The following is a 57,671-nucleotide window of genomic DNA, read 5'->3' on the forward strand; positions in this document are numbered from 1 at the left end:
GAGTCTCCGGATAAAAATTCGTGCCAGTTATGGATGCTGCGTTTCTTTACCCGGATGACCGCTCTAAGATCTTCGAAGAAACTGGCTTTGTCTTTCCTGGAAATGGAACAGGATGATATGAATCAAATAGTGACCGTTCCTCCATTGATTCGTCAGGAAGTGACCGCTATCCGTCCGGAAAAGGGTGATTATATTCATGGATATATGGTTAATTCCGGGTTTGCTGATAGCGTGGAGAGTTTTCATGCGAAACATCCGGAAGTTCCTTTAACTTTTTTCTGGGATAGATCGGATGCTGAAGAGGTGACACGGATTGACGAAACATTGAGTTTCCATCAAATAGATGATGTGAAGTTTCTTAATGCTATGGCGGGTTGTAAGGCTTATGCCAGTACGGCAGGCTTCGAGTCTATTTGCGAAGCAATGTATCTTGGAAAACCTGTATTAATGGTTCCAGCACATATTGAACAAGACTGCAATGCCTATGATGCAATGAAAGCGGGGGCAGGAATAATCAGTGATTCCTTTGATTTGCAGCCGTTGCTTTGTTTTGCAGGAGAATATACTCCGAACCGTCATTTCGTTTATTGGGTTCGTAGCTGTGAACGTCGGATGATCCGTGAACTGGAGAAACTGGCAGCTTCACATTCAGAAATAACTTCAATACCAACATTCACTAATTATTTACCAATATGAAACTAAACAGAACGGATTATGTGCTTGAACGCGCATCAGATGGTGGCTACTATGCCTGGTTGACTGTAAATATGCAATGTAATGCTTATGGGGAATCTCCTGAAGAAGCAGTTCAGAATTTACAGAATATAATGAATGAGATGATTGACGAGATGTATATGGTGGAAGAGTTTATATAAATTGAAAATAGAGAATTAAAAATTGAGAAATATAATGCCAGATGGCATAACTTTTATTTCTCAATTTTTAATTCTCAACTCTCAATTTACTCAATGCTAAGTTCGTCGATGATATGAGAGGCTCCTGCGTATTTATCGATGATAAACAAGGTATAGCGGATGTCAACACAAGCGGCTCGCTGCGATGAAGGACGGAAAGCAATGTCTCCTGTTAAGCCTTCAAAGTTGCGGTCGAAAGCAGTTCCAACCAGCTGACCTTTGCTGTTAAATACTGGGCTGCCGGAGTTTCCTCCTGTATTATCGGTGTTTACGATAAAGCAGACAGGCATTTCACCGTTTTTGCCATAACGTCCATAATCCTGGGATTTATATAACTCTTTTAGCTTTTGAGGCACTACGAATTCCCAGTTTCCCTGATCTTCTTTTTCCATCACACCTTTGAGGGTGGTATGAGCATCATATACCACACCGTCAGCCGGTTCATAAGAAAGCACCTGGCCGTATGTCAATCGTAAAGTAGAGTTCGCATCCGGATAAATCGGCGTTCCTTTTTCCTGTCTCATGTCCATCATGCCTTTCACCCATACTTTATGAGCTGCGTCATAGTTCTGATTGGCTTCTTTCATGGCAATGGCTGTTTTCAGAATTCCGTCGGTAACAGAATATTTGAATAATACCATCCAGTCATATCCTATTTTATACAAACTTGGTTTCTTGATAAACTTCTCAAAGTTTTTAGGATTGCCGAAAATGGACTGTTCGAAACAGGCATCAACGAAGGCGTCAATACTTCCCTTGAAACGAGAATTGATGATTTCGAAGATGTTGATTCGTTGTTCTGCAGGAATGTAGTTGGCATAAGTCTTCAGCATTTCTTTCGCTACCATCTGTTCCACGTCGGGGAAAGGGACAGAAGCAAAATACTTATCACCTTCTTTCTTCAGTTTTAGTTTTGCTTCTTTTATCTGTTCTTTATCTTTCGATTTCAGAGCGGTAACCAATTCTGTCGTGGAAGGGATACGCATAAAATCAAGGGCGGTGACCAATGCTTCATTGATAGCCTGCTGATGATATAGCGCATCGCGTCGGTGAGATACAATAGAGCGAATCTCATCAAAGGCTTTCTGATACGAATCATCTCCCTTTTCACGGCCGCGGGCTAATAGTTCTTCTTGCTGTGCACGTTTGGTATCCAGTACATTGAGGCGTATCAGTCCTTCATTCATGCCGATTGCATTTTTCCAATAATTGGCCGAAGAAGCATATTTGCTTGCATAATGAATACGCACTGCCGGATCTTTCAGCATTTGCTCCATAAGTACTTTCTGACGGGCTCCGCGTACATGCTGGCGCATGAAATTGGTCGTTTGCATCCGTTCTTCCACTTCGTCGGCAATCATATACCGCCAGTTACGTCCGGGGAATCCCATGACAAAGGTGAAATCTCCTTCCTGAACTCCGGCGAGGCTGATCTTCAGATGTTTTTTCACTTGCAGAGGAACGTTGTCTTTAGAATATTCTGCCGGTTTTCCATTCTTGTCCGCGTAAATACGGAAGAGAGAAAAGTCGCCTGTGTGACGAGGCCACATCCAGTTGTCGGTATCAGCTCCGAATTTACCGATGGAAGAAGGAGGAGCCCCTACCATACGAATATCACTGTATACTGTTTTGATGAACAGATAATATTTGTTTCCTCCATAAAAAGCCTTGAGCTCCAACTTTGTTGCAGGAGTTATTTCTATATTCTCGGCTTTGGCAAAACGTTCTGCTACGTTGCCAAGATAACTTGGAGATAGATAATTAACACCATCCGGGTCCGGATCTTTTTTCAGTTGTTCGTTGACGTAATCCGTCACATCGAGAATCCGGTCGATAAAAGTGACGGTTAATCCCGGAGTAGGGAGTTCCGCATCACGGTTCATAGCCCAGAAACCATCTGTCAGATAGTCATGTTCTACATTACTATGTTGCTGGATAGCTCCATAACCACAGTGATGGTTAGTCAGTACCAGTCCTTCGGAAGAGATAACTTCTCCCGTACATCCTCCTCCGAAGTGTACAACAGCGTCTTTTAGAGAAAGACCATTTGCGTTGTATACTTCCTCTATCGGAATTTCGAGGCCAAGTTCGCGCATGGAAACTGCGTTCTGGGTTTTCAGATCGGTTAGCATCCACATGCCTTCGTCGGCGTGGATGCTAAGAGTGGCCAGTGAAAATAGGACAAATAGGATTTGTTTTCTCATTTATTCTACGATTGTCATTTCATTGATTAGGTGTCCGCAGTTTCCTAACTTTTCCAGAATGAACAGGACATAACGGATATCCAGGTTAATACAACGTTGTAGGTTGTTGTCGAAATTGATGTCACCGCTTAATGATTCCCAGTTGCCATCAAAAGCACAACCGATCAGTTCTCCGTTTTCATTCAATACCGGGCTGCCGGAGTTACCACCGGTGATGTCGTTGGTCGACAGGAAGCAGACAGGCATATCACCATTTGGCAAAGCATAACGGCCATAATCTTTCTTTTCAATCAGTTCTTTCAGTTTGGCAGGTACAACGAATTCACGGTCTTCCGGATTTTCTTTTTCAAGAATACCTTTGGTGGTCGTATAGTAGTTGTAGTGTACACCGTCTTTCGGATCATAAGGTTTCACGTTACCATAGGTCAGACGAATGGTAAAGTTTGCATCCGGATAAGAAGGTACAGGCAACTTCATTTCCCCCAGACCACGGATATAAGTTTTGTGCAGCAAAGCTAGTTCCTGATCCATATCCTTGAGTTGGGAAGCCAGTGTATCCATTAAGTCGTATTTAGACTGGCAGTATTGCAGTGCCAGATCATTGTCAATCGCTTTCACTGAAGGCTTCTTTGTAAACTTCTCGAAGTTTGCCCGGTTGGCAAAAATAGAGTTGTCATACATATCATCAACGAATTTGTTATAATCGCCTTTATATTTCTGCTCAATAACCTTATAAATAGAAGGACGTTGGTTTGCCGGAATCATTTCAGCATATAAGGGGAACAAGGCTTTCGCTACCTTGCGGTCTACTTCATGATCGTAATCTTTGTTATGGATGCTTTCGTAAGTGCTTTCCAAGGCTTTCATGCGTGCTTCGATTACAGAATCGTTTTTCTCAAGCAATGCTTCGCGTGTTTTAGTCAACATCACATTGCCAAATTCGATAGCTCCGAAGAAAGTCTCTCTCAAACAGGTGTACTGATAGTTGAGAGGAGTTGTCTTAGCTACCAGGTCATCAATGTTCTTCACTACCGCTGCATATTCAGCATTGTTTTGTGCTTTTGCAAACTCTGCGAATTTGGCTTCTTGTGCAGCTTTTGTTCCCAATACATCATTATCGATGATGGCCTTATTCATGCCGATGGAGTTTTTCCAATAGTTGCTGGAACCCGCATACTTGTTAGCATATTGAATACGGATTTTGTCACTGGCATTCATTACCTCTTTCAGGACAGCCAAACGTGCACCACGAATACGGATACGTGGATCGTTTTCCGATTCCATACGTTCTTTTACTTCTGATACGGTCAGGTAGCGGCTCGTACTTCCGGGGAATCCCATAATCATTGCATAATCTCCTTCTTTCAATCCTTTGATAGAGATAGACAAATGTTTCTTGGTTTTCAGTGGGACGTTACTCTCGCTGTATTCTGCAGGTTCACCATTTGCATCTGCATAAATACGGAACATGGAAAAGTCACCGGTATGACGCGGCCACATCCAGTTGTCTGTTTCACCACCAAACTTACCGATAGAAGAGGGTGGAGCGGCTACCATACGTACATCCGGATATATTTTCTTATAGAAAAGATAGAATTTATTTCCGGCATAGAACGGAAGAGCTTGCGGAACAATTCCCTTTTTGTCTGCCAGGTCACTTTTAAAATAAAGATCATGAGCCAGCTTTTGAAGGAATATATTGCTGAATGATTCGGATTCGGTGATTTCTTTCGCCGCGATCTTGGCATTGACAATATCCGTAATATCTTCGATACGTTCGATAAATGTGAATTGCAATCCCGGAGTAGGGAGTTCTTTGTCTCTGGAAGTAGCCCAGAAACCATCAGTCAGATAATCGTGCTCAACACTACTATGTTGCTGGATGGAGGCGTAGCCACAATGGTGATTGGTCAGAATCAAACCTTCGGGTGAGATAATTTCTCCGGTACATCCGCCTCCGAATATACCTACGGCATCTTTAAGAGAAATTCCATTCGGATTATATAGGTCCTGTGCTTCCAGTTTTAATCCTTGTTTTTTCATCATGTCTATGGAGTGTTGCTGTTGCATCAGTTGCAATAGCCACATACCCTCATCCGCTTTAACGGAACATACAAAAAGCGCAGCCAGCGCTAATAGATAAAGTCTTAGTCTGTTCATTATTTAATGATAAAATTAAAATATATGATTGGTTAGTATTCAATTTTCAAATCTCCGTTCTTCAGTGCTTCCATGATATTAGCAGGCGGACGTTGATTCATCAGTTCGTTTTTCATAAAGTCCATATAAGGAGCTACATGCTTAAAGAACTGGTAATAGCCTTTGCATAAGTAATTCAATCCCGGTTCGCCTTCTGCCGTTTGGCTGAAACGATTTTTCGGGCATTCTCCGTTGCAGGCAAACAGGAACTCACATTCCTTGCATTGAGTAGGGAGAGACTGATATTTCATGTTCCCGAAATTGTGCTGACGCTCGCTATGCATCATTTCCACCAGAGTTTTACTATAAATGTTACCTAATTTATATTCGGGAAATACAAAATGGTCGCACGAATAAACATCTCCGTTGAATTCCATCACACCGGCATGACCGCAGGTCTTTGCCATTGTGCATATACCAGGCTGTTCGCCCATCCAGTTCGCCAGAGTCGAATCGAATATTTGTACATAGTACTTGCCTACATCTTCTTTCACCCATTCGTCGAAAAGAGCACAAAGGAAGTTGCCCCATTGCTCCGGAGTGATCGAAAAATCGGCAAGAGTTCCGGCTTTATTTTCTGCAAGAGAAGCGAGGTGACGACCGTCCTCATGTGAGAGAATACGTTCAACGATAGGAGCGAACTGGATATACTGACAACCGATTTCTTTGAAGAAACGATAAAAGTCTAGTGGATAGTCGGCATTGAAGTCATTAATAACTGCCATCGCATTCCATTCCACCCCATGTTTTTTCAAAAGATTGATGCCTTGCATCACTTTCACAAAAGAGGGTTTTCCCATTTTATTTTTGCGATACTCGTCATGAAACTCCTGGGGACCATCGATAGAGACTCCTACCAGCCAATTATTTTCACGGAAGAACTCGCACCATTCGTCGGTGAGCATGGTTCCGTTGGTTTGGATGCAGTTGTCGATCGTTCGTCCGCGGGCATACTTTTTTTGTAGTTCCATCGCCTTTTTATAGAAGGAGAGCGGTCGCATCAGCGTTTCTCCTCCGTGCCAGGTGAAAAGCACCTGCGGCATGGTTTGTGAGTTAATGTACTCGTCGATAAACTTTTCCAGAAGTTCATCGCTCATTACGTGTTTCAGATTGTCTTTGTATAGGTTGGCCTTTTCCAAATAGTAGCAATAATCGCATGCTAGATTACATACGGCACCTACAGGCTTTACCATTACATAAAGCGGTTTGGCAAAAGGGGCAAATGTTGATGTTTTCATGACCGCAAAATTAGATAAACTAAATGAAAAAAATAGCCTTATACCTATGTTTATAAGGATTATTAAAGAAAAGAGTCTTACAAGATTTAAATATTGATAAAATGTTTCTTTGAATTCTGAATCAGTTGTACCTTTGTACCCAGAATTTAATGAATAGATGAACGTGAATAAAATTTTGCCTTTTTTGCTTTTGCTTCCGTTTTTGGCTTCCTGCACCAGTAAGTACAAGATTGAAGGAACCTCTTCAGTGAATAGTCTGGATGGAAAGATGTTGTATCTTAAGTCCCTTCGTGATGGAGAGTGGGTGAAGCTGGATTCAGCTGAAGTAGTGCATGGTCTGTTCTCAATGAAAGGGAAAATAGATTCCGTACAGATGGTGACACTTTATATGGATGAAGAAAGCATTATGCCGATTGTGTTGGAAAGTGGGAAGATAACTGTTACCATTAGCAATACGGACCTCAAGGCAGTCGGAACATCTTTAAATAATGCACTGTACGAGTTTATCAGCAAAAGAAACCAATTGGAAGAAAGCATTGGTGAACTGGAGCAGAAGGAAACCCGTATGGTACTGGATGGAGGCGATCTGGATGAGATTCACGGTCAGTTGGTGGTGGAAGGAGACTCACTGATGAAAGCGATGAATCAGTATGTGAAAACGTTCATCTCCGATAATTACGAAAATGTGCTGGGACCCAGTGTGTTTATGATGCTCTGCAGCTCTTTGCCCTATCCCATTATGACTCCGCAGATTGATGATATAATCAAGGATGCTCCTTATTCTTTTAAAGACAATAAGCTGGTTAGAGAGTTCCTGTCTAAAGCAAGAGAAAACATGAAGTTGATAGAAGAACATCAACGATTGGAACAAAATGCTTCAACAAATAAGTAATACTTGAGTTTTTTGTGTATTTTTGCACAAAACTCAAGTAAAGTGAAAACGACTACTGTTTCGGTATACGCCGCTTTCTTTTTTATTTTAGTCTTATCAGTTTCTTGTCATAGAGATTCGGAGGCCCCTGATGCGGCATTCCAGAGGATTGAAATGTGCATGGAATCTCTTCCGGATACAGCTCTGTATCTATTAAAGTCAATACCTCATACTGAAAAATTGCGTGGAAAGTTGCAGGCGGATTATGCACTTTTATTGACGCAGGCGATGGATCAGAACTATGTGAAGTTTACTTCTGACTCATTGATTGCACTGGCGCTGAATTACTATACTGTAGAGCGTGGTGACTCTGTTACGCGTGCTAAAGCGCAGTATTATTATGGAAGAGTGCTGCGTGAATTGGGCAAAGATGAAGAGGCTTTGACGTTTTTATCTTCGGCAAAAGGAAATGTTCGGGAATATTCAATGTTGTAAGATGTTTGCAATGGCTACTGATGAGATAGGGATGATTAACCGGAAAAAGAAATTGTATCAGGAGTCGTTGAAGAATTTTCGGGAGTCATATACGATCTATGAAGAGTTGAAAGATTCTTTGAGTCTTGTCAGAGCCGGGCAAAATATAGGCCGGGCTTATTTGTTTCAGAATAAATGGGATAGCTGCTATTTCTATTATACTTACGCTTTAGAACTAGCCAGGGAAAAGCAATATCCGTCTGAAGTTTCCATTTTACATGAGTTGGGGATACTGTACCGTTCCATGGGAGAACTGAAAAAGTCAGAACGCTATTTTCTTGCTGCTTATGAAAAAGAAACGGATGAAGAAAGGAAATACGTGGAGTGTATGTCTCTCGGCTATTTGTATATACAGATGGGCGATGCAGAGAATGCCCGGAAATATTTTAAGATGAGTATCAATTCTTCTAAAGAATATACCCGTATTGACGCATATAACAATTTATACTTTCTTGAAAAAGATATTGATAATTTTGAAGAAGCGATTATCTACCATGAAAAAGCGGACTCTATCGTGAATGTATTGGATGAAGTCGATTCGCAGGAGTTGATAACAGAACTGCAAAAGCAGTACGAGAACGAGAAACTCCGGAATGATAATCTACAACTGAAAGTGGACCGTACAGTTTTTATATTTTGCGGTACGGTTATTTTCCTGATTGTGGCCTTCTATATGTGTTATTACTACTACAAAAGTAAAAATCACAGGAAGAAGATTGCCGAAATCGAATCCCAGATTAGAGATAATGAAGAGGAGATAAAGCGATACCAGCAGGAGATGGAAGAAATCCAGGAGTTGAAAGATCAAGTACTGGAAGAGAACCGCATACTGGAAGAAAATCGAATGAAGGTAGGCGAGTTGAATGGAAAGATTGTACTTCTAAGTATGCAGAACAAAACCTTATCGGGACTGTTGAAAGAACTGGGAGGAGAATTAACTGTCGGACCCTCTTCTGAACAGTACATATCCGCTTTTCGTCTGCTGCTTGCTATCAAAGAGGGAACATTAAGAGGTAAATTGTCTAATGGAGAACGCTATAAATTGTTTAGCCTGTTTGATTTACTCTATTCTAATTACGTTACCCGGTTGCTTGACAAAACTCCTTTATTAACTAAACATGATCTTGAGATCTGTTGCTTTCTTAAATTTGGACTGACCAATGAAGAACTGGCGCGTATTTTTCAGACCTCTTCCGATTCTGTTACCAAAGCAAAAGGAAGGCTGAAAGGTCGATTAGGCATTTCTCCACAAGAAGATTTGAATGTGTTTTTAAGGGATTTTTGATAAATAAAAAATGAATTGTCCGGGTCATTAATAGAACGCTAATCTGTATTTGATTGAAATGTAAGTGTTTACGAAAAATCAGGCGCACTGATTTTGTCCGGGTGACTTTTTTTGTGTTTTCGGATGCATGCTGTACTTTTGACACAACAAAAACCAAATAGCTATATGAAAAATCCTAATGAATTATCTGCCGCCTCTTCTTTGAGAGGTGACGAATTGCAGTTAATAGAACAAAAAGCCAGCATTGTTGTCGGAATAGCAAATTCTCGCACCAGGTTACGGATAGGAATTCTATTAAGTAAATATTCAGAGTATCAGGTGGATTATATATCCTCCGAGAGTGAGATCGGTAAACTGATTGAAGAAGCCGACTTGATTATTGGTGCGGGGATTACCGCTTACGAAGGGGTATTGCGCCGAAAGCCGGTGATTGTAGTGGGTGATTATGGCTTGGGAGGTCTGGTTACTCCGGATACATTCCGCAAGCATTATAACAATCGGTTTAGAGGGAAGATTAATGGTGTCAGAAATGAATCTTTCTCATTAGAGAATTTAGAAAAGGAAATTTATAAAAGTTTTAATTTGACTTTTCAAGAATTACAAATGATGTCAAACCAAACCATAACCTTGCAAAACATCTAAATATCTGAATTTCTTAATTTAATAGTTTGATGCATAAAACTGGTTAGGAATATGGGGGTGCGTGAGCATCCCCATATTTATATAAGATTATGTACTGACTATCGGTCTTGATCTTCGTTTTTCACCATTCCCTTGTATTGTTCCGGCAGGGCGCTTTCAACCGCAGCGTAGGCCTCTGCCATGGTTGCCTTGATATTTTCCATTCCTTTCCCTTTGGGAGGAATAGGCTCGTGAATAGTCAGAATCATGCGATGACGGTGTATCCATTTGCCTGTGCGTGGCAGAATCTCGAATGAGCCGTCAATGGTGACGGGTACAACCGCCAACTGTAAATCATCAGCCAACTGGAAAGCGCCTTTCTTAAAGTATCCCATGTGTCCTGTAAATGTACGCGCTCCTTCAGGAAAGACTACGAGAGAAACCCCGTCTTTCAATGAGTCTTTTGCCTGCCGGATTGTTTCCAATACTTTTTTAGGACCAGATCTGTCTACAAAGATATGTCCTGCACTTTCACAGGCTTTTCCTACAAACGGCAGTTTGCGCAGGCTTTTTTTCATCATCCACTTAAAGTTTCTTCCGATGAAGCCGTAAATAAGGAAAATATCAAATGAACCCTGATGGTTAGGTACGAAAATATAGGAAGTCTTGTCATGCAACTTTTCACGTCCCTCAATCTTCACGGGAATCAATAGAAACAGACAAATTAATTGTGACCAAATCTTCCCCGGATAATATCCCCAGATGTGGGCTCCTCCCAAGAGAGAACCTACAATAGTGACGATTGCCGTGAGGATGGTCAACACTAATAAAATAGGCAAAGCGATGCAAATCTGATAAATATAATACAGTATCTTCATAGGGTTGGATTTTTATCCTGCAAATATACATGATTATTGGTAAAAAAGAGAGGCAGATGTGATATAATCTTTTTGATTGTGTTATTTTTGCCTCTTGTTATTAGAGATAGTTACAAAATTATGATACGTATATTACATACTGCCGACTGGCATCTGGGACAAACCTTTTTTGGTTATGATCGCACGGAAGAACATGGAGTATTCCTGAATTGGCTGGCAGAAGAAATTCGTCAGAAAGAGATTGATGCATTGATTATAGCCGGAGATGTTTTTGATGTTTCCAACCCTTCCGCAGCATCCCAAAGCATGTATTATCAGTTTATTTATCGGGTGACAGCAGAGAATCCGTATTTGCAGATTGTCATTGTTGCCGGCAATCATGATTCGGCAGCACGCCTGGAGGCTCCTTTGCCTCTGTTGCAAGCTATGCGGACGGAAGTCAGAGGGGTAGTTCGCAAGCTCGAAGGCGGAGAAATCGATTATGACCATTTGACTGTGGAACTGAAGAACCGGAAAGGGGAAGTGGAATTGCTTTGCATGGCAGTTCCTTTTCTGCGTCAGGGAGATTATCCGGCCGTGCAAACGGAAGGCAATCCGTATGCGGAGGGAGTTCGCGAACTTTATGCACAACTTTTGCAAAGGCTATGGAAGCGAAGGACGGAGAATCAGGCGATTCTTGCCATCGGTCATTTGCAGGCTACAGGATCGGAAATTGCAGAGAAGGATTATAGCGAGCGTACCGTGATTGGTGGGCTGGAGTGCGTATCTCCGGAAACCTTTTCCGAACAGATAGCTTATACGGCATTGGGACATATACATAAAGCGCAGCGAGTGTCCGGAAGAGAGAATGTGCGGTATGCCGGAAGTCCCATTCCGATGTCTTTTGCCGAGAAACATTATCATCATGGAGTCGTGATGGTGACTTTCGACGGAGGCTGTGCGGTGGACATTGAACGGTTGGAATGCCCGAAATTAATACCTTTGTTGAGTGTCCCGAACGGAGAACCTGTTTCACCGGAAGCCATCTTGGAAGCCTTGAAGGAACTACCCGAGACAGAAGCCGTAGCCCCATATCTGGAAGTAAAGGTATTGTTGGAGGAACCGGAACCCATGCTTCGGCAGGAGATTGAAGATGCACTGGCAGATAAAAACTATCGGTTGGCGCGTATTGTTTCTACCTATCGCACTGAAACTGGAAATACGACGAAAGAAAATGAAAACTGGAAGAGGGGGTTGCAGGAAATGTCTCCCTTGCAGATTGCACAGTCTGCCTTTGAGAAGATTTATCAGGTGGAAATGCCTGTAGAACTGACAGGTTTGTTTGAAGAGGCCTATTTGGCTGCTACCCGTAAAGAAGAGGAGGAAGAAGAATGAAAATACTAGCTATACGATTGAAGAATCTGACCTCGATAGAAGGAACGGTAGAAGTGGATTTTATGGCAGAACCATTACATTCTGCAGGTATCTTTGCCATTTCAGGACCTACCGGTGCAGGTAAGTCTACTTTATTAGATGCCTTATGCCTGGCATTGTATGATAAGGCTCCCCGCTTTGCTACTTCAGTGGAAAATGTGAACCTGGCAGATGTGGGAGACAATCAGATTAATCAGTCTGATGTTAGAAATTTGCTGCGCCGGGGGACAAGTGACGGTTATGCGGAAGTCGATTTTTTAGGTATTGACGGACGGCGTTACCGTTCTCGTTGGTCGGTGAGGCGGACAAGAAACAAGATAAACGGTTCTTTGCAGCCACAAACGCTGGAAGTGAAAGAACTGGATACGGAGAAAGAATTTCAAGGTACCAAGAAAGAGTTGTTGATTCAGTTGGTGGAGTTGGTTGGCCTGACGTATGAACAGTTCACCCGTACAGTATTATTGGCACAAAATGATTTTGCTACATTTCTGAAATCAAAAGGGGCGGCAAAAGCAGAATTACTGGAGAAGTTGACAGGAACCGGTGTGTATTCCCGGATTTCTCAAGAGGTCTATGCCCGGAATAAGGCGGCACAAGAAGAGGTGACCTTGATTCAGAATCGGATGAATGTGATCGAATTGATGCCGGAAGAAGAGCTGCTTGCTCTGCAAAAAGAGAAAGAACTATCGACTGAAAAGCGTGCGGCAGGGATTAAACTGCTGGCAGAACAGAATGAACAACTGAATGTGGTTCGTTCATTAAAAATACAGGAAGAACTTTGTAAGAAAAAGCAGCAGGAAGAACAGGAGGAACAGGCTAGGGAGAAAGTTCTGCAGGGTGCATTGGCTTCCCAAGAGGAAGGATTGGTGCATTTTAAGGCACAATGGGAGGCCATACAGCCGGACTTGAAGAAAGCACGTCAATTGGATGTACAGATACAGTCTCAACAAAGCAGCTATATACAGTCGCAGCAGATTTTACAAGCGGCTAACAGGCAGGTGGCGGAGCAGGAACAAAAAATGCGAGTGGCTGCGGAACAATTACAGGTGTCTTATTCTTCTCTGAACCGCTTATTAAGCCATGTAGGGATAGAAGAAGCACTGCAACTTGAACAGGTGGAAGAGATTCTACGGCAAGAAGAAAGTAAACTGGTTGCCGCTACCAGTACGAATGAGGAACGTTTGTTGCGCTTAAATTCTTTCGGATATCCGTTATTGGCCGAAGAACAGGTGAAGTTGCAAAAAGAGTTGACTCGTCAGCAGAATATCCGGCAATTAACGGAAACGCAGACGAAAGCAAAGACGGAAATAGAAAGACTGGAGAAAGAAGTGGCCAATTGTCTGAAACAATTGACGGAGCAAGAAACCGCATTGAAAGTTACTCAACGTCTTTACGAAAATGCACGTATGGCAGTGGGAAAAGACGTGAAAGCATTGCGCCGGCAATTACAGGAAGGGGAGGCTTGTCCGGTTTGCGGTAGCACAGCGCATCCTTATCATCAGGAACAGGAGGTGGTAGATACTCTTTTCCGGAGTATAGAGCAGGAGTATAATGTAGCATCAACCAACTATCAGCAGATGAATAACCGGAGCATTGCTCTGCAACGTGATTTGGCGCATCAAAAAACGGTGGACGGACAGATCGCGGAACAGTTGGCAGCATTATATAAAGCAGGGATTGAAGCCGGAAACGAAGAGCAAATACAACACCGTTTGGCGGAACTGGCAATACGTATTTTGGAATATCGCAATCTTTATGCAGAATGGCAGCGCAGCGATGAAGAAATTAAAAAGATGCGTGCACATTGTGAAGCCCTCCGTGAGAATGTTTCTCTCTGTCGTTTGGCTATGCAGAAAGTATCGTCTGCCAAAGAACAGCTGGTAATCTTACAGAATGCTGCTTCGGCCGAACTAAAGAGATTTGAAGTGATAGAGAAAGCGCTGAATGTGCTTCGTCAGGAACGTTCGCAGCTATTGAAAGGAAAAAGTGCGGATGAAGCGGAAGCTGCCGTAGCAAAAAGAGAGAAAGAACTGAATCTCGCTTTGGAGAAAGCACGTAAAGAAGTAGAGGCGGTACACAACCGGCTTTCCGGTTTGCAAGGAGAGATGAAGCAAATTGCACTAGCTATAGGAGAGTTGCAGGAACAGTATAAAAAGATAGAGTCTCCCGAACTGCTTCCCGAAATAATAAAGAAGCAACAGGAAGAAAACCTGAATATAGAACGTGCCCTTTCTACTATGGAAGCCCGCCTGCTACAACAAGCAAAGAATAAACTGACTGTGGAACAGATTGCGAAGGAACTGGCAGAGAAACAAACTGTTGCCGAACGTTGGGCAAAATTGAATAAACTGATTGGCAGTGCGGATGGAGCGAAATTTAAAGTGATTGCTCAAAGTTATACTTTGAATTTGTTGCTGCTTCATGCCAATCAACATTTATCCTATCTCTCTAAACGCTATAAGCTGCAACAGGTACCCGATACGTTGGCACTTCAGGTAATAGATTGCGATATGTGTGATGAAATACGGACCGTGTACTCTCTTTCAGGAGGTGAATCGTTCCTGATTTCTTTGGCACTGGCTTTAGGTTTGTCTTCCTTGTCAAGTAATAATCTGAAAGTTGAATCTCTTTTTATTGATGAAGGTTTCGGCTCTTTGGATGCGGAAAGTTTGCGTACAGCGATGGAAGCATTGGAACAATTACAGATGCAGGGGCGGAAAATAGGAGTAATCTCTCATGTGCAGGAGATGAGTGAACGGATTTCTGTTCAGGTGCAGGTACATAAGAAAGTGAATGGAAAAAGTGTGCTTACCGTGGTGGGGTAAGCACACTCCTTACTACTTAGTATGAATTATTCAGGTTGGATTCTTTTACATTAATTCGTTCAGTTCGCTTAAATTCTTTTTGATTTCGTGGATACGATTTAAGAACTTCTTGCGGTAAATCCATAAGATCAATCCCAGTCCTCCGCCCCATAACAGGATGAAGAAAGCGATCATGCCCATTCCATATTGCCACACTTGCCAGTAGATAAATGAAAGTATAGCCAGGACTAGGAGAAAGGCAATAGCAATCAATCGTTCCCTGATGGTCCATCGATGGATACGGTTTACGCGGCTGATTACTTCTACCAAAGGCATCTCGTCTATTTGTGTCCGTTGGAGGAAACGGGTGGTGACGATATCCCAGCAAAGGGCAGGAATCCATGCGAAAATGATAATGATATAGATCGGGTTCAATCTGTTGTGCAACAGTACCTCCGCTAAAAATAAGATCAGTATCGGCAGAGAAATCAGAATAAGCTTGATGTTCAGTCTGGCAATGGCATGGATACCTTTGTCCGCATGCCTTATCAGCTTTTCAAGCTCTTCTTCTTTGATGAACTCTTTGTCTTTCAAGTGTTCATCCAGGGCATTCCAAGATTTTTTCAGTTCTTCCAGTTCCATATATCTTATTCCTCCTTTTTCATTCTTTTAAGTTTGTCTTTGATGCGACTTAGTTTGGTCGCTACATTGGTAACCGTCAGTCCGGTGATTTCTGCTATTTCCTCGTAACTTTTGTCTTCGAGATAAAGCAGGATAATTGATTTGTCGAGTTGTCCCAGTTGGTTAATCATCTGATAGAGCTGTTTCAGCATTTCGTTGATCGGGTCGTGTGCTTCTATGGCCCAGTCGGTATCTCTGGTGAGGCTGACTATTTCCGGCACATTCTTTTCTTTACGATAGAAGCTGATACAGGTGTTGAGGGCAATACGGTAAATCCAGGTGGAAACCTTACATTCTTTTCTGAATTTGGGATAGGCTTTCCAAAGGTTCAATACCACATCCTGATACAGATCATTGAGAGGAGCATTGGGATTGGCATACAGATAGCATACCTTGTAGATCACCCGTTCATATTCGCGGATCACCGACAAAAACTCTTGTTCAATAGGGGCGCTAACCTCTGCTGTTTGTTCTCTCATGGAATCTATGATTACTTTTCTGGTTAGTTAGTCGTGAGAAAAGGAGAAAAATCACAGGGGAATAAGGACTATTGGAGATTAGCTGCCAGAAACTTACACATTTCTTCGATACTTTTTCCCCGACGGCGGGCATAATCTTCCAATTGGTCTTCTCCAATCTTTCCGACGGAGAAGTATTCGGAAGCCGGGTGTGAGAACATAAGCCCGCAAACAGAAGCGTGCGGGTACATAGCTCCGTTTTCGGTCAGCGAAATGCCTATCTGCTTCATGTCCAACAGTTCATCCAGCAGGAAGTTGACAGATTGATCCGGTAAAGACGGGTAGCCGACAGCAGGACGAATGCCCTGATACTTTTCGACCAGTAAGTCCGCTATGCCTAAATTCTCGTCTTTGGCATATCCCCACGCTTCTTTGCGCACATATTCATGCATCTTTTCTGTTGCTGCTTCTGCCAGTCGGTCGGAGAGGGTTTGGACAAGCAGGTGTTTATAAGGGTCCTGTTCGTACAATCCTTCCATGTCCGCATCAATGGAAGAGGCAAAAGCACCGATGGTATCCGGGATGCCGGAAGAGATCGGGCGGATAAAGTCACTTAGACAAAGAAAAGGACTACCGTCTCTTTTCGGTGTTTGCTGGCGCAGTAAAGGAAAAGTGATGAACCGGTCTTTTTCTTTCTCAATAATCAGGTTATCCCCGTCAGAGTTTGCCTTGCAAAGCTTGAAGATGGTCTTTACTTCATAATCCCGGTCAAGCAGATCGAGCATCCGGTTGGCCTCTTTGAATAGCTGCATTGCTTCGGAAGCTTTATTACGTTCTTCTTCCGGGAAAGTTGTCAGCCACGAAGCACGGCAGGCATCACATCCGTGAATGTTGGCGATGGCTGCAAAACGTGGCTGGAACCCCCATGCGTGGAAAAAGTAAATCCAGTTGATGTAGGGAGTGACTGTATGTATTTTATAAGACAAAATGGTACTCATAGGCTTGTTGAAGGCGAGCTGCTGTTTATCTGAATCTTAATTCCTGTCCGCGATAAGTCTCGTCTATTTCTCCGTTGTTATATAACAGATGTCCGTTTACAAATGTTTTCTCTACTTTCCAGTCGAATGTGTGTCCCTCTAATGGGCTCCATTTACATTTGCTTAGAATACAATCGGTTGTTACAGTCCATTCGCTTCCGGGACGGACTAATACCAGGTCAGCCTGATAGCCTTTGCGAATGAATCCTCTGTTTTGTATCTCATACATCTGCGCAGGAGCATGAGCCATCTTTTCTACTACTTTTTCGATAGTAAACACTCCTTTTTCTGTCAACTCCAACATGCTGACGAGTGAGAACTGAATCATCGGCATTCCGGACATTGCTTTTAAGGCACCGCCTTCTTTTTCGCTAAGTAAATGTGGGGCATGATCTGTGGCAATAGCATCAATCAAACCGCTATTGACAGCCTCTCGCAAAGCTTTCCGGTCTTGCGCTGTCTTAATGGCAGGGTTGCATTTGATGCGGGTACCCAGTGTCTGATAGTCCTCTTCCGTAAAGAGCAGATGAGAAACACAGGCTTCTGCCGTGATCTTTTTTTGTACCAAAGGTACGTTAGAAAACAGGCTCAACTCTTTAGCTGTGGAAATATGCATGATGTGCAGGCGGGCGTTTGTCTCACGTGCCAACTGCACTGCCAGTTCGGATGAACGATAGCAAGCTTCTTCCGAACGAAGGAGCGGATGAAGAGCCAAAGGTACGTCGTCTCCGTATTCTTTCTTATATTTATCCGTGTTTTCTTTGATAATTCCCTGATCTTCGCAATGAGCAGCGATGAGCAGATCGGTTCCACCGAATATATTACGCAGACTGGCCATCCGGTCTACCAGCATATTGCCGGTGCTTGAACCCATAAATAACTTCACTCCACAAACCCGGTGTTTATCCAGTTGTGCAAACTGGGTATAGTTATTATTCGTTGCTCCGAAATAGCAGGAATAGTTGACTGCTGACTTTTCACCCAACAGAACAAATTTTTCCTCCAAAGCCTCCAATGTGGTAGTTTGCGGATTGGTATTGGGCATATCCATGATAGAGGTGACACCTCCTGCTGCCGCAGCACGACTTTCTGTGGTGATATCTGCCTTATGAGTCAGTCCGGGATCGCGGAAATGCACATGTTCGTCGATGGCACCCGGCAAAAGATAACACCCGGTTGCGTCTATTATCTCGTCGCAGGGGGCAGTTGCGTTTTCTTCACCAACCAATATTTCGGCTATCTTTTCATTCTCGATTACTACTGAACCCAGAACTTTTCTTCCTTCGTTGATAACAACGGCGTTTTGAATCAGTGTACGTTTCATTTCTTTTGTGGGAATTTATGGAACCAACTATTTACTTTTAATTTTATCACACCAAATATGGCTTCTCCAAAGATGCTGCTATTCATTTTAGAAGTCCCTAATTCACGATTAATAAAGATAACGGGAACCTCGATAATTTTGAAACCACACTTATAAGCAGTGAATTTCATTTCAATCTGAAAGGCATATCCTTTGAAGCGAATATGATCTAAATCGATTGTTTCCAACACCTGGCGGCGGTAGCAAACAAATCCGGCAGTGGTGTCATGTACAGGTATTCCGGTGATAAACCGCACATATTTAGAGGCAAAGTATGACATCAATACCCGTCCCATCGGCCAATTCACTACATTCACTCCGCTGACATAACGGGAACCGATGGATACATCTCCTCCTTGTTCCGAACAAGCCTGATACAAACGGGGTAAATCATTCGGATTATGACTGAAGTCTGCATCCATTTCAAAAATATACTCGTATGCGTGTTCCAGTGCCCATTTAAATCCGGTAATGTAGGCAGTACCCAGTCCCAGTTTTCCTTTACGTTCTATCATAAAAAGCTGTTCGGGAAATTCTTGTTGCAGTTTTCTTACGATGGCTGCCGTTCCGTCCGGAGAGCCGTCTTCTATGACCAGAATATGGAATACTTGGGGAAGGCCGAAAACGGCACGGATGATATTTTCTATGTTCTCCCGTTCATTATAGGTGGGGATAATTACAATGCTATCCGATGTCTGCATATAGATACTATAAAATTTAGAAACAAAAGTAGTTCTTTTTCCTTTAGTTATAGCTGAACTAAGGAAAATTTAACGTGTTTCATACCCCATTCGGAATAAGACGGCATGTTGTCGGAACTAAGCCCGCACCTCGCTTGGGGTAAGCCCACGTCTTAGCAGTGCTCATCCCACGGCTCACGGACGTTTAGCCCACGGCTTAACAGTACTCGCCCCACATCTAAGTAATGTCCGGCAGATACCTTATTATAATACTTCTGTTCTTTGGGTGTATACTCCCAATCTTTTTTGTAATTTTGCGGGGAAATTTTATAGGTATGACAATAACTGAGTTGCAACAACAATATGCTGCCCATCCCAATATGGCAGTAATGAAGCGCTTGTTGAAGGACACTTCCGTTCAGACTGTTTTTTGCGGAGGACTGTGTGCATCCGCCGCTTCTCTTTTTTCTTCTGTACTGGTGCAAGAGGGTGGTTGCCCGTTTGTATTTATTTTAGGTGATTTTGAAGAAGCCGGATATTTCTATCACGACTTGACGCAGATATTGGGTACGGAAAGAGTATTGTTCTTTCCATCTTCATTCCGTCGCTCCATCAAGTATGGACAAAAAGATGCGGCCAATGAGATTTTGCGTACAGAAGTACTTAGCCGCTTGCAAAAGGGGGAAGAGGGATTATGTATCGTTACGTACCCGGATGCATTGGCGGAGAAAGTGGTGTCGCGCAAGGAATTGAGTAATAAAACGCTGAAGCTGAATGTAGGAGAGAAAGTGGATACCACTTTCATCACCGATGTGTTGCATAGTTATGGTTTTGAATATGTAGACTACGTATATGAGCCGGGACAATATGCTGTTCGCGGTAGTATTATCGACGTTTTCTCTTTTGCTTCGGAATATCCTTATCGCATCGATTTCTTTGGTGATGAAGTGGAAAGTGTTCGTACCTTTGAAGTGGAGTCTCAATTATCCCGTGAGAAGAAAGATGGAGTGTCTATCGTTCCCGATTTGGCGGTGACAGGAGATGTAACGACTTCTTTTCTGGATTTTATCCCGAAAGAGACTACCTTGGCGATGCGCGATTTTCTTTGGTTGCGCGAGCGAATCCAGGTGGTACACGATGAGGCGCTGACTCCACAGGCAATAGCCGTTCAGGAGGCCGAAGAGAATGGTGGCATTACATTGGAAGGGAAATTGATAGACGGCAGCGAGTTTACTGTACGGGCACTCGATTTCCGCCGGTTGGAATTTGGTAATAAACCGACCGGAACGCCCAATGCCAGCGTTACTTTCAATACATCTGCCCAGCCTATCTTTCATAAGAATTTCGATCTGGTAGCTTCTTCTTTTAAGGATTATCTGGAAAAAGGCTATTCGCTTTATATCTGCAGTGACAGCATGAAGCAAACAGATCGTATCAAAGCTATTTTTGAAGATCGGGGTGATAAGATTAATTTTACTCCCGTAGAACGTACCATTCACGAAGGTTTTGTAGATAACACACTGCGGCTCTGTATCTTCACAGACCATCAGTTGTTTGATCGTTTTCATAAATATAATCTGAAAAGTGATAAAGCCCGTTCGGGAAAAGTGGCACTATCCTTGAAAGAACTGAATCAGTTCACTCCGGGAGACTATGTGGTGCATACGGATCATGGTATCGGACGTTTTTCCGGCTTGGTACGTATTCCGAATGGTGACACTACGCAAGAGGTTTTGAAACTGGTGTTTCAAAATGAAGATGTGGTGTTCGTCTCTATTCATTCCCTGCATAAGGTTTCCAAATATAAAGGTAAAGAAGGAGAGGCTCCCCGGCTTAACAAATTAGGTACAGGTGCATGGGAGAAACTGAAAGAACGTACGAAGAGTAAAATCAAGGACATTGCCCGCGATTTGATAAAATTGTATTCGCAGCGTCGTCAGGAAAAAGGTTTCTCTTACAGTCCCGATAGTTTCTTGCAGCGTGAGCTGGAAGCATCCTTTATTTATGAAGATACACCGGATCAGAGTAAGGCGACGATTGATGTCAAGGCAGATATGGAAAGTGACCGCCCGATGGACCGTCTAGTCTGTGGCGATGTAGGATTTGGAAAAACAGAAGTTGCGATTCGTGCGGCTTTCAAAGCTGTTGCCGATAATAAACAAGTAGCCGTTCTGGTTCCGACAACAGTACTTGCTTACCAGCATTTTCAGACTTTCCGTGAACGTCTGAAAGGCTTGCCGTGTCGGGTGGAATATTTAAGCCGCGCACGTACTGCCGCACAGACCAAAGCTGTATTGAAGGGATTGAAAGATGGAGATGTCGGTATTCTGATAGGTACCCACCGTATCTTGGGAAAAGATGTCCAGTTTAAAGACTTGGGATTGTTGATTGTGGACGAAGAACAGAAATTCGGTGTCTCTGTCAAAGAAAAGCTGCGCCAGTTGAAAGTGAATGTGGATACACTGACTATGACTGCTACTCCAATTCCCCGTACCCTTCAATTTTCATTGATGGGTGCACGCGACTTGAGTGTGATTTCTACTCCGCCACCCAACCGCTATCCGATTCAGACCGAAGTGCATACTTTTAATGAAGAAGTGATAACGGATGCCATCAATTTTGAGATGAGCCGCAACGGTCAAGTCTTCTTTGTCAATAACCGGATTGCGAACTTGCCGGAATTGAAAGCGATGATCGAACGTCATATCCCGGATTGCCGTGTAGCGATTGGACATGGACAGATGGAACCGACAGAGCTGGAGAAGATTATTCTGGATTTTGTCAACTACGACTATGATGTACTCTTGGCAACTACAATCATCGAAAGTGGTATTGATATTCCGAATGCCAACACTATCATTATCAATCAGGCGCAAAACTTTGGATTGAGTGATCTCCATCAGATGCGTGGACGGGTAGGACGTAGTAATAAAAAAGCTTTTTGTTATCTGCTGGCTCCTCCGTTAGGTAGTTTGACAGCCGAAGGAAGGCGACGTCTTCAAGCAATTGAAAACTTTAGTGATTTGGGAAGTGGCATTCATATCGCCATGCAGGATTTGGATATTCGTGGAGCCGGAAATCTGCTTGGAGCCGAACAAAGCGGATTTGTTGCCGATTTGGGATATGAGACATATCAGAAAATTCTTACTGAAGCTGTCCATGAGTTAAAGACAGACGAGTTTGCAGAACTGTATGCGGATGAAATCAAGGGCGAAGGACAAATTAGTGGAGAAGAGTTTGTAGACGAGTGTCAGGTAGAAAGCGACCTCGAACTATTGTTGCCTGCCAACTACGTAACAGGCAGCAGCGAACGTATGTTGCTCTATCGCGAACTGGATGGACTGACATTGGACAAAGATGTGGAAGCTTTCCGTGCTCGTCTGGAAGACCGCTTCGGACCGGTTCCCCGGGAAACGGAAGAACTACTCCGTATTGTGCCTCTACGCCGTCTTGCAGCCCGTTTGGGTGCAGAGAAAATCTTCCTGAAAGGTGGGCGGATGACCTTGTTTTTTGTTTCCAATCCGGATAGTCCGTTCTATCAAAGTAAGGCTTTTGGTAAAGTGATAGACTATATGATGAAATATACTCGTCGTTGTGATTTGCGTGAACAGAACGGCAGACGGAGTATGCTGATTAAGGATGTTACTAATGTGGAAACGGCGGTCAGTGTGTTGCAGGAGATTGTGGCTTTGCCGGTAAAGGAAGCATAAATGAGTTGAAGATGCTATCATTGGCAACAACTCATTACTATGTAGCTTTTATTTCTTTCTCTTACCTATATTATTTTTTCGATTGACTAATGAGTTTTCGTTTGACAGTTGTTGAACTATCGTTTGACTATTGTCAAACGAAAACTTACTAGGTAATCAAATACATATCAATTGGAGAGCGCTAACTTAAAAGTAGCCAATAAGATCACAAGTTATAATTGATTCATAATCATGCCTTATGCTTGATTTATAATTTATTTCATTCTATCTTTTTCCTTTCCCTCTTTCCATGTCCTTTCTTTTTCCGTATAACTTGTCTATCAAATCTGAACGTCCGATACGTCTCAACTCATTGATGATGTTTTTTCGTTCTTCCGGTTTGTACCAGAAAAAGAATTGGCGTTGTGCAAGTTTCTCCCGTTGGGTTTTGGCACTGAATATCGGTTCTAGCGTGTATGGATGGAATCCGCTATACCAGGCTTCGGTAGCCACTGTCATCGGAGTAGGAGTGAAGTCCTGCACTTGTTCCAGGTGGAAGTCCAGACGTTTGGTGATAACGGCAAGTTCCGCCATGTCTTCTTCATTGCATCCGGGATGCGAAGAGATAAAATACGGAATCAGTTGTTGACGCAGATTTTCTTCCCGGTTAATGCGGTCGAATATCTTTTTGAATGTTTCAAATTGCTCAAAAGAAGGTTTGCGCATTATAGATAATACCCGGTCACTGGTATGCTCCGGAGCCACTTTTAACCGGCCACTCACATGATTGACTATCAATTCACGGGTATATTCGGCAGTGCTACGGTTGGTAGTTTCATCTTTGCTTTGATGAAGTAACAGGTCATAGCGTACACCGCTACCGATAAACGATTTTTTGATTCCGGACAAGGCATCTACTGCACGGTAAATATCCAGTAGGGGACGATGATCTGTATTTAGATTCGGGCAAACTTTCGGGTGAATACATGACGGTCGTTTGCACTTCTTGCAAATAGCTTCATCTTTCCCTTTCATCTGATACATATTAGCGGAAGGACCGCCCAAATCACTTAAATATCCTTTGAAATCGGGTAATTGAATAACCTCTTTTACCTCTTTCAGTATAGACTCTTTGCTTCGACTGACAATAAACTTTCCCTGATGGGCGGAAATGGTACAGAATGCACAACCACCAAAACATCCCCGATGAATGTTGATGGAAAATTTAATCATATCGTATGCCGGAATCCGTTTTCCTTTATATTTGGGGTGAGGCAGACGGGTATATGGTAAATCAAACGAATGATCGAGGTCTTTCTGGCTCATCGGAGGATAGGGAGGATTGACTACGACTATCTTATTCCCTACTGCTTGTGTGATTCGTGAAGCCGAATATTTGTTGGATTCTTCTTCGATATGTCGGAAGTTACTAGCCTGTTTCTTTTTATCTGCCAAACATTCTTCGTGTGAATAAAGTTGAAGGTCATCTTCGGCAGATGTCCATTCTGTTGCACGACAAAGATAGGCTGTCTGGGGCACAGATCCGATAATTGTTCTAAATTTGCTACTTGTCAGTACAGGTTCTTCAGTGGTGAGCAGGCTTTTCATATTTTTCACCAGGTCTGCAAGAGGCTTTTCTCCCATTCCGTAGATGAGCAGATCTGCTCCGCTGTCGCACAAAATACTCTTTTGTACTTTGTCCTGCCAATAATCGTAATGACTCAATCGCCTTAAACTAGCTTCGATTCCTCCAATGACTACCGGAACATCCGGAAAAAGTTTCTTTAGTATCTGGCTGTAAACTGTAGAAGGATAGTCCGGGCGCATATCCGGTCGGCCGTCCGGAGTATAAGCATCTTCACTGCGTAGGCGTTTGTTGGCGGTATATTTATTAACCATTGAGTCCATGCATCCGCCGGAGATACCGAAGAATAGCCGTGGACGTCCCAACTTCTTGAAGTCGCGCAGGTCGTCACGCCAGTTAGGTTGGGGAACGATGGCTATTTTCAAACCTTCCGCTTCGAGAATGCGTCCGATAACGGCAGCACCAAAAGAAGGATGATCCACATAAGCATCAGCACTGAATAGAACGACATCCAATTCATTCCATCCGCGAAGTTCAACTTCTTTTTTGGTAGTGGGTAACCAGTCGGTCAATCGATATTCTTTCATGCTGCAAAGATACGGATAATAAAAAACATCCCAATGATTTTTTTATTCATTGAGATGTTTAACTTCAATCATCAGGATGTTTTCTTCCAATCATTGGAGTGTTTTCTTAAAACTTCCCGTTGATTGTGAACTGTAATGTCATTTGTTCTCCGTCATAGATTTCACGGAAGCCGATACCTTGCTCGGACAGATATTCCTTTAGATCCTGAAACGCATCAGCATGGTTCATGATAATCTCTATCGTTTCACCCGGAGAGGCAGTGCACATCGCTTTTATTGCAGGAATCAGCGGACTGTATGCTGTTATTCCGCAGGTATCTACCGTAATCATTATTCCTCCTCTTCTTCCACTTCCGGACTGGAGAGCCAGGTAAGATAAAGCTTGATGAGCTGTTGCAAGCCGAATGCCTTCATATTATTGTGATAAATCACGTCAATACAAAGGTCCAGCAAGTCTTTACTGTCTTCCTCCTGACTGGCGATAAGGGAGCGGATATTAAGTTTCAACTTATCCAGAACTGCTTCATCTACAATACCGGTACTGTCGATAAGATGACGGAACAGAGCATATTTTTCAATCGTTCTCAAGTTTTCATTAGATACTTCTATGCTGCGTGTACCGCTGGGATTTGCTTGTATAGTATACATTGTTTTTTAGTTTTAAAGGTTATTATAGTAGCAAAGATAGAATTTAAAATGAGAAACGGATTAAAAAAAAGGATATTTTTTATTTTTGAGTAAAGAATCCCAGAATGCCTGCCATAATGGTTGCCCGGTCTGCTTCGGACTGGATACTTTCAAAAGGAAAGCCCAATACAAAAGTACGGTAGTTTCCTTTGTAGGCAATACCTGCACTCTGATTGCCGGGTGCATACGTAAATACGGGGAAAGCAGTATCTACGGGAACAATACAATCGGCAGCAGGTACAGCATAACTGCTTTCATTAGGCAGACGTGGGATTGTAATAGTACGGCCCAATCCTTTAATCTGATTCGAACTCTTATCCGTCAGGCTACCTTGATAACCATATTTCAGTATTTTCTCCGTAAACTCCCGGTTTCCTTGTGTTCCACTCATATCACTTCCTACATAAGCACCACTGACAAACAGGTTACCTCCCGCTTGGCAATAACTGGTCATAATCCGTTGCATAGCCGAAGAGAATGTCTTGTAATATGCTTTACTTGCAGGATCTTCTTTTTCCAGTCCCAAAATATAATTTACCACCGGATAATCTTCTAATGTAACCAATCCGTTCTCTACTGCTTCGTCGCTGCATGATACGAAACTATATTTTCCGGCTGCCTGAATTGCTTTTCCGTGAATAAAAGGATAGTCGAACGTGTTTCCTGCAATTTTCATTCCTTCTAATTCGTTTCCGCTATGTCCCAGGCTGCCTTTTCCTTCTTTACCGGCTTGTGTACGGTCGAAGCCGGTTTGTGCTCCGCAAAATGAAATATTCGATATATACGGAACGCCGGGATCTTGCATTAGATCGAATCCAGCTTTATCAGAAGTGTTAACGACCGCCGGACCGCTGATTCTGTCAAAGCCATTAATGATTAATACTTTTTCCTGTTCACGTTTGGCTTTATAAGCGGAGAGGATTTCAGAAGGAAAACTTTCTCCACCCCGGTTTACAGCAGTTACTTTGAATGAATAAACAAGTCCCGGTTCTATCTTAACGGTGTGGGACGTTTTGCTGACTAAAGTGCCATTGTCAAAACCTCCATAACCGATGCGGGTATATATAATGTATTCCCGTGGTCGTGCAGTCGGTTCTTGCGGATCGTCTTCGCCTTTCCATGAAAGTTCTAATGTATTCTTTTTCTTTCCGAATTGAATGGCGAAATTGCTCACAGGTAGAGGCTGAACTATGTATTCTTTATCATGCTGGCTGGTTATGAACTGCAAAATACCTTTGTAAATGGCACGTCCCACTGTAAATTTAAAGTTCGGATCATGTCCTAACTGCATATCTGCGAAGTTCTGGTGAGAGAGTAATTCAATAATCGTAGAAGGCGTAGCCGGAAGACGTGTTTCACTATAATTCCGGTTCCACATGCTGCGGCGTATCCAAGGCAAGCTGTAGCTTGAATAAATATCTTTCTGAATTTGTGTCAGCAGAATGTCTGCCAGATCACGTGAGGCATACCGGTCTGTTCCTGCATTCAGTTTGCCATTATTGAAATCGGTGGTGTAAATGCCGAGTGATCCAATCAGTTCGTCTGTTTTGCTACATCCGGCGTCACTGTGCAATGCCATCGTCATTTCCAAAGGTACGCCCAGACCCGACTGTTGTGGGTTATAGACGGAACTACCCGATAAATAATTGATAACGTTAGAGCGTGTGTTGATATCGTCTGTATAGTCGTTTTCACCTTTTCGTCCGGCATATACTTCGTATGGCATTCCCGCCCATTGAGCAGAGTAGCGTGCTCCTTCCAAGTAACGCGGTAGCCCACTGATTCTTCCTCCACGGGCAATGTTTCCCATTCCCCCTCCAAAACGTACTGCATCGGCGCATACAACCCCATGTTCGCTGCTCTCGTTGCTAAGTACCACCATGCCGTAGTCGTTGTTCCCTTTATCGAATTCAAAAGTTCCGAGGTAAACCCATGTGCCTCCACCTATTTTCTGATTAACTTTAAATTCGGTTACTCCTCCGTTGTGGAATACCAGATATTTGGCGTCGCTTACACTGTTGGGCAATGTCTGGTAGGAAACATAAACTGCATACTTGCCTGTTGCCGGTAGAGTAGGCACCCATTCGGCAAATACCTGGTCTTTATTCTTCTTTTTCTTTCTCTCTGTTGGAATAAAACGACAGGTCCCGTCAGTGAAAGGATTTTCTCCATCTTTATAGATTGTTTTCTTTTGAGCAAACCCTCTTACCGGAGCATTTGTCCAATTAGTCTTTTTACCACCCACTTCCAAATAAAGAGAAGCGTTGGGAGTATCATTATCTACGATGATTTCATTCTTTTGTGTATCCCGTTCGCGGGGAGTATAGACAATCGCTCCTGCATTTTCCAGCATTGGAATTACATAAGGAAGGACAAAAGATTGAGTGAACATATCTTCTGTGGTGCAGAATAATCGGGGACGTTGCCATCCCCATTCGTTTTTATCATTTTTGAAATAGTTGCCGTGGCTTTGCCAGATTGCAATGTGGCGGTCTTGCAGTCCACGTGAAATTTCATTGGGGCGTGAAATGTTTTTCACCCAGGGAGCCCCTTTATAATCTACATTCAAAGATAGCCGTTCCTTATCCTTTTTCTTGTTCCGGTAGAAATTAGGTACCAAATCTTCAATAGGTTTCCCATCCGCATAAATGGTGAGCTGGTAATAATGAACAGGTCCCGGAAGCAATTCTTTAACTTGATTATAAATGTTTTCTACAGTTTCCGGACGGAAAGGCTGGTAGGCGAAACTCTCCGATGCATAGATTGCAATCGTCTTACGGTCGTAATTAATATCGAAGCTATTCAGTTTAGGAGTGCTGATTTTGGCTGTTGCGGTATATTGGTTGAAGTAATCCGTCAGCCGCTCTTTTACATTTCTTTCAATATCCTGCGCAAAAAGAAAAGTTGCACAGAATGTAAGGCCTAGAAAAAATACTATTATTTTCTTCATACTTGTTGCTTTTTTTGCTAAACGCAGATTATCACGGATTATCGCAGATTGTTTTATTCTATTTTTCTTTGCGAAAATCTGCGTTAATCCGCGTTTAATTCTCCCCGCAAAAATAAACAAAAAAGAGCGAGAAGTATCGAAACTTCCCACTCTTCTTTCATTGTTTTATATTCTCTTAATTAAGAATGATTACTCTTATAATGGAACATATTCTACAAATGCTTCCATTGCTTCGTAAGAAGCCAGTCCCAACTGATCGTACAAAGTAGCTGTACCACGGTTACGATCCTCACTACGTTGCCAGAACAAACGTTCGTCGTTACCCAGGAACGGAGCACTTTCCATTTGCGACTGATGTTTCAGGATAGAGTTACGTTTTGCACGAAGTTCTTCCGGACTGATAGGCACTGCCATTTCAATATTCTCGATTTCCCATTCAGCCCACGCACCACGGTACATCCAGATACGACAGTCTTTTAGCCATTTGGCACCTTCTTCTTTTTCAAGATCGACAGCAGCAAATACAGCGTCTGTACATACACGGTGAGTTCCATGTGGGTCGGCTAAGTCACCAGCAACAAAAATCTGGTGAGGTTTTATTTCACGGAGCAAGTTGCGTACAATTTCTACGTCTGCTTCACTGATTGGGTTTTTCTGAATCTTACCTGTTTCATAGAATGGCAGATCGAGGAAGTGGCAACGTTCCAGCGGTATATTATTATAAGTACAAGCTGTACGGGCTTCACCACGACGAATCAGACCTTTGATAGTCAGAATATCACGACTGTCCATATCACCGTCTTTCTTCTCCTTCAGGAAATTGCGTATTTCTATATATTTTTCATTGATAACCAAATCTTCGCTATTATTGAAGAGTTGATTGAATCCATTGATAAAATGCATGAAACGAACTACTTCTTCGTCACCTACGGCGATATTACCGGAAGTTTCGTAAGCTACGTGTACTTCGTGCTTTTGTTCTACCAAACGGCGAAGCGTACCACCCATTGAAATAACATCATCATCCGGATGCGGAGAGAAGATGACCACACGTTTCGGATACGGTTTTGCGCGTTCCGGACGATAGGTATCATCAGCATTAGGCTTACCGCCCGGCCATCCGGTAATGGTGTGCTGCAAATCATTGAAGATTTTGATATTTACATTGTACGCAGAACCGTAAAGTGCCAGAAGTTCACTCAAACCGTTTTCGTTATAGTCTTTATTTGTCAACTTCAAAATCGGTTTGCCGGTCAACTGACACAACCAAACGATTGCACTGCGGATTAATTTATCATTCCATTCGCAAGAAGTGACTAACCACGGACGTTGGATACGTGTCAGGTTCATAGCGGCTGAAAGATCAAGAGCTACATGTGCATTATTGTGAGTTTGCAGATAAGAAGCAGGAATTGTGTCAGTGATCGGACCTTCCACACACTCTTTAATCATAGCTGCTTTGTTTTCACCCCATGCAAGCAGATAAACTTTCTTTGCGCCAAGAATAGTAGCTACTCCCATTGTAATGGAGCTGATCGGCGTATTATCCAGCGTTCCGAAAATCTTGGATGCCTCGTTTCGTGATGCATTATCTAACAAAATCAGACGAGTGGTAGAATTCAGTCGGGAACCCGGTTCGTTGAACGCAATGTTACCTACACGACCAATCCCTAACAAAGCAATATCAATACCTCCGAAGCTTTCAATGCGTTGTTCATACAGACGGCAATATTCGAAGATGGTATCTTTGGCAATGCTTCCATCGGGAGTGAATATATTCTGCTTGTCAATGTCGATGTGATCCAGCAGCATACTCTTCAAAGCATTGAAGTTACTGTTGATTGCATCGGGAGACAACGGATAATACTCATACATATTAAATACGATCACATTGCGGAAGCTAAGTCCCTCTTCCTTATGCATACGGATAAGCTCGGTATATACGTGGCTGGGTGAATCTCCTCCAGGAAGAGCCAATACACAGAAACGTCCTGCCTTTTGTTTTTCGCGGATGGTTTGTGCTATTTCGCGCGCAATATAGTTAGCACCTTCTTCTACGGATTCGTAGATGTCCGTAGGGATTTTTTCGAGTCTTGTCAAGACTGATTTTTCAAATGCATTCTCCGGTCTGTAGTATCTGGGGGAGACCCGGTGGAGACTGATTTGAGAACTAAGATTTGTTTTCATAAAGTTGTTAATTAAGTTATGTAAGATTAGCGTCCTTACGACTGTATTTTCACGACAAAGATACAAAAGAAGTCTATATAATTAACTACCGAGTTCTAGGTATTGTTGCTGCAAGAATCTGTTTTTAACATTTGTTATTTTGCCAATGTTACAGATGGAATTCGTCTGCATCTTTCCATACCGGGAACTTCTCTCTGAATTGGTTGAGAGTGTTCAGATTAAGACTCACAGTAGCTATTCCTTCCTTTTCATCTGGAAATGAGCCGATTTCTTCTCCGAAAGCAGAATAAACTCTACTTCCTCCATTATATGTAAGCTGATATCCGTCTATACCCACCCTGTTGACACCGCATACATAGCATTGATTTTCCAAAGCACGCGCCCGGAGCAGAGTGTCCCAAACCAGACGGCGGGGGATAGGCCAGTTGGCTACATATATTAAAAGGTCGTACTCGTTGTTTACGTTCCGGCTCCATACGGGAAAACGGAGATCATAGCAAACCAACAGGCAGATATTCCATCCACGATAGGGGATGATAAGTCGTTTATCACCGGCCGAAAAATGTTCTGCTTCCCTTCCCATACGAAACAGGTGACGTTTGTCATAATAGAATTCTTCTCCTTCCGGTGTCAGGAAGAAGGCCCGATTATAGAACTGGTCGTTCTCAGTTGCTATATAGCTTCCACAAATGGCTAGCTGAAATTGGGCAGCCCATTGTTTGAGTGTTGTAATGGTTGCTCCGGAGTTCGGCTCTGCCAGCATTTTACTCTGCATGCTGAATCCGGTGGAAAACATCTCCGGTAAAACAACAATCTCCGTTATTCCACGAAGACTTTGCAGCTTTTCGTGGAGTAAACGGAGATTTTCTTGTTTATTTTCCCAAACAATATCGGTTTGTATGATGGAAATACGGATAGACTCCATACTAACTAAGTATTAGGTTTTAAGTATTAAGTATTATACCATGCGCTCAAATATGTATGTTGTAAGCTACGATTAATACTTAATACTGGATACTTAATAATTGAATTTAAAGCTCTCCAAGAGCAAAATTCTCCGGATGTTTTCCTTTGAAATCCTTGAAATAAAGTTTGATTTCTTTCATGTCCTTATTAATATCTCCTGACGGCATGATGGCTTTCGTTGCAGAGATTGTTTTCTTGCTGTAATCAATACCAATCAGCACGATAGGAACCTGGGCTTTCAAGGCTATAAAATAAAAGCCTTTTTTCCAGTTTGGATTCGCTTTGCGGGTTCCCTCGGGAGTGATAGCCAAATTAAACTTTTTATATTCAGCAAAATTATGAACCATCTGATCTACTAGCGACGTTTTTCGACCGCGATCAACGGGAATTCCGCCAACTGCTCTGAAAAAAACGCCAAGCGGAAAGAAAAACCATTCTTTTTTCATCATGAAACTTGTCTTACGGCCTATAGCACCATAAAATAGTTTTCCAATAAATAAATCAAGGTTTGTTGTGTGTGGAGCGGCACATATCACGCATTTATCATAATTAGGTACCGTAACGTTTGTCTTCCACCCTAACAGGCGGTAATAGATAAAGCTATAAATTGCTTTTTTCATTTCTGCTTTTAGTTCAATTTTCCGATAGCTTCAATAATCTCGTTAATCTTTGCATTAAAGTCTGCACGGAATTTCTTATAAAAACCTTTCACGTTGCCCGGTTCTGTGTGGCTGATACGAGTAACAAACTCATCCTGCATTTTCAGTACCTCTGCCATCAGTTCATCAGCTTTCGCTTTGTTCGTACCGGGGATGAACATGCTGTTGATTAAACACTCGGTGAATAATTCTCCTGCGATATAGTTTACGTTCTTTTTGAGTTCTCTTCTACTTGCCATAATCTTTATATTTAATGGTGAATAATAAAAAAATACTTGCGGTAAAGATAGGCACTTTCTTTGATTTGGGCGAATAATGGCGGGAAAAAATGAAAAGTAAGAGGCTTTTAATATCTTTTATATGTATATAAACAAAAGCCGGTTAACTGCTTAAAACAGTTGACCGGCTTTGACTACTAAATTACTTTCCTAACAAAGTTATCTAACTTACTGTGGAGTCCCAAAAGCTGCAAACTCGTAAATACCATCTGCCCACATGGCAGAATTGCCTTTATGTACATTCACAACACCGTATACTCTCAAACGCAAATATCTGTAAGATGCAGGATCTTCAATGTTTAAGATCAGAAATCCTACTTGCCAGTTTTGTCTACCATCCACAAGCATTTTATAACTCTTTCCATCTGTACTTCCTTCAATCGTATATTTGTAGGCAGCTTCAGAACCATTGACCAGTCTTGTAGAAAGGTTAATCTCTGAAATACGAGCATTCTTCTGCATGTCTACAGCTAATATATAAGGAGTACCTGTTGCTGCATTAGAACTTTTCTGAAAAAAGGCTGACGATTCCAAGGAGGCTCCGTCGGTTATGCAATCTGCCTTAGCTCCTTTTGCTCCGGAAACAGTAGACGTAGCAGGAGAATTTAATGTTAGATTTTTGCCATTCTGCACCGGAATGATACCGTATTTATCATTAAATTCCAGATATCTGTAATAATCCATCGACGCGTATCCCTGATTGAAGGCAGCGATGGATATTCTTGGGAAATTACCATCCGGGGTCTTATGTTCCCGTTGTGCTCCCCAATGATAACTCCATACTCCGCAACTTGTTCCCACCATACTAATTCTGTTGAATTGTGCATCAAAAGTGGAGTTATTGCCAATCTCTCTCATGGGTGTCCATTCACCGCCTAAATCGGTAGTAGCTGTATATACAGTTTGACTCGGATACCATCCTGAAGCCTTTGAACTGAAGAAATAATACTCTCCATCTTTTTTGATGATGGCGGGTGTCTCTCTGTGTAACCCTTTACATATTGTATTTACTAATGAAACAGGTTTGGTCCAGGAATTATCCAATTTATAGATATTTATATCACTATTCATATTGGTAGCGGAAAGAAGATACGCCGTATTGTCATCGTCAATGAAAAGTGACTGATCTCTGGACTCATGTCCTAATGGCCGCTCCATTGTACCTACTTCAAGCTTGCCTTTAGGAGTAATCTGTGCCAAATAGATTTTGGCTGCACTGTATCCTTCTTCATCTTCGTAATGTGCGGATAGTATGACTTTACCCGTCTTGGGATTATGCCGGAAAGCAATACCTTCAAAATTTACATTTGGATAAAAAGCCAGTTCACGAGGAGTACTCCAACTTCCGTCAAGTCCTGTTGGGGAATAACTTTCAGAGGCCATCCAACCTTTAAGTGATTGTCCATCCACATTCTTTTCTGTATTTTCTATCTTGTAGGAATAGTAGAGATTGCCAATTTTCATTCCTTGAGGTTTATTTGTAGAACCTTTACTAATGTACTTTCCATTCAGATTATCGTAAACCTCGACTTCACCGACTGGTGTAAATGTAGTAGCTTGTTGGGAAATTGCTGTTCCCACTTTCTTTCCGTCTTTAAACGCTTCTACGTGATACGTAAAAGTTTTGCCAACTGCCAGATCATAATCATCGTACGTATTCCCTTTAGCTTCTCCAATAAATTCTCCGTCCCGATATACTTTGTAAAGATCGGCATCTTCCCGTTGCATCCAGTTCAACTTTACATTTCTGGCCTCTTTTTCGCCTGCGAGTTTAAAAGTTGTGGCCGTTATTGCCCAAGTTTCAGTAGTCTCTCCTGTTTTTGTATCTTCCGGTTGTGCTGCAAAAGAGGAAAATACCGGCAACCCACATAAACATATGAATATAAATGCAAGATAAAGCTTCTTTTGTTGACTTCTAATGTTCATAATACAACTATTTAGTTACTATTTGAAATATGGATAAAAAGCTATTTAGCTCCCATCAGTTTTAGATTGTTGGCTCTGTAGGTAGCTGAAAACAAATCGGCTTCCTTGTATTTGTACTTACTTGAATCGAAATATACAGCAAAATCCTGCATTAGTTTTTTTGAATATTCAGTGAGATACAGGTTGGTTCCGTTGAATGTATTCGAGCCGGAAACGGTAATATACTTTTTATCTTTGACATTCTGTATCTGATAATAACCATCTTCCTGCAGATTGAACATCCAACATTGGGTATCGTCTTTCTTTTCAGAATTCAGACGTAAAGTGCCAAATAGTGACTCCAGGAACTTCCCGGTTTTTATATCCTTTAATTTGTATACATTGGGAGTTCCCGTTTTGATAAACTCGAAATTCAAATTAATATCATCATCGTCATCTGCTATGGTGAATCCATTGGTGGGCTTTGATACCAGGCGGTCAGATATTTTTTCCAATAAAGAATAGATATTCCCGGAAATAATACTTTCTGCCCGTTTGTAACGATACATAGTGTTGAATACACTCAAATCCCATGCATCATACCATTTTACAACCGGGTATCCTGAACGCATGCTGATAGGTAACCATACAAAATGAGATTTTCCCGGATCATTCCGGTTCCAACGATCCCCCATGTAGATAAATGCTTTATCTTTATCAGGCAGTTGGAAGACGTAGTTGCTTTGTGAGTTGTAGGTTACTTGTTTCAGTTTATCAACTGCAAAATTCACTCCCGTGGTCCATTCTCCTAAGATATTATAGGTATAGGCAGATCTTCCCGGATTCGGGTCCCATCCTGTACAACCGGAAAACAATCCATAATATACATCACCTACCTTAAAGATAGAGGCTGCTTCGTATTTAAGTTCATTCAGAATCTTGATTTCGGTGGGAGTAGGTTCCAAAAAATCATCTCTCAGCAAAGCTATATTAGTATTTGTGTTCATGTCGGTAGAACAGAAATGATACGCTTTGCCATCTGTATCTACAAATAAAGTCTGGTCGCGTGATTCGTTTTTATTAGGACGAAATGTTTTATATAGCGTGTATGGACCTTCTATTTTATCACTGGTCGCTACACAGACCCGTGCTGCACTGTAATCACTATTACTACTTTCCCAATGACTCCACATTACCCATTTATTAGTTTTGGGGTTGAAGATAACTTTGGGGCGTTCGAACAGGCGGCCGTGAGAGATATCGTTTAAATCTTCTTTGGCTTCTCCAGTCGTTTTCAAAGAAAGGCCGAGACGTTTCCAGTTGTACAAGTCTTTAGATTGATAACAACTCACTCCGTTTGACACAAATCCGGTACGGTCTTCTCCGAACCAATAGTAAGTGCCTTTATTAAATACCACACATCCACCATGGGCATTGATTTGTTCTCCATTCACATCATTCCACAAAACACCCGGACTTATCTGGGTGTTCTGTGAAAAAACGGACACACATGAGAATATAAAGCAGATAAATAAGATATTTCTCATAATTTATTCTTCGATGTTGATAGTTATTTCAGGTTGTGCGGGTGCATAACTACCAGATTCATCTATAGTGAAATATTCCACATTAGCTGTATTATCCATAAAACCGAATTTAGGGGAATATATGCATGATACACCAGTCAATTTGGTATTATCTACACGGATAGATCCGATGTCATTTCCCCATCCGCCACGTCCTACGCTGAAGATTACTCGTATTTGTTTGCAATCGGGTGATGTGGTATAGTCCATAGAGTAAGTTTCCCAGTCTTTGCTTGCTATTTCTGTGACAATTCTCTTCTCCGTGTCCTGTACCTCTTCAATAGTCATCTTTCCGGTAAGTGTACCTTCTTTTTCAGCAATACCTCCTTTCAGTAAAGCTGATAAAGTGTATGTTTCATTAGGAGCGACATTTACTACTTGTGCCAGAGTACCGTCACTCCATCCGCTTGCCCATTTGTAAGGTCTGATTTCAAAAACATGGTTATCAATATCCTGCTCATTATCCAGTTCTTCGGGGAGAATGTACTGCTCCGAATTCCAACGGTCATTGACAACAACGTCCCATCCTTCGATATGAGTCGTTAGCTTACTGTCAGGATCCACTTCAAATTCTCCCTCAAATCCCGGATTCTTCAAAAGATTCTCTACCGGTTCACCGATTCCGGCAGTAAAGTAAGGTTGTGGAGCATAATCCTTGATGCGTACAGAATCTACGGGAACTCCATCTCTGAAGATGAAAGCACGATTATCGGGAGTTATGGCAAAACGGTAAGTATGAGCCTGTCCGTCGTTATTGTAAAACTTGCCTTTTCCACCTTCTTTTCCGCTAGTGGCTGGATTACTAATAGCTTTCTGGTAGTTATTGTATATGCCTATCTCGGAAGAATTAAAATACGCTTTGAATCCGTATCCTTTTTCATTAACGAAATAAGGATAAAAGTTCTGTTCCGTATCATCGGTTTTTATTCTGAATTCGATAGTGTATCCTTTAGAACCTGGGGTAAATGGTTTCGTAAATTCTGAATCTTTTCCGCCTTTATAAGTTGGCGACTTAGAAATGTCCTTTACGGGAAGTGCGGTACCATATCCTTTTACTTTCACATACGAACGTGTGTCTCCACTTCTTAATACAAGTTTACCTTCAGTCAGAATCTTCGTACTATTCAAAGTTACAGTTACTTTTTGTTTTCCCGTATTAGCCGGTATCACGGCAGGAGATACAGTGAAGCCATTAGGTGCAGTTATTTTAATTTCTTTTCCAGGTAAAGCCGCAGAATTAACAAAAAGTGAGACAGATTCATTGGTTCCATTAATGGTTAATTGCGGCAAGTTGGTGTCTACGGACACTTCTTCCGTATCCTTTTTGTCGTCCTTGGGTAGAGCTGCGTAAGTTGCCGTTACACTGGTCGTCAATAACACCATCGATAAGAACATGATTTTTACATACTTCTTTTTCATGATATTGAAATGTTTGATAAATTAGTTATTCAGTAATTAATTGTTTCTGATTGCAAATTTGATGAAAGATATTCAGATAAGAGTTCTATTATAATTCAAATACGTTTGATTTTAAATAATGTGTTTCGCAAGGGATAAGAATCGTTCAGTAAGGTTCAAAAATCATTCATATATGCTTTCTCTAGTGGGTAGTTAACATATTTTAAGATCTTAGTCTGCTATTACAGCTAAATTTTGTTTTAATATTGCATTAGAAAACGAATCTAAATATTCAATACTACTATGAACTATACAATTCGATATTATATACTATTCTTTCTTCTTCCTGTTTTTTCATGTGTTTTTGCTCAACAGATGTCCGTGACCACCTTGCCATTGAATAATTATTTGCCTTCCAGTTCTGTTCTGCGTGTTCACTGTGATAAGGAAGGTTTTTTGTGGTTGGGAACAAAAGATGGATTGTGCCGCTATGATGCTTATCGCATACAGACTTTCCGTTCCGGTCTAAAGACGCCGAATTTATTGACAAACAATGAAATTACCTGCATTGCAGAAGATGATAAGGGGTTTTTGTACATAGGCACTAAAAAAGGTCTGAATATACTGAATAAACAAACTTATCAGATAATCCCAGTTGAACATAACGATCTTAAAGATCAGGAAATCCGGACAATGATAGTCGACAGTAAAGGATGGCTTTGGATAGGTACACTAACTTCTGTTTTTCGTTGTTCCAGTGATTTTTCTTTTTGCAAAAAGTATGATGCATCTTTGCCCGTTACCAGCGTAAATTCTATTTATGAAGATTTGGATAAGAATATTTGGGTTACCTTGTGGCAAAGAGGACTTCATAAATATGATTCAGAGAAAGATTCATTCGTAAGCCTGCCTAAAATAGGACTCTGGGATAATCCGTTTAAAGTATTTCAGGATGACAAGAGACAACATTGGGTGCTGACTTGGGAAAGTGGTATATATCTGTTTTATCCCGAAGAGAAGCAGGAAATGATGTATAATCATGTTATTGTAGAGAATGAGAACAAATGGGATGAGAGTGGCTGTTTTAGCATTGTTCAGGACGATAAGTATGGATATATCTGGATTGTGTCTACGCAAGGACTTTATGCGCTTCAGAAACGTCCGGGAGATATGGTTAGTAATGTTGATATTTCCCATATATCCTCTAAGTTGAATAATATTTTTAGTGAGATAGTAAAAGATGCATTTGGCAACCTGTGGATTGCTGCTTTTAATGAAGGAGTGTCTATGATTGATCTGAATAAGCCCTTTGTTCAGAACAACTCACTTCCAACTATTCGAAAAAAGACAGGATTTAATGCTAATGTGAAAAATATATACGAAGATGAAGATGGTGATTTGTGGATTAATCAAAACCGTTGGGGAGTAGGGATTCTTAAACCCAATTCAACAGATATCCAGTTTCATACGGATATCCCTTCACTCAAAGGAATATCAAATTTGAAAAATATAAGTTGTATAGCACCTGTTTCTTCTCTTCATGAAGTTTGGTTAGGAACTGAATATGATTCTGAAATTTATAGGGTGAAGAAAGAAAAGGGTAAAATGCAATTACTCGGAATTTTGGATTTAAAGAAATGTATGACAGAGAATCCGGGAGATCCATATTTGTTCTATGAAGATAGTAAACGTAACTTTTGGATTATAACTACCGCTGGCATATTGGTAAAACCTGTAGGAAAGAAAGATATTCAAGATACGCATATCGTATTGAAAGATATAACTGGAATTGGAGAGGGTAAAGACACTACCCTATGGATCAGCACCAAAAAGCAGGGCGTATATACCGCTGTGATTCCTCCTCAATTAAAGTTCGAGAAATCAAGCTTAAAGAATCTGACTTCCGAGACGAATGGTTTGATGAGTAATAATATCACTGCCATTTGTGTAGATGATAAAGGATTAATATGGTTAGGCAGTGAAGAAGGCAGTATCTTTACTTATGATTCTCAAAAGAAGAAAGTAACAGATTTGTCGAATGTGTTTGATATGCTCGAAGAAAGCATCTTCAATATTGTAACTGATCGGTTAGGACATATATGGATTTCTACTAACAAACGTATTATAGAATATGAACCGAAAAATGGAGGTATCATGGACTATTCTACTATGGATGATATATTAGTGAATTCCTTTATGCCGAATTCCTACTTTATAAGCCGTTCAGGTAGAATGCTTTATGGTGGTAATCGGGGGATCACAGCATTTACTCCTTATGAACGTTTATCTGAACATCCCCAGAATATCAAGACAATGATAGCAGATGTGAAAATTGACGGAATGTCTGCCCTTTTGGAGAAGAACAATAATCGTTTTGATTTGAGTAATCAGAGTATAATACTGAATTCTGGAGATAAAAATATCGAAATAGATTTTTCCTCTTTGAATTATGCTTTCCCGGATAAGATAAAATACGCCTATAAAATGGAAGGAGTAGATGATAACTGGGTTTATGTCAAAGGTGACCGGCAATTTGCTTTTTACAATCAGCTACCCAAGGGAAAACGGACTTTTTATCTGAAAGCGACAGATGTGAATGGTTTATGGAGTGAGTATATATCTAAAATTTCGGTATATAAACAACCTGCTTTTTATGAAACATGGTGGGCATATACACTGTATGCCGTCTTTATAATTATATGCATTTATCTTTTTTATCGAAGAATGCAAAAGCGCATGCAATTGCGGCATGAACTAAAAATCGCACAGATAGACAGGGAGAAATCAGAAGAATTGGTACAAACGAAATTGCGCTATTTTACGAATATCTCTCATGACCTGCTGACTCCTCTTACTATTATCACCTGTTTGGTTGATGATGCCGAACTGATTAGTGGAGAGCGGATTCCGCAATTGAATATGATTCGGTCGAATGTAAATAAACTGAAGCGTCTACTACAACAGATTCTTGATTTCCGTAAGGTAGAAAGTGGAAATATGAAATTATCACTATCTCAAGGTGATATTATTCCGTTTGTATCAGATGTTTGCAGTGTGAATTTTGCACCTTTAATGAAGAAGAAAAAGCAGACTTTTGTGTTTTCGGTTGAAGAGGAAACACTGATAGCCTGTTTTGATGCGGATAAAGTAGATAAGATTGTGTCTAATCTTTTATCTAATGCCTGCAAACATACGGATGCCGGTGGTGAGATAAAACTGATGATGAAATCCTATCAGGTTTCCGGGCATCGTCGTCTATGTATTCAAGTGTCGGATACAGGTGAGGGTATTGCTTCAGAAGAGTTGGAAAATATTTTTGCCAGGTTCTATACAGCCCATAAGAAAGATGGAAGCGAGTCCAACGGCATAGGACTGTCATTGACAAAAGACTTGGTAGAACTACATCACGGCAGTATTAAAGTAGAAAGTGAATTGGGCAAAGGAAGCATTTTTACTGTAGATTTTCCTATTGATAAGGATAGTTACAAAGAAAATGAGTTTGCCGTAGAGAAAGTGAAAGAAAAGAAAGACGAAGTCATATTAGGTGGTGTGGATTTGGATGAATCTGAAGAAACAGAGATGGGTACACATCAAACCAATGAACATCATTTGTTATTGGTGGAGGATAATGAAGAATTATTATATCTCATGAAACGGATTCTATCCCGGAATTATCATGTACTGATCGCGAAGAACGGAATCGAAGCTTTAGAAATAGTGAAGGAGAATGAAATAGATATAGTCATCAGTGACGTGATGATGCCCGAAATGGATGGCTTGGAATTATGCCGGAATTTAAAGTCCGATTTAGAAACCAGCCATATTCCGGTGATCTTATTGACTGCAAAAAATACGGTGGAAGATAGGGTTGAATGTTATAATGCCGGAGCTGATGGATATATTGCAAAACCTTTCGAATTAAAAATACTCGAAGCGCGTATTAATAATTTTATAAACCATAAACGCAGCAAACAGGAAGAATTCCGTTCCAATGCAGATGCGCAGATTGATGCGTTGGAAACCTCGGTTGTCGATAAAGAATTCTTTGATAAAGTAGTTTCCGTGATTGAAACGAATATTTCCGAAGGTGATTTTGATGTTGTTCAACTGGCAGATGCGTTAGCGGTCTCCAAATCTTCCCTTTATAGAAAGATGAAAGTTGCTACAGGATTATCCCCGATTGAGTTTATTCGGAATATTAGATTAAAGCACGGCAGCCAGTTGCTGAAAAACAGGTCCATATCAGTAGCAGAGGTTGCCTATGAATGTGGATTTTCTAACCCTAAATATTTTGCTACTTGTTTTAAGGATGAATTTGGGGTGACTCCGAAAGAATATCAGAAAACATTAAAATGAAAAGAATAATCTCTTCAAACATTTTCTCTAAGTGATTATGCGCTGAATTTGAACCCATTTGGTTGATTTCAGTACCTCTGTTTTAAAAAAAAGGCTCACTTTTGTCTTTCAATAAGCGAGTCTTAATTTAAATTTCTATATAAATGAAAAACAGAATTTTTATGCTAATCATTTGTCTGGCTTTAGTTTCTTCAGGGAATGCAGCACGACTTATGAATGAAAATCCATTGATTATTTCTACAACAGAAGACTTGGTTGCTTTTGCTAAATCAGTGAATGGGGGAGACTCTTTTCGAGGTAAAACGGTGAAATTGTCTGCGGACATTTGGCTAAATGACACGACAGGTTGGAAAAAATGGGATCGACAAACTAAATTAAAGTTCTGGACTCCGATTGGTACATCGCAAACTCCTTTTGAAGGTACTTTTGATGGAGACGGACACTATATTGCCGGACTGTTTATGAAAGCCGGTTCCGAAACTTTCTGCCAAGGTCTTTTTGGCTTTTTGAGGAGAGCAGTAGTAAAGAATACCCGTATTTGTTTTTCCCACATTATTGCCTATAATTATGTAGGTGCTTTGGCCGGTCATATTTCTTTTAATACTCAAATCTTGAATTGTTCAAACGAGAGCATTGTAGAAAACGACCGTAATTTTTCCGGAGGGCTGATAGGTTTTTCTTCCGGGCAAAACCGTATCATCGGATGTCGTAATTACGGTAGAGTGTACGGTCATCGTTGTGTAGGAGGAATTGTGGGCTATTTTGAAGGCGGGTCTATCTACAATTCCTTTAATAGAGGAGATATTGTCGGACGTTACGAGCATGTAGGCGGTATTATAGGTGAATTTTCCGAACCTTATCAAAAGTCAGTTAAAGACACGGGATTGAAAGAACTTCCCAATGACACTGTAGCCAATTGTTACAATACAGGAACAATAATGGCAAGAGATGTAGCCGGGGGTATTGCCGGACATATTAATCTACATTCTATTCAAGTCTCCACATGGAAGGTGGTTTTTGCCAATAATTATAGTGCCGGGAAAATCCATACCATATATCCTGTTGTGACTGACGGACTCGTAGGTGTATATGCTTATTTTGCTGATCCTGATAATTTGATTATACCATCCGTTGACCGTATCAACCGGGATGGTGCTGCATGTTATTGGAGTGAAGAATCCTGCAAAATGAACACACTTAGGAAGCCACGTTTCGAAGGAAACAAACTTCGCACGGATTCTTGGAATAAAATAATGTACGGGACAATGAAAATACCTGATTCTTTCAGATATTTCAGTGCGGATGAGATGAAGCAGCAGTCATTTGTCGATTTGCTTAATAAGTGGGTAGACAAGAAAGAAGTCTTTTCTCGATGGAGTCTGGATAAAAAAAATGTAAATAGTGGATTTCCTGTTTTTATAAACTAAAACAACACATACACACAAGTCATGACGAAAAATAATATTCTATTGATATTAATTCTGCTTGTAATCGGAGCAGTGAAGGGATATGGACAAACCGGAAAGTTTGATAAGGATTCATTGACGAGTCGTTTCCTATCTCAATTAAGTATATTTCCACAAGAAAAAGTCTATTTACATACAGATAAAGGAACCTATTTGGCAGGCGATACTTTGTGGTTCCGGTCTTATATCGTAGATGCTGCATTGCACAAGCCTTTATGTGATAAATATATATATGTAGAGTTGGTAAATCCGCTGGATTCTATAATATCACAGGCACTGGTACGTTCGGATAATGGAATCTATCAAGGTTATTTGTTTTTGGCTCGTGAACTGGCCGATGGAGAATATACACTGCGTGCTTATTCCCGTTATATGCTGAAAAATGCAAATGAATGTATTTTCAGACGTCCCATTCGGATAGTGACTGTTTCCTGGAATAGAGTAGGTATGAAGTCTCTTTCCCATAACAATTCCAAAACGCCAGATCTGGCACTCACATTCACAACAGGAGATAAGCTGATGATGCTTAGTCAGGCAGAGATGTCGACAAAGAATAGGTCGGATCTTTCATTGAAACTGTCTGATATAAAAAATGGGTTTACGATAGAATGGGACAAAAATGATTGGAAAGGAAATACATCCTGGCTTTTGTCCATGAAAGATACTGATGATAATGTGTATCGTCGTTATCTGCCGGTGAGTACCCGGAATGAAGATTATGATGTAACATTCTATCCTGAAGGAGGCTACCTGTTAAACGGACAAGATTGCCGCATTGCTTTTAAAGCGATGGGGCATACGGGAAATGCGGCGGATATCAGTTTGGATATCGTGGATGAAACCGGAGAGGTCGTTTCTTCGGCTCGTACACTTCATGAAGGAATGGGACTGTTTGTTTTGACTCCCGAAGCGGGTAAATCTTATATAGCTAAATGTGAGGATGAGTTCGGACGGAATAAAACATTCAAACTGCCAGCTGTTGATACAAAGGCTTTATATGGCTTGAGAGTTGATACACAACGTGAAAATTTTCACATCTCTTTATTATCTGTTGCAGACGTGTCTGTGGAACCTCTTTATTTAGTAGCTCACGTTCGTGGAATCATTATAGCATCGGAAGAATGGAAAGAACCTCAAAAGAAATTCCTGTTCCCCAAGCAATATTTCCCCGCGGGTGTCGTGCAGTTTGTACTGCTGAACAAAGATGGAAAAGTTTTGAGTGAGCGTTTGGCATTTTCTGATTCCTATTTTTCTACAGTCTGTAATCTGTCAGTCAATGGATCTCTCACACAGAAAAGGGAGGCCGTATCGGTGAACGTTGGCCTTCTGAATGCTGATAGTCAACCTTTGAAAGGGAATTATTCCGTATCAGTGATCGACAGTAAATTTGCGGCAGCCGATTCCAGTATCAGCATCCTTTCTCATTTATTGCTGACATCCGAACTAAAGGGGATTATACAGTCACCCGGATTTTATTTCAAGAAAGAAAGTTCGGCGACTCGAAACAGTCTGGATTTGCTTATGATGACACAAGGTTGGCGGCGGTATGAATTACCCGAAGTCATTCTGGGGAAATATAAAACGCCCGCATTGGAAAAACATTCTGAAATGGCAATACAAGGACGTGCCGTAACAGCCGGAGGACTTTTAACAAAGTCGAATGGTGAACATATGGTTTCTATTTCGGGAACAGGTAGCCTGAAAGGTTTTCAGCAGTACACCTCTACCGATAAGAACGGTTACTTCTGCTTTGACAGTATTGCTTATGTCGATGGAAGTGGCTTCCACATCAGTGCAGTACAGTTGAAAGCCAAAAGAACAGGGAAGATTGAACTGTTTGACTGGGAATCTCCCAAAGATTTACCGCTTTATCCGCAACTCCCGTTGGAGGATGATTCTGTACGTAATGTACAGAAAGCAGATGTGGAGATGATGACCCGCTTGGACAATTTGCATTTCATGTTGCAGGATATTATTGTCAGAGCGCCGATGTGGGGAAGTCGTGATTATCGTGTGTTTACAGACAGAGAAATGGTACGCTATAAAGATATGCGCACTCTGTTAAAATCGCAGGGATTGACTATTTCTACCCTGGCAGAGGAGCCGGAAGATATACGGACACGGCTAAAAGCAGATGAAACACTAGCGGTCAGAGATACATCGTCACTAAGTGGATATGAGTCGGATGCGGTGGAAAGTAAGTCTTCACGCTCGTCGGATATGGTAGAAGAAATGATATATTACGGTAATCAACGGATATTATTATTTGTAGACGATAATTTTTGTAAACCGGATATTCTGGTGAGTTGGATTAACCCCGGTGATGTGGAGAGTATGACATTGGTTAAAGACGTTGACCGGGACCGGGCAAATGCTCTGTTGCGTGGAACATTGAAATGGAGTGAAAAATATTATTTGAATACGGGTCGTGATTTATGCCATGCCTACTGTCGTATTCCTTTCAGCCAGGAAAAGATTGCCATATTGAACGTGACGACAAAAGACGGTTTTGACTCCCGTTGTTTAGGATGGTGGTCGAAGTATTATGATGATATCCAGCAAAGAAATATGCAGAATACCACATTCTATCCTTTAGGCTATCAAAAACCAGTCGAATTCTATTCACCTAAATATGATACGGCGGCAGGAAAGAATAATGAGATACCCGATTTGCGTACCACTCTTTATTGGAGTCCGAGATTGATAACAGATGAACAGGGTAATGCTGCCTTTTCGTTCTATACATCCGATCAGCCGGGGAATTATTTTCTGAATATAGAAGGAATAGCAGATAATGGTGAACTGGTTCATGTCATAAAACCGTTGATGCGTTGATGAAGAATGAATAAAAAGAATAAATATGATTGGAGCAAATAAAGTGGCTTGAATCATATTTATACCTTTTTGAATGATTTTTGGTCATATAGCGTTCAGAAACCGTCTGGTGCGTAAAATGCTTTAATTTTGAACCTTTCTGAATCAAAATAGAACATGTATTGAGAAAAATATGCTTTCATTTGCAGTGAGAGTTTTATGTTATGTATTAATATAATTATAATAATATCTTTAAAATCTAATCAACAGATGAAAAATGCAATAATTCGTTTTTGCGCTATTGTAGCTTTGTTGGGATTTGGAAGTGAAATTAGAGCTGCTCGGAGTGGCGGACATCTCTTTCTTCCAAATGATAGTATTTCCCCGGACGAGAATACGGGGCAAATGATGGAAAATACCGATCTTATTCGTGCAGCTCATGACACGAAGAAAAAAGCGGTGATTTATGCTTCTAAAGATACGCTCAATTTATGGGAGCTATCGCGTTCACCTTATATATCTCTGCAGCAATACCTGAAAGGTACGCTGCCTGGTGTATATGTTCAGGAAACGACAGGCGAACCGGGAACTATGCAGAATATGCTGATTCGTGGCTTGTCCACTCCGGTATTTTCAAAGGGGGATATGTCTTCTGCACAGCCGGTTGTTTTTCTCAATGGCATTCCATTGTTGACAAACGACGCTTATGTATATGGTATTAAAAATGCAGAAGTGAATCCTATCGGTACAGCTACCAATATTTTAGCTAGTCTGAACATGGATAATGTAGCTTCTATTGAGGTAGTGAAAGATGCGGCTCGATTGGCAAAGTTGGGACCATTGGCAGCTAACGGTGCTATTCTGGTGAATTTGAAAGATGGTTATTATGGTGGCAGCAATATGTTCATCCGTGCCAATGGCGGTATTGCCATTCCGCCATCAGAAATAAAAATGACCAATGCGGCCAACGATTACGCTTTTCGTATGCGCTTTACCGATCTATGTGCCACGAACGATCAACGTACTACTTATCTGAACAAGATGCCGGCATGGATGAAAGATTTCCGTGATATGAATTTCTTTGGAGAACCCGATTGGGCAAACGATTATTATAGTATGTCTCCTCTTTATAATTTCAGTGCTTCGATGGGAAGTGGCGGAAGCATGGCCAACTACATATTTATGTTAGGCTATACAGGTAATGATGGAGTAGCAGACAATACTAATTTTAATAAACTGACAGCGAGCTTTGCTCTAAACATGAATTTGACAGATCAATTGGGTGTTTCCTGTTTGTTGAATGTAGCACGTGTTTCTCGTAACGGCAATCGCAATATGCGCGATCGTTATGCCGAAATTGAATATCTGCCGGATTTGACAACTCCTTTGTCTTCCGTATCTTCAGTTTATCGTTCCTATCTTGACAATTATGAAGAATATAAGAAAGACGATAATTTGAATAACCTCTTAAATGGTTATTTAGGCGTGAACTATACATGGGGAGGATTACATGTAGATACCCGTTTGATGATGGATTATAATACGAATGTGCGTCATGTCTTTTGGCCAATGGGACTGATGGAATCCGTAAATTATGTATCTAATTATTCCGGGTACAACCGTCGTCTGATTTGGCAGTCAAGTGCAGATTATAAATTTGATATTCAGAAAACTCATTTCTTGAACATGGGAGCACAGGCGATCATCATGAAAAGCGTTCAACATTATAATTATGCACAAGCGTATGATGGAACAGATGACACCAAACCGTCTACCAATGGTGGTGGTTTCGTCTACATGAGACGTTTTGTCGATAAGATGAAAAACAACATGGTGAGCGCTCTTTTTTCAGTAGACTATAGATATAAAAATCTTTTTGACGCACAAGTCGTTTTTCGTGGAGATGGATCGTCCAATATACAGAAAGACAGTCGCTGGTTGTTTACTCCGGCGGCTAGTGCAAGTCTGAATTTAAAGAACCTACTATTGCAGGACCTGCCAAAAGTTTCAGAATTGGCTTTGCGCGGTTCATGGGCACGGATAGGTCGTTATCAGGATAACAATAGATTTGCAGCCGGTCCGCAGTACACTGGAGAAGAAATGACAAGTCTTGGTCAGCCGGTAACCTCTTCCTACTATGGATGGGCCACAGTAGCTCGTCCTTACAATACAGGTTGGATAGGATATGAATTAGGATGGCCTTATTCAGACAAATGGAATATAGGAGTGAATACTTCATTTTTCAACCAACGTCTTTCTTTAGAAGTGGAATATTATAATAATACGGATTGTGATTTGCTTACAACCATTCCTGTCAGTCGGGAATATGGATATGAGTATAAATATGCCAGTGGCATGAAGGTTCGCAACTCCGGTGTTGAAGTAACACTTTCGGGCAAGCCTTTCAATAATGCCAAAGGATTCTCATGGGATGCTTCCTTTTCACTGGCATACAATAAGAATGAATTGTTGCAATTGCCGGAGAATCAGAACGAACTGGTGATTGGAAATCGCAAATTGCAGGTGGGACATGCTATTGATCAGTTCTGGCTCTATCAGAACGAGGGTGTTTATGCTTCCGATGCCGAGGTTCCTGTGAAAGACGGTAAGAAACTGTCTATGAGCTCTATCGAGTTTGCGAAAAACGATCCGAAATGGAAAGACCAGAATGGCGACAATGTGATTAATGATGATGATAAAGTATTGAAAGGTCATAGTCTGCCACCAGTAACAGGAAGTTTTGTAAATAACTTTAAGTTGGGACGTTTCGATTTGGGTATCAATTTGTTCTTTGCATTAGGACATGATGCCATTAACTATCGTTCCTCACAACGCTATAACTTCCTGACATTGGAAAACACACCATCACTCGAAAGTCTGCGCGAAATCTTCTTCTGGCAGAATACCAATGATAAAGACAATTATCCTTTGTACAACCAAATGAGTGGTCTCACACCTTATCGCGCCGAACAGGATTTGTTTTTGGAAAAGCTCTCTTATCTGAAACTTCGTTCGTTGACATTGGGATATACCATGCCCATTGGAAAGAAAGCATACAAAGGAGAAGGAAAGAAGAAAGATGCATCCAAGAAAAAGCTCAAAGACATCTATTTCTACGTTACAGGAAACAATTTGCTCACTTTCACCGGTTTCAGCGGAGATGATCCTGAACTGGTAGAGATGGACGGATATTACAGAGGTTATGGTCAGCCGCTTTCCCGTTCGGTCATTGTAGGGTTGAAGTTAAATTTTTAATCTAATACATAATTAAATATGAATCGATTATTGTACATACAAAGGATGATGAAGCTGTTGGTGCTGGCCGCTCCCTTACTTTTTTCGTCATGCAGTGATTTGTTGGAGAATGACAATGAATTCTTTCATGTCGCTACGCAGGAACAGCAATGGAATTCACTGACAGATACACGCTCCGCAATGTTCGGTGTCTACGGATTGATGCGAACAGCGTTGGGTGAGAATAATACTTTTTGGGCTACCGGCGATCTTCGGATGGGTGATTTCACCGTACGGACTCGTAGTGACCTGCAAGCTATCAGAGACAACAAACTGGACAGTCCTTTTGAAAATATAAAGAAAATATCCGATTGGACACGTTTTTATAAGGTAATCAATGCAGCTTGTCTTTTCATCGAAAAAGCCAAAGAAGTAGTGGAAAAAGATCCCGCTTATTCGGAAGTCAACTATACATACGATGCGGCACAAGTACGTGTAATTCGTGCTTTAGCCTACTTCTATATGGTCCGGATGTGGGGAGATGTACCTTTGATTACCTATTCTTATGATAATGGCAGTTTCCCGAAAGTGGCTCGTACAGATGCCGGGATCGTTTTAAATTATGTGATAAGCGAACTGCGTGAGGCAGCCAAACTGCTGCCGGAGCAATTGGGAGCTACATCAGACAAGTATTATGGGTTTGATGCTAATACGTGGAGAGGTGTGCTTTTGAATCGTTATTCCGCATATACGATTTTGGCGCATGTGGAAGCTTGGAGAGGCAATTATATCGATGCTGATATTTATTCTGCACAGGTGCTGGATAAAGTGCCGGATTTTATCAAGACCATAGAAGTTCTTACAACAACATCGAATCTGGTTAGCTCTAAAGGGATTTTTTATGATGATTATAATGCCGACTATCGTGCGGCCCGCCTGGTGTCTTTCAACTATAAATATACCAGCAATCAGATAAACGAGGTGGGAACTGACGGACATTTGGAATCATGGACATTGGCAGAACCCATTGTGCGGAAACAGTTACCCGATATTTATCTTTCCAAAGATACATTGGTAAATATGTTTATGTCAGGATATACTTCGGACAATCGGTTTGGGCTGAATGACCTTACTACTCCCGTCGCATATTATGAAAATTACATTACCGGTTTAAGTTTGGAATATCCGATCTTCTCAAAGATACAGGTCGTTACCGGTAGTGAAAATGGCTCGCATAACTTAGGAGTTTACAGTTCTTCTATCATCTTCTCCCGACTGGCGGATATGCAGCTGTTGCGTGCCGAAGCATTAGTTATTCTCAATCGTGTGTCGGACGCCCTGTCGCTTTTGAACGAACTGCGTGATATGCGCAATCTACCGAGTCTCTCTTATGCGAAGAATTTGGATAGCGATCCTAAAAAATTATTGAAAGAGATATTTCAGGAGCGCCGTAGAGAACTGATAGGTGAAGGACACCGATGGTATGACCGTATCCGTGAAGCCCGTATTGTCGGAGACGACTGGGAAATGATGACGCTGATAAATAATGGAGGAATTTATTGGCCGGTGAGTGAAAACGTTATGCGGGAGAATCCGGCTATCGAACAAAATGATTATTGGAAACGATAAAAACTCAAGATACTATGAATAAGTTATTGACTATTACATGTAGCCTGGCAGTCTTAGCACTTTCTTCATGCACGGATTTTTCCGTAGCAGATGTCGATCTTTCAGGTTCGAAAGGGGTGGGAATGACCCGATATGACGGTACCATCTATGAATATTTGAAAGCAGGCGATCCTGAATTGGGACTTACTTTTGATTCGTTGATGTATTTTCTGGATTTGCCGGATGAAGAAGAGGACGCGTTAGGAATTCCGTTAGAACTGAATGAATTGCGTCGGGCTTTGAAAGATGAGACAGGACAATGTACATTGATGGCACTCCCGGATTCTTGTTTCAGAACAGCTTTAGAGTCATTGAACAGATATCGTAAATTGAACAAACTGCAACTCACTGCAGAAGATTTGGATGAAGATGCCGGTGAGAAAGAGTCATACGCTGTTGGTGAACTCACTTTAAAGAAATTGTGGAATTACCAAAAGAGACTTGAGGCGCCAGTGTTGGATAAGGAAGGAAATCCCATATATATCGATTATGAATATAAGTCACAAATGGATTCATTGCTATGTCGCTATATGGTACCGGGCTTGTATGATACTGAACAGTTGTCCACATCATCTTCTGTTGAAGGTCAGTTTGTTCAGGGACTCCATTCCTATCGCATGAGTCTGTTTTACAGAAGGCTGCCTGCCAGTGGATTTATCAATGGTGGTCCCAAAGACATTACTTTTTATGATATGGGCAATACGTTGGATAAAGACAAATGGGAACCCGCCAAAGTCTTGTGGACTGATATATATGCAAAGAACGGTGTGATTCATGTGATGGTTCCACAACATGAATTCGGATTTGGCAAGTTTATTCATTACTTCAGAAATTTAGGCCATGAAAAATATTAAAGAAATAAAAAGACTGGGATGGATGGGTGCGTCGTCTGTCTTACTGCTGGTAGCGGGAACGAGTTGCATGGATAACTTTCTTCCTGAAGAGAAAGACGCTTTTGACCGCGATGTGAATTTTACGACAACGCTGTTTACTCCGACAATGGGGCATACGACATTCTATACGGGTATATTTAATAGTGCACAGTCAACATTGCCTTTGACTTGTGAAATAACGGATATGATGCACTATGATGGAACTCCGGCACCCGAACTGGAAGAGTATTATCCGGTGCGTGTATGGAAAAAACCATATTTGGGTACAGAGCAATCAATTGATGAGATTAATGCCAAACGGGGTACGGAATATCGTCGTCTGTTCGATGTCCGTAAGAACAGTGGAGAAATAGTAATGTGGAGTGAGGCCAATTCAAGTATACTACGTTGTCAACCCGATTCCGGATATGTATTCAATATGAAGATCAGTAATTCCGGTGGTTTTAAGATCCAGAAAAAAATGAGATTGATGCCTTTTCGCGAAGTTGATTTCGAACCCTCTATATATGATCCGGAGACAGGGTTGGCTATAGCCGAATATGTAAGTGCGGAGAGCTCCAGTATGAGATATGAAGATTCGGGTGATTCTTTTGGTTCTGTCAAACTTGTGGAACCGAGAGACATTCACATCTATTTTAGAGAGAATAAGGATAAAAAAGATCCATCCACTTCATTATCCGTATCATTCTACGACCCATCCTGGAATGTCATTAGTCCGAGTCGCTTCAATGAGACCAACTGGAAGAACATGTTTCAGGCAGGTTTCCTGAAAGAAGTGAATTCGAAAGAAGTGATATGGGATATGGCATATCCATTGCCTTTGTTCAATGGGAAAACGACATATACAGATTCCAGCGGTCAGAAAGCAAGTGTCCAGTTTAAAACCAGTGTTGTGACTAAATATGGTTACCGACGTTATTACAATTTTAATTTCGTGTTCGCTATTTATAAAGAAGCGCATTGGGAGATATTGGTTCATTTCGCTAAGGGGATGCCTCAGTTGGCAGATTGATTAATCTTAAATAGGTGAAGAAATGAAAAATAGATATATTTTATTGTTGTTTTTATTATTCTTGGGCATTTCTGATGCGATGGCGCAGCGTGTTCAAGAAGTAGAAACCAGCGGAGTTGTATATGACAAGTCGACTGGTGAAACCCTTCCAGGAGTAAATATCATATGCCGGGATGCAAAAACCAAAAAGAGAATCCGGGGAACTATATCCGATTTGGAGGGTCATTTTAAAATCAAGACTCCTTTGGATGTAGAATTATACTTTACCAATGTTGCGATGAAGCCTAGCACCTATAGAGTGAAGAAAGCGGCTGCCGGTGTCAATATATTTATGGTAGAGGATGTGACAGAGATAGAAGAAACTGTAATTGTGGGACAAAGACGCGTGAACAAGGCCAGTGTGACTTCTTCCAATTTCGTAGTACGCGCTGAAGAATTGGCAGAAACGCCGGTAGCTAATGTGATGTCTTTGCTGCAAGGACGCGTGGCAGGTTTGAATATTCAGTTGAACAATGGATTGCCGGGTGCACAAGGTACCATGACAATACGTGGTATTTCCGATATATCAGTAGTAGGTAATAATGATACCGGCTGGAATCTGGCTTCTTCTGCTCCCTTGTTTGTGGTAGACGGTATTCCCCAATCCGAAGTGAAGGATTATGATTCGCAAGGATTAGTTTCCGGATCGGGTGTCAGCCCTCTTTCTACCATTCCTTTTGAGGATATTGCTAATATACAGATTCTGAAGGATGCTGCCGCTACCTCACTTTACGGTTCGGCCGGTGCTTATGGTGTGATCCTGATTGAAACGAAAAAAGGTAATTCGGTGAAGCCGAAAGTTGCCTATTCCGGTAACTTTACCGTATCTACTCCTCCTCGTTTGCGTGATGTGGCTATTGGTAATGCAGAACGTAATCTGATAAAGTGGCAGATTCTGAACAATGATACGTCACGAATCTATCATGGCTATCAGGATTTGATGTTCATGCCACAGATATCAGATAGCTTGAATCCTTATTGGAATAATAGCACTGACTGGCAGGATCAATTCTATAGAGTCACCTATAATCAATCTCATAATGTGAGCTTTTCAGGTGGTAATGACTTGTTTAACTATAAGATTAACGGTAACTATTACACGGAAAAGGGTATTGTGAAGAATACTGACTTCAATCGTTATTCACTGACAGGAAATATGAACTATCGGTCACCGAATTCAAAGTTCGCGATAGGAGTAGATATGAAAGTCGGTTTCACCGATAACAGTACGGGTAGTGGAAGTGCCGTTTCGCAGTCCGGGGTAGCGAGTGCGGCAAGTGCTTCTTCTCTGCTTCCTCCTCCATCGCTTTATACGGCATCCGTTGACGCGTTACAAGTGTTCGGTACTTCCAATTCCAATGTTGGTTCCAACTATTCCACGACCGTCAATCTGGAATATCTGTTGCCATACCGGATACAGTGGAAAGGTGTGTTCAATTATAGCTATAATGTTTCGGAGAGTGAGCAGTTCAAGCCTGCAGTCTTGAATAATGATAATTATCGGTCCTACGAGGAAAATTATAGTTCCAACACCTCCGAGGTGTATATAAATACATATCTTTATCGGGATTTCGATCTATATATTGCCAATGTAGGCCTGACAGCAGGTATCCGTTATAATTCAAAGAAGTGGACCGGCAATACAGTGAGTTTTAAAGGTTTGCCCAATGATTATATTCTGGGACCTGCAGGTTATGCTTTATCTGACGGATCCGCCAGTGTCAGTGAGAATCAGAGTACATTTGCATTGATTCTGAATCCTACCTTCTCGTTCAAAGGTAGCCGTACGTTCAAGGCAGGAGGCGAAAAATACATTTTCACTCCGACTTTAAGTCCGGAGTTGAGTTCCGTATACGGGAAAAAGACCAAATGGCTTTTCAATCCCTCCCTCGGTTTTCGTTGGAATATTGGTTATGAAGGCTTTATGGAACGTTTTAGCCATTTCCTTGATAACATGAGTATCCGTGCCACTTGGGGACGAGTGGTGAAATATAGCGCTACCCGTTACGATGTATATGGTACGTATGATATCAATTCAAATAACCTGTACGATGGTGAATCTTATATTCCTATCAATTTCGACAGACTTCCTAACGTACACTTGGATCCGGTGACTACAACCACCTGGAATCTGGGTTATGAAACATCTTTGTTCAACAACCGTCTGTCTACGGATATTAACCTTTATTACAGACAAGTGGACAATCAGCTAAGTGATGTCAGATTGCCCGATCATGCAGGATTCGGCAATGTGAGAAGTACGGAGGTCAGCTTGGTCAACTATGGTTTGGAGGTCTTCTTACGTGGTAAACCATTGCCTGTTCAGAGCAAATGGAATCTTGAATGTGGTCTTAACTTTTCTATGAATAAAGATGTAGTGACCAAACTTCCGAATGAAGCCCGTCAGCTTATCAACAAAGATGCATGGGTAGCCAACCGTTTGGGAGGAAGTGCGACTGCCATGTTGCTGTATATCAATAAAGGCGTATATGCAACTGACGAAGACGTACCGGTGGATCCGGTTACCGGAAAAAGGCTCCGTGTCGGAACAAGCACTTCAGAAGAGGCATACTTTAAGGCGGGAGACCCCATCTGGGTGGATGTCAATGGTGATTATATCATCGACGAAAAGGACCGCGTGGTAGCAGGTAACGCACAACCGCTCATCAATGGAGGATTTTACTTCAACTTAGGTTATAAAAATGTGAGTGTCCATGTCAATACCTCTTTTACATTGAAACGTGATGTAATCAACTCTGTGTTAGCAAACACTTTAAAATCTTACACATATCCTGCCAAGAGAAAGATTGATGATTTAAAGAAAGATGCAGCCATCGTTCCAATTGAAAGCTATAATTTCTGGACGGAAAGCAATCGTTACAACGCTGTTTATCCGAATCCTTATAATTATCACCACAATAAGGAGATAGATCCTTTCAGAGAAGCACAAACACTGTTTTTGGAAGATGGTTCTTATTTCAAGATCAATACAGTATCAGTATCTTACCGTTTACCAAAATCCTGGTTGAGCGTGTTGCGGGTGGGTGGAGTCACTTTGAAAGCATCAGTTAATAATATCTGGATATTCTCAAATTATTCGGGCATCAGTCCTGAAAGTGTGAACGGTTTGGGTAGAGATTACTCCGGTGGATATCCCAATGCACGTACATGGACTATGGGTGTTGTTTTAAACTTGTAATAATCAGATAAAAAGAAGAAAATTATGTTGAAATATATATCAATAGGTCTGCTTTTGGTTTTCACATCCATATTGGGTGGTTGTAATCTGGATACAGATGATGAGAGCAAATTACCGGGAGATAAATTCTGGACCGGTCCGCAGGCCAATGCTCATGCATTTATGTTAAGTATCTATCAGAGCTTAAGGAAGGCTACTACTTCCAATGGTTTTTTTCTCTATTCAGGTGATGTACGTTGTGCACCTATCACAGGGCAGCATCAGAATGATTATTTATATCTGATTCAAAATGATATGAAGAATTATAAGAGTAAGAAAGACTGGAATGAAGAGGGGAAAACTGACGATTTCGGTGCTATCTATAATTGGAAGCAGATGTATGAAGTAGTTCAGTCTGCCAATATCATGATAGAAGAAGTTGTCAATATCCAGAATATCACGGATCGGGAAGTAGAAAGTTATCGTGCCGAGTGCCGGTTCCTACGCAGTTTGGCCTACTTCTTTATGGTACGTCTTTTTGGAGATGTTCCTTATTATACGGAGGCATATTTTGCCAAACCATTGCCGCGTACAGATAAAGCTACAGTGCTGCGAAATTGTTTGTCTGATTTACAATCATTGCTTGACAGCGACCCGGACTGCGTCATTCTTCCGTGGCGTAACGGAAAAGGAAGCCAGCACGCCAATAGAGGAGCGGCCCTGACGCTAATGATGCACATGAATATGTGGCTTGCCTTCTTTGACGAAGAGAATATGTCTACTTATTATTCTGAAGTCAAACGTTTGGCTGAAATGAATTCATGGATTGACGGTACGTACTATCAATTGCAGCCGATGAATCAGATTTCACAGGTTTTCAAAGGAGATTCCAATGAGGGCTTATTTGAAATAGCCCAGAATATCACTACCGGCGAGATTTTCAAGACAGATCATATGTGGTGCTCGAAAGTGGTATATGAGGTTTACTCGAAAAATGCTCCGGCTTTTACCTACAGTACGGTTTTCCTGAAACAACTATACCCTGAAGAGGGGGAAGATTTACGAAAGGAATATTGGTTTAATTACCTCTATATAGAAGGCATTGAAGGTGGCACTTCTACCACCTATCCTGTGGAAATTGTAAAAATGCTGAATTCCGACCGCTACGGATCTACTTTGATTCCTAATTCCGGCAATTTCGTCGTGTTTCGTCTGGCAGATGCTATTCTGCTTTATGCGGAAGCATTATACAAATTAGGTGATTATGATAAAGCGATGCAAGAAGTCAACCGTATTAGAGAACGTGCCGGAGCTACTCTTTTTACAGCGAATGATGATTTGGATGCTTCTATTT

37 protein-coding genes and 1 pseudogene (2 of these 38 only partly in view) are annotated in these 57,671 nt (G+C 41.4%); 19 read left to right on the forward strand and 19 right to left on the reverse strand.

Annotated features, from left to right (window positions below; all coding sequences use genetic code 11):
- Both DXA54_RS08420 and DXA54_RS08425 read left to right on the forward strand, forming a co-directional pair.
- Positions 1–696, forward strand: partial view of a glycosyltransferase family protein gene (locus DXA54_RS08420; protein WP_120079206.1) — the 3' portion only. The gene continues 432 nt to the left of window position 1, outside the view; only the last 696 of its 1,128 coding nucleotides appear in the window; the start codon falls outside the window, past its left edge; its stop codon occupies positions 694–696.
- A complete protein-coding gene (locus DXA54_RS08425; protein WP_004297339.1) occupies positions 693–875 on the forward strand; it encodes a type II toxin-antitoxin system HicB family antitoxin in 183 nt (60 codons plus the stop codon). The genes DXA54_RS08420 and DXA54_RS08425 overlap by 4 nt, the downstream gene beginning before the upstream one ends.
- Before the next feature lie 86 nt (positions 876–961).
- Here the strand turns inward: DXA54_RS08425 and DXA54_RS08430 are convergent, their stop codons facing one another.
- Genes DXA54_RS08430 through DXA54_RS08440 form a run of 3 tightly spaced genes read right to left on the reverse strand, consistent with a single transcriptional unit; the run spans position 962 to position 6,555 of the window.
- The gene (locus DXA54_RS08430) at positions 962–3,118 is read right to left on the reverse strand and encodes a S46 family peptidase (RefSeq protein WP_120079208.1); all 2,157 of its coding nucleotides are present in this window, start codon (positions 3,116–3,118) and stop codon (positions 962–964) included.
- A complete protein-coding gene (locus DXA54_RS08435) occupies positions 3,119–5,278 on the reverse strand; it encodes a S46 family peptidase (RefSeq protein ID WP_004306012.1) in 2,160 nt (719 codons plus the stop codon).
- A 32-nt stretch (positions 5,279–5,310) separates the two neighbouring features.
- A complete protein-coding gene (locus DXA54_RS08440) occupies positions 5,311–6,555 on the reverse strand; it encodes an anaerobic sulfatase-maturation protein (protein ID WP_004297342.1) in 1,245 nt (414 codons plus the stop codon).
- A 157-nt stretch (positions 6,556–6,712) separates the two neighbouring features.
- Between DXA54_RS08440 and DXA54_RS08445 the strand changes: the two genes are divergently transcribed.
- The 4 genes from DXA54_RS08445 to DXA54_RS08460 all read left to right on the forward strand — a co-directional run bounded on the left by DXA54_RS08445 (position 6,713) and on the right by DXA54_RS08460 (position 9,887).
- On the forward strand, positions 6,713–7,447 hold the full coding sequence (locus tag DXA54_RS08445) for a DUF4369 domain-containing protein (protein ID WP_004306014.1): 735 nt from the start codon (positions 6,713–6,715) through the stop codon (positions 7,445–7,447).
- 42 nt (positions 7,448–7,489) lie between these two features.
- On the forward strand, positions 7,490–7,921 hold the full coding sequence (locus DXA54_RS08450) for a hypothetical protein (protein WP_004297346.1): 432 nt from the start codon (positions 7,490–7,492) through the stop codon (positions 7,919–7,921).
- Positions 7,896–9,245 carry a hypothetical protein gene (locus DXA54_RS08455; RefSeq protein WP_120079210.1) on the forward strand — a complete coding sequence of 450 codons (1,350 nt, stop codon included), beginning with the start codon at positions 7,896–7,898 and terminating at the stop codon, positions 9,243–9,245. Before DXA54_RS08450 ends, DXA54_RS08455 begins: the two co-directional genes overlap by 26 nt.
- A 165-nt stretch (positions 9,246–9,410) precedes the next feature.
- Complete coding sequence (locus tag DXA54_RS08460) at positions 9,411–9,887, forward strand: hypothetical protein (RefSeq protein ID WP_004306016.1); 477 nt, start codon at positions 9,411–9,413, stop codon at positions 9,885–9,887.
- Positions 9,888–9,985: 98 nt separating this feature from the next.
- Here DXA54_RS08460 and DXA54_RS08465 read toward each other — a convergent pair whose 3' ends face one another.
- Positions 9,986–10,744, reverse strand: coding sequence for a lysophospholipid acyltransferase family protein (locus DXA54_RS08465; protein ID WP_004297350.1), 759 nt, complete (start codon positions 10,742–10,744; stop codon positions 9,986–9,988).
- A gap of 120 nt (positions 10,745–10,864) precedes the next feature.
- Here DXA54_RS08465 and DXA54_RS08470 point away from each other — a divergent pair, with 120 nt between their 5' ends.
- From DXA54_RS08470 to DXA54_RS28790, 3 genes and pseudogenes are all read left to right on the forward strand, one after another.
- Complete coding sequence (locus tag DXA54_RS08470) at positions 10,865–12,118, forward strand: exonuclease SbcCD subunit D (RefSeq protein ID WP_032843736.1); 1,254 nt, start codon at positions 10,865–10,867, stop codon at positions 12,116–12,118.
- On the forward strand, positions 12,115–14,982 hold the full coding sequence (locus DXA54_RS08475) for an AAA family ATPase (protein WP_008648314.1): 2,868 nt from the start codon (positions 12,115–12,117) through the stop codon (positions 14,980–14,982). The genes DXA54_RS08470 and DXA54_RS08475 overlap by 4 nt, the downstream gene beginning before the upstream one ends.
- A gap of 509 nt (positions 14,983–15,491) precedes the next feature.
- A pseudogene (locus DXA54_RS28790) lies at positions 15,492–15,536 on the forward strand (hypothetical protein); the annotation flags it as partial.
- A gap of 72 nt (positions 15,537–15,608) precedes the next feature.
- Here DXA54_RS28790 and DXA54_RS08485 read toward each other — a convergent pair.
- From DXA54_RS08485 to DXA54_RS08500, 4 genes are all read right to left on the reverse strand, one after another.
- Positions 15,609–16,121, reverse strand: a complete 513-nt coding sequence (locus DXA54_RS08485) for an RNA polymerase sigma factor (protein ID WP_004297355.1) — start codon at positions 16,119–16,121, stop codon at positions 15,609–15,611.
- Between the two features lie 68 nt (positions 16,122–16,189).
- Entirely contained in the window at positions 16,190–17,098 is a 909-nt protein-coding gene (locus tag DXA54_RS08490; protein WP_004297356.1) for a vitamin B12 dependent-methionine synthase activation domain-containing protein, read from the reverse strand.
- Between the two features lie 25 nt (positions 17,099–17,123).
- Positions 17,124–18,461 carry a dihydroorotase gene (locus tag DXA54_RS08495; RefSeq protein ID WP_120079212.1) on the reverse strand — a complete coding sequence of 446 codons (1,338 nt, stop codon included), beginning with the start codon at positions 18,459–18,461 and terminating at the stop codon, positions 17,124–17,126.
- Positions 18,458–19,201, reverse strand: coding sequence for a polyprenol monophosphomannose synthase (locus tag DXA54_RS08500; protein WP_004306020.1), 744 nt, complete (start codon positions 19,199–19,201; stop codon positions 18,458–18,460). The genes DXA54_RS08495 and DXA54_RS08500 overlap by 4 nt, the downstream gene beginning before the upstream one ends.
- A 314-nt stretch (positions 19,202–19,515) precedes the next feature.
- On the opposite strand from DXA54_RS08500, the gene mfd reads away from it, so the two are divergent.
- Entirely contained in the window at positions 19,516–22,890 is a 3,375-nt protein-coding gene (gene mfd, locus DXA54_RS08510) for a transcription-repair coupling factor (protein WP_120079216.1), read from the forward strand.
- A gap of 264 nt (positions 22,891–23,154) precedes the next feature.
- On the opposite strand, the gene DXA54_RS08515 is transcribed toward mfd, so the two are convergent.
- The 11 genes from DXA54_RS08515 to DXA54_RS08565 form a co-directional block, all read right to left on the reverse strand.
- Positions 23,155–25,041: a YgiQ family radical SAM protein gene (locus DXA54_RS08515; RefSeq protein ID WP_004312022.1), complete on the reverse strand. Its 1,887-nt coding sequence runs from the start codon at positions 25,039–25,041 to the stop codon at positions 23,155–23,157.
- A gap of 106 nt (positions 25,042–25,147) precedes the next feature.
- Positions 25,148–25,372 (reverse strand): sulfurtransferase TusA family protein, encoded by a 225-nt coding sequence (locus DXA54_RS08520; protein WP_004306023.1) that lies wholly within the window; start codon positions 25,370–25,372, stop codon positions 25,148–25,150.
- The gene (locus tag DXA54_RS08525) at positions 25,372–25,689 is read right to left on the reverse strand and encodes a hypothetical protein (RefSeq protein ID WP_120079218.1); all 318 of its coding nucleotides are present in this window, start codon (positions 25,687–25,689) and stop codon (positions 25,372–25,374) included. The genes DXA54_RS08520 and DXA54_RS08525 overlap by 1 nt, the downstream gene beginning before the upstream one ends.
- 79 nt (positions 25,690–25,768) lie before the next feature.
- Entirely contained in the window at positions 25,769–28,678 is a 2,910-nt protein-coding gene (locus tag DXA54_RS08530; protein WP_120079240.1) for a xanthan lyase, read from the reverse strand.
- A 195-nt stretch (positions 28,679–28,873) separates the two neighbouring features.
- Positions 28,874–30,865 carry a glucosamine-6-phosphate deaminase gene (locus DXA54_RS08535; protein WP_004297369.1) on the reverse strand — a complete coding sequence of 664 codons (1,992 nt, stop codon included), beginning with the start codon at positions 30,863–30,865 and terminating at the stop codon, positions 28,874–28,876.
- 148 nt (positions 30,866–31,013) lie between these two features.
- Positions 31,014–31,790, reverse strand: coding sequence for an amidohydrolase (locus DXA54_RS08540; protein WP_120079220.1), 777 nt, complete (start codon positions 31,788–31,790; stop codon positions 31,014–31,016).
- Positions 31,791–31,896: 106 nt separating this feature from the next.
- The gene (locus DXA54_RS08545) at positions 31,897–32,451 is read right to left on the reverse strand and encodes a 1-acyl-sn-glycerol-3-phosphate acyltransferase (RefSeq protein ID WP_074637366.1); all 555 of its coding nucleotides are present in this window, start codon (positions 32,449–32,451) and stop codon (positions 31,897–31,899) included.
- Positions 32,452–32,459: 8 nt separating this feature from the next.
- The gene (locus DXA54_RS08550; RefSeq protein ID WP_120079222.1) at positions 32,460–32,729 is read right to left on the reverse strand and encodes a hypothetical protein; all 270 of its coding nucleotides are present in this window, start codon (positions 32,727–32,729) and stop codon (positions 32,460–32,462) included.
- A 207-nt stretch (positions 32,730–32,936) separates the two neighbouring features.
- The gene (locus DXA54_RS08555; RefSeq protein ID WP_074637364.1) at positions 32,937–34,694 is read right to left on the reverse strand and encodes a family 43 glycosylhydrolase; all 1,758 of its coding nucleotides are present in this window, start codon (positions 34,692–34,694) and stop codon (positions 32,937–32,939) included.
- Between the two features lie 41 nt (positions 34,695–34,735).
- Complete coding sequence (locus DXA54_RS08560) at positions 34,736–36,220, reverse strand: family 43 glycosylhydrolase (RefSeq protein WP_081352690.1); 1,485 nt, start codon at positions 36,218–36,220, stop codon at positions 34,736–34,738.
- Positions 36,221–36,223: 3 nt separating this feature from the next.
- Positions 36,224–37,678, reverse strand: coding sequence for a carbohydrate binding domain-containing protein (locus tag DXA54_RS08565; RefSeq protein WP_120079224.1), 1,455 nt, complete (start codon positions 37,676–37,678; stop codon positions 36,224–36,226).
- Between the two features lie 282 nt (positions 37,679–37,960).
- Between DXA54_RS08565 and DXA54_RS08570 the strand changes: the two genes are divergently transcribed.
- From DXA54_RS08570 to DXA54_RS08610, 9 genes are all read left to right on the forward strand, one after another.
- Positions 37,961–42,013, forward strand: a complete 4,053-nt coding sequence (locus DXA54_RS08570) for a hybrid sensor histidine kinase/response regulator transcription factor (RefSeq protein WP_120079226.1) — start codon at positions 37,961–37,963, stop codon at positions 42,011–42,013.
- Positions 42,014–42,156: 143 nt separating this feature from the next.
- Positions 42,157–43,440 carry a hypothetical protein gene (locus tag DXA54_RS08575; protein ID WP_120079228.1) on the forward strand — a complete coding sequence of 428 codons (1,284 nt, stop codon included), beginning with the start codon at positions 42,157–42,159 and terminating at the stop codon, positions 43,438–43,440.
- Between the two features lie 21 nt (positions 43,441–43,461).
- Positions 43,462–46,314 carry a hypothetical protein gene (locus tag DXA54_RS08580; RefSeq protein WP_243647643.1) on the forward strand — a complete coding sequence of 951 codons (2,853 nt, stop codon included), beginning with the start codon at positions 43,462–43,464 and terminating at the stop codon, positions 46,312–46,314.
- A gap of 249 nt (positions 46,315–46,563) precedes the next feature.
- Positions 46,564–49,548, forward strand: coding sequence for a SusC/RagA family TonB-linked outer membrane protein (locus DXA54_RS08585; RefSeq protein ID WP_074638537.1), 2,985 nt, complete (start codon positions 46,564–46,566; stop codon positions 49,546–49,548).
- A gap of 18 nt (positions 49,549–49,566) precedes the next feature.
- Positions 49,567–51,156, forward strand: a complete 1,590-nt coding sequence (locus DXA54_RS08590; protein ID WP_049703069.1) for a RagB/SusD family nutrient uptake outer membrane protein — start codon at positions 49,567–49,569, stop codon at positions 51,154–51,156.
- A gap of 14 nt (positions 51,157–51,170) precedes the next feature.
- Positions 51,171–52,049: a hypothetical protein gene (locus DXA54_RS08595; RefSeq protein WP_120079230.1), complete on the forward strand. Its 879-nt coding sequence runs from the start codon at positions 51,171–51,173 to the stop codon at positions 52,047–52,049.
- Positions 52,036–53,100 carry a DUF5007 domain-containing protein gene (locus DXA54_RS08600; protein WP_049703067.1) on the forward strand — a complete coding sequence of 355 codons (1,065 nt, stop codon included), beginning with the start codon at positions 52,036–52,038 and terminating at the stop codon, positions 53,098–53,100. Before DXA54_RS08595 ends, DXA54_RS08600 begins: the two co-directional genes overlap by 14 nt.
- Positions 53,101–53,122: 22 nt before the next feature.
- Entirely contained in the window at positions 53,123–56,338 is a 3,216-nt protein-coding gene (locus tag DXA54_RS08605; RefSeq protein ID WP_120079232.1) for a SusC/RagA family TonB-linked outer membrane protein, read from the forward strand.
- A 24-nt stretch (positions 56,339–56,362) separates the two neighbouring features.
- Positions 56,363–57,671, forward strand: the 5' portion of a protein-coding gene (locus DXA54_RS08610) for a RagB/SusD family nutrient uptake outer membrane protein (protein ID WP_120079234.1). Its footprint extends 218 nt past the window's final position; the window shows 1,309 of its 1,527 coding nt (coding positions 1–1,309); the start codon lies at positions 56,363–56,365; its stop codon lies off the right edge, out of view.

The organism is Bacteroides sp. OF03-11BH (assembly GCF_003604005.1).
In the GTDB taxonomy this organism is placed as follows: Bacteria; Bacteroidota; Bacteroidia; order Bacteroidales; family Bacteroidaceae; genus Bacteroides; species Bacteroides ovatus.

Bases quoted from the DNA above. Each gene is read 5' to 3' on its own strand.
- DXA54_RS08600 (WP_049703067.1), top strand. From the start codon at position 52,036: ATGAAAAATATTAAAGAAATAAAAAGACTGGGATGGATGGGTGCGTCG.
- DXA54_RS08475 (WP_008648314.1), top strand. From the start codon at position 12,115: ATGAAAATACTAGCTATACGATTGAAGAATCTGACCTCGATAGAAGGA.
- DXA54_RS08545 (WP_074637366.1), bottom strand. From the start codon at position 32,451: ATGAAAAAAGCAATTTATAGCTTTATCTATTACCGCCTGTTAGGGTGG.
- DXA54_RS08430 (WP_120079208.1), bottom strand. From the start codon at position 3,118: ATGAGAAAACAAATCCTATTTGTCCTATTTTCACTGGCCACTCTTAGC.
- DXA54_RS08455 (WP_120079210.1), top strand. From the start codon at position 7,896: ATGTTCGGGAATATTCAATGTTGTAAGATGTTTGCAATGGCTACTGAT.
- DXA54_RS08555 (WP_074637364.1), bottom strand. From the start codon at position 34,694: ATGAACATTAGAAGTCAACAAAAGAAGCTTTATCTTGCATTTATATTC.
- DXA54_RS08530 (WP_120079240.1), bottom strand. From the start codon at position 28,678: ATGAAGAAAATAATAGTATTTTTTCTAGGCCTTACATTCTGTGCAACT.
- DXA54_RS08525 (WP_120079218.1), bottom strand. From the start codon at position 25,689: ATGTATACTATACAAGCAAATCCCAGCGGTACACGCAGCATAGAAGTA.
- DXA54_RS08495 (WP_120079212.1), bottom strand. From the start codon at position 18,461: ATGAAACGTACACTGATTCAAAACGCCGTTGTTATCAACGAAGGAAGA.
- DXA54_RS08445 (WP_004306014.1), top strand. From the start codon at position 6,713: ATGAACGTGAATAAAATTTTGCCTTTTTTGCTTTTGCTTCCGTTTTTG.
- DXA54_RS08540 (WP_120079220.1), bottom strand. From the start codon at position 31,790: ATGGAGTCTATCCGTATTTCCATCATACAAACCGATATTGTTTGGGAA.
- DXA54_RS08535 (WP_004297369.1), bottom strand. From the start codon at position 30,865: ATGAAAACAAATCTTAGTTCTCAAATCAGTCTCCACCGGGTCTCCCCC.
- DXA54_RS08595 (WP_120079230.1), top strand. From the start codon at position 51,171: ATGAATAAGTTATTGACTATTACATGTAGCCTGGCAGTCTTAGCACTT.
- DXA54_RS08435 (WP_004306012.1), bottom strand. From the start codon at position 5,278: ATGAACAGACTAAGACTTTATCTATTAGCGCTGGCTGCGCTTTTTGTA.
- DXA54_RS08485 (WP_004297355.1), bottom strand. From the start codon at position 16,121: ATGAGAGAACAAACAGCAGAGGTTAGCGCCCCTATTGAACAAGAGTTT.
- DXA54_RS08585 (WP_074638537.1), top strand. From the start codon at position 46,564: ATGAAAAATGCAATAATTCGTTTTTGCGCTATTGTAGCTTTGTTGGGA.
- DXA54_RS08575 (WP_120079228.1), top strand. From the start codon at position 42,157: ATGAAAAACAGAATTTTTATGCTAATCATTTGTCTGGCTTTAGTTTCT.
- DXA54_RS08490 (WP_004297356.1), bottom strand. From the start codon at position 17,098: ATGAGTACCATTTTGTCTTATAAAATACATACAGTCACTCCCTACATC.
- DXA54_RS08590 (WP_049703069.1), top strand. From the start codon at position 49,567: ATGAATCGATTATTGTACATACAAAGGATGATGAAGCTGTTGGTGCTG.
- DXA54_RS08470 (WP_032843736.1), top strand. From the start codon at position 10,865: ATGATACGTATATTACATACTGCCGACTGGCATCTGGGACAAACCTTT.
- mfd (WP_120079216.1), top strand. From the start codon at position 19,516: ATGACAATAACTGAGTTGCAACAACAATATGCTGCCCATCCCAATATG.
- DXA54_RS08565 (WP_120079224.1), bottom strand. From the start codon at position 37,678: ATGAAAAAGAAGTATGTAAAAATCATGTTCTTATCGATGGTGTTATTG.
- DXA54_RS08460 (WP_004306016.1), top strand. From the start codon at position 9,411: ATGAAAAATCCTAATGAATTATCTGCCGCCTCTTCTTTGAGAGGTGAC.
- DXA54_RS08560 (WP_081352690.1), bottom strand. From the start codon at position 36,220: ATGAGAAATATCTTATTTATCTGCTTTATATTCTCATGTGTGTCCGTT.
- DXA54_RS08425 (WP_004297339.1), top strand. From the start codon at position 693: ATGAAACTAAACAGAACGGATTATGTGCTTGAACGCGCATCAGATGGT.
- DXA54_RS08440 (WP_004297342.1), bottom strand. From the start codon at position 6,555: ATGAAAACATCAACATTTGCCCCTTTTGCCAAACCGCTTTATGTAATG.
- DXA54_RS08580 (WP_243647643.1), top strand. From the start codon at position 43,462: ATGACGAAAAATAATATTCTATTGATATTAATTCTGCTTGTAATCGGA.
- DXA54_RS08465 (WP_004297350.1), bottom strand. From the start codon at position 10,744: ATGAAGATACTGTATTATATTTATCAGATTTGCATCGCTTTGCCTATT.
- DXA54_RS08520 (WP_004306023.1), bottom strand. From the start codon at position 25,372: ATGATTACGGTAGATACCTGCGGAATAACAGCATACAGTCCGCTGATT.
- DXA54_RS08500 (WP_004306020.1), bottom strand. From the start codon at position 19,201: ATGCAGACATCGGATAGCATTGTAATTATCCCCACCTATAATGAACGG.
- DXA54_RS08515 (WP_004312022.1), bottom strand. From the start codon at position 25,041: ATGAAAGAATATCGATTGACCGACTGGTTACCCACTACCAAAAAAGAA.
- DXA54_RS08550 (WP_120079222.1), bottom strand. From the start codon at position 32,729: ATGGCAAGTAGAAGAGAACTCAAAAAGAACGTAAACTATATCGCAGGA.
- DXA54_RS08605 (WP_120079232.1), top strand. From the start codon at position 53,123: ATGAAAAATAGATATATTTTATTGTTGTTTTTATTATTCTTGGGCATT.
- DXA54_RS08570 (WP_120079226.1), top strand. From the start codon at position 37,961: ATGAACTATACAATTCGATATTATATACTATTCTTTCTTCTTCCTGTT.